This window comes from Pseudomonas sp. NKUCC02_KPG (assembly GCF_019345465.1).
Lineage (GTDB): Bacteria > Pseudomonadota > Gammaproteobacteria > Pseudomonadales > Pseudomonadaceae > Aquipseudomonas.
This window is the reverse complement of sequence record NZ_JAHKRC010000010.1, coordinates 1-57671: the sequence shown is the minus strand read 5'-3', so window position 1 is coordinate 57671 and position 57671 is coordinate 1. Positions and strand designations below refer to the sequence as shown.

Genomic DNA, 57671 nt, shown 5'->3' with positions numbered 1-57671 from the left:
GTACAGGATCATTGGGCGTAACCATGGTGCCGGGCATCAGCCATAGAACGCCGCCTGCATAGTTGGCAGGGTTCACCGCTTCCTTGTAATTGCCAAACAAGGACGTGCAGTAGATCTGGTTGTCCCACACCAGATTGACGGAGCGTACAAAAGGGCGGCGCGTCACCTGTTCGCGCAGGGCCAGTTCAACCTGAGGGCAATCCTGGCCCGCCAACGGCAATACGACATCGGCGGCAAGCATTGCATTTTCCAGCATCAAATCAAATTGACGTACTGCTTCCTGGGCGGTTTGAGTGGCCTCAAGTTTCAGTGAGCGGTTGGCCTGCCAAACTATAATCAAGACACCCAGCACAACAGGTAACAGTCCGCTGAGCACAGTCAACGCGTAACGGTCAGTCCATTTACGGCTCATTTTTGAGGTGAGTGGCATTCAAAATCCTGCTAACACAGAGGTGGGGCTTGGGTGCACGCGACAGAACAGTAAGAAAAGCGTAGCAGTGCATGCGGGCAATTTTACAATGGGTAGGACAAATAAGATTACGCCATGTAGAATCGGCTTACGCATACAAGAATAACGACTTCTGAAAGCAGAAGCCCTACCGCGTAAGAGATGGATCGAAATGAAGCGATTCGGGTTCCAGTTGATCTACGGTGATTTCCTTGCGCGCAGTGTGCGCGGGATCTCCTGCGCGCCGCCAGCCAGCCTCAGCATTCTTAGCATATAACCCCTGTTAATTCTAAAAATGACCATGATGAGGCGCCTAAAATGGCTGATCTATACGAAAACCCAATGGGCCTGATGGGCTTTGAGTTCATCGAATTCGCGTCCCCTGTACCCAATACCCTTGAACCTGTGTTTGAAATCATGGGTTTCACCAAGGTGGCGACCCACCGTTCCAAAGATGTGCACCTGTATCGCCAGGGCGATATCAACCTGATCCTCAACAACGAGCCCAATAGTGTCGCGTCCTACTTCGCGGCCGAGCACGGTCCGTCGGTATGCGGGATGGCGTTTCGGGTGCGCAATGCACAGCAAGCCTATACCCGTGCACTTGAATTGGGGGCTCAGCCGGTGCATATCCCTACCGGCCCGATGGAACTGAACCTGCCTGCAATCAAAGGCATTGGTGGCGCTCCGTTGTACCTGATCGACCGCTATGGCGAAGGCAACTCGATTTACGACATCGACTTTGTGTTCATCGAAGGCGTAGACCGTCATCCGGTCGGCGCGGGCCTGAAGATCATCGATCACCTGACCCATAACGTGTACCGCGGCCGCATGGCTTATTGGGCCAACTTCTACGAGAAGCTGTTCAACTTCCGCGAAATCCGTTATTTCGACATCAAGGGCGAATACACCGGACTGACCTCCAAGGCCATGACCGCGCCAGATGGCATGATTCGCATCCCGTTGAACGAAGAGTCGTCCAAAGGTGCGGGTCAGATCGAAGAGTTCCTGATGCAGTTCAACGGTGAGGGCATTCAGCACGTTGCCTTCCTCAGTGATGACCTGATCAAGACCTGGGACGCACTGAAGAAAATTGGCATGCGCTTCATGACCGCACCGCCAGAGACCTACTACGAAATGCTTGAAGGCCGCCTGCCGAACCACGGTGAACCGGTTGAAGAGCTTCAATCGCGGGGCATCTTGCTGGACGGTTCTTCGGATTCGGGTGACAAGCGCCTGCTGCTGCAGATCTTCTCTGAAACCCTGATGGGGCCGGTGTTCTTCGAGTTCATCCAGCGCAAGGGCGATGACGGCTTTGGCGAAGGCAACTTCAAGGCACTGTTTGAGTCCATCGAACGCGACCAGGTGCGTCGTGGTGTGCTGACTGCAGACTGATACGCCTCATGCCCGCTTCCACATGGCGCGTTCCTGTGGGAGCCGGGCTTGCCCGCGATAGCATCGCCTGCAAGCCTGCTGCCGCCATTCCCTCCCTAGAACAACCCCGCCGCAATATTGATCGTAAACCCAAGCACTGCCGTGTTGAACAAAAAGCCCAGTAATGAGTGAGCCAATACCGCTTTGCGCATTTCGCGGGTGGCGATGCTCACGTCGGCTGTCTGCACCGCAACGTTGAGGGTGAACGAGAAATACAGAAAATCCCAGTAGTCCGGGTCCAGCAATCCCTCCGGGAAGCGCAGCGCCGGCTCCGGCCCTTCGTTGTTATAGAACAGTCGCGCGTAATGCAGGCTGAAAATTACTCCGATCATCAGCCACGAACCCACCACCGTCAGCCCGGTAAAACCGTAATGAATCAGGCGATCGGTGTCGCTGGCAATGGTGCCCGACAACTCAAGGGTGACGGCCGCCAGGCTGGCGATTGCAGCAATGCACACGGTAAAGAGCACCATGCTGGCATTTTCATCTTCGACTTCAGCCGTGCTTTTGACGTCACAGGCCCTGGAGTGGATCACCAGCCATAACGTAAAGGCCAGATACAGCCACACAGCGCTGTTCCAGCCCAGCAGGAATTTGGTGGTCACGGTAGCGGCAGGAGCAAAAATGCCAACGGCCAGCCCGACCAGAGTGGCGGCGGTCAAGCGGGGGTGAGTGCGTGCAAGGTGCGACATAAACTATCCCTGTTATTGAGTTTACAAGCACCTTAGCACGCACTGCCGGGGGTTAACCCTGGCGAGGTTTGCTTCTTGCCAGCTTCATCACCACCACGAAGAACACCGGTACAAACACCACGGCCAGAGTTGCGACGATCATGCCGCCGATCACCCCTGTGCCGATGGCCTGCTGACTCGCGGAACTGGCGCCGGTGGCGAGTGCCAATGGCACCACCCCAAGGATGAACGCCAGTGACGTCATCACAATCGGGCGCAGCCGCAAGCGGGCTGCTTGCACGGTAGCGTCCACCAGGTCATGCCCCTCGTCGTACAGGGTCTTGGCAAACTCGATGATCAAAATGGCGTTCTTTGCCGACAGCCCGATAATGGTGATCAGGCCCACTTTGAAGAACACGTCGTTGGGCATTCCGCGCAACGTGACCGCCAGCACCGCACCCAGCACGCCCAATGGCACGACCAGCAGAACAGCGGTCGGGATCGACCAGCTTTCGTACAGTGCAGCCAGGCACAGGAAAACGATCAGCAGCGACAAGGCCAGCAGGATCGGTGCTTGAGCCCCGGACACCTGTTCTTGCAACGATAACCCTGTCCACTCCAGGCCCAGGCCTGCCGGGAGCTGGCTGACCAGGCGCTCTATTTCAGCCATCGCCTCGCCGGTGCTGTGCCCTGGGGCCGATTCGCCGGAAATGCTGATCGCCGGGTAACCGTTATAGCGCGTCAGCTGGGACGGGCCCTGTATCCAGCGGGCTTCGACAAAGGCCGAAAGCGGCACCATCTTGCCCTGGTCGTTACGCACATTCATTTTCAGCAAGTCTTCGATCTGGCTGCGCTGATCACCTTCAGCCTGAACCACTACCCGTTGCATGCGGCCCTGATTCGGGAAGTCGTTGACATAGGCCGAGCCCACCGCCGTTGACAACACGGCGCCGATGTCGGCAAAGGAAATGCCCAGCGCATTGGCGCGTTTACGATCGACCTCAAGCTGCACCTGCGGGCTTTCTGCCAGTGCTTCTTCACGCACATTGGCCAGCACAGGGCTTTTGGCTGCCAGTTCCAGCAACTCGCTGCGGGCTTGCATCAGTCTGTCATAGCCAACACCGCCACGGTCTTGCAAGCGGAACTCAAAACCGCTGGAGGTCCCCAGGCCACTGACCGGAGGTGGAAGGATGGCAAAGGCCACCGCGTCCTTGAGCTCGCTGAAAGCGCCGTTCGCCCGGTCAGCGATTGCGGATGCAGAGTCCTGGGCGCCACGTACCGACCAGTCCTTGAGGGTGGTAAAGGCCAGCGCTGCGTTCTGGCCGCTACCCGAGAAGCTGAAACCCAGGATCATCGTGGTGTTACCCACCCCGGGCTCGCTGGCGTTGTGTGCCTCAATCTGCTCGGCCACCTTGATCGTGCGGCTCTGGCTGGCGCCTGGCGGCAGTTGAATGTCAGTGATGGTGTAGCCCTGGTCCTCGACAGGCAAGAAGGAGGAGGGCAGGCGTGCAAAGCACACCACCAGAATCACCAGCAAGGCACCGTAGACCAGCAGGTAGCGTGTGCTGCGCTTGATCAGATGCACCACCCAGTGTTCGTAACCTTGTGACAGGCGCTCGAACTTCCGGTTGAACCAGCCAAAGAAACCGCCCTTGGCGTGATGCTCTCCCTTGGCGATCGGCTTGAGCAAAGTTGCACACAGGGCCGGGGTCAGGGACAGGGCCAAAAATGCCGAGAACAGAATCGAAGTCGCCATCGACAGCGAGAACTGCTGGTAAATCACCCCGACGGATCCAGGCATGAACGCCATTGGAATAAACACGGCCACCAGCACCAGGGTGATGCCCACAATCGCGCCGCTGATCTGGGTCATCGCCTTGCGGGTCGCTTCTCGCGGCGAAAGCCCTTCGCTGACCATGATCCGCTCGACGTTCTCGACCACCACAATGGCATCGTCCACCAGAATCCCGATGGCCAGCACCATGCCGAACATGGTCAGCACGTTGATTGAAAAGCCCAGCGCCAGCATCGTGGCGAACGTTCCCATCAGTGCCACCGGCACCACCAGGGTCGGGATCAGTGTGTAGCGAATGTTCTGCAGGAACAGGTACATCACGGCAAATACCAGCACCATAGCCTCGACCAGGGTGTAGATAACCTTGGTGATCGAGACTTTGACAAACGGCGTGGTGTCATACGGGATGGTGTATTCCACACCGGCCGGGAAGTAGCGGCTCAGATCATCCATCTTGGCGCGAATCAGGTTGCCCGTATTCAGGGCGTTGGCCTCCGGTGCCAGTTTCACGCTGAAAGCGCTGGCTGACTTGCCGTTCAGCCGGGTGCCGTACTGGTACTCCTGGCTGCCGATTTCGACCCGGGCCACATCGCTGATGCGTACCGTGGAGCCGTCCGGGTTGGCACGCAGCACAATATCGCCAAACTCTTGCGGGGTTGATAGCTGGCCCTTGACCAGTACTGTTGCGGTGATTTCCTGGGTGGAGCGCCCCGGCAGATCGCCGATGCTGCCCGCGGAAACCTGTGCATTTTGACTGGCAATCGCCTGGTTGACGTCGGCCGGGGTCAGGTTGAAGCCGATCAGTTTTTGCGGATCGATCCAGATGCGCATGGCACGTTCGGCACCATACAGCTGGGCCTTGCCGACGCCGTCGATGCGCTTGACTTCGTTCATCACGTTGCGCGCAAGGTAATCGCTGAGGGCGACCTCATCCAGCGCGCTGGTGCTGTCGGCGGTCAGTGTCACCAGCATCAGGAAACCCGAGGAGATTTTCTCGACCTGCAGGCCTTGCTGGATAACCGCCTGGGGCAGGCGCGACTCCACCGCTTTAAGACGGTTCTGTACATCGACCTGCGCCATCTCCGGATCGGTGCCGGGTTTGAATGTGGCGGTGATGCTGGCGCTGCCCAGGCTGCTCTGGGATTCGAAATACAGCAAGCCATCGGTGCCGTTGAGCTCCTGCTCAATCAGGCTGACGACGCTTTCGTCCAGGGTTTGGGCCGAGGCGCCGGGGTAAATGGCGTAAACCTCGACTTGGGGCGGCGCCACGTCGGGATATTTGGCTACTGGCAACTGCGGGATGGCCAAAGCCCCCGCCAGCAGAATGAACAACGCAACGACCCAGGCAAAGACCGGGCGGTCGATAAAAAACTGCGGCATGCTCACCGATCCGTGGAGTGTGCGAGAGGGAGTGTGGGGTCATCGATTTGTACCTGCTCACCCGGGCGGGCGTGCTGCAGGCCTTCAGTGACGATGCGGTCACCGGCCTTCAGGCCGGAGGTCACGGCCCAGCGATCATTTTGCGCACTGCCCAGTTGAACCGCCTGCAGGTGCACGCGGTTATCGGCATCGACCAGCAGCACCTGGGCGATCCCTGCGCTGTCACGCATGATTGCCCGCTGCGGCACGCTGATGCCTTCCTTTTTGAACGCCTGCTCCAGTCGAACCCGCACAAAACTGCCTGGCAAAAGATCGTAGTCAGGATTCGGGAACTCGCTGCGCAGAATGATTTGTCCGGTGCTCGGGTCAACCGTCACATCGGTGAACAGCAGTTTGCCCGGCAACGGATAAAGGCTGCCGTTGTCCCGAATCAATGTGGCCTTTGCCTGTTGCTTGCCGACTTGCTGCAGCTCCCCGGCGCGGAATGCTTCGCGCAGGTTGTCCAGATCGCGGGTGGACTGCGTCAGGTCGACATGAATCGGATTGAGTTGCTGGATACGGGCCAGCGGCGTGACTTCACCCTGGCCGACCAGAGCGCCTTCCGTGACCAGTGCACGGCCAATGCGCCCCGAGATGGGTGCTGTAACGGTGGCATAACCCAGGTTCAGCCTGGCGCGCTGAAGCGCAGCCTGATTGGCGGCCACATCGGCATTGGCCTGCTGTGCCGCAGCGCGCGCATTGTCATGGTCCTGACGGCTGATCGCGTTGATTGCTATCAGCTCGCCATAGCGCTGGTCCTGCAGTTTTGCCTGCAAGGCAACAGCCTGGGACTTGCTCAAGGCGGCCTGCGCGCTGTCCAGGTCAGCCTTGAAAGGCGCCGGATCAATCAGAAACAGGACATCACCCTGTTTCACCTCGGTGCCTTCGGTGAACACGCGCTTGAGCACGACACCGGCAACCCGGGCACTGACTTGCGCCACGCGGGGAGCAACCACCCGGCCGCTCAGCTCGTTGCTGACGGACAAGGGCGCGGTGGCGATGACTTCGGTGCGTACCTTGGTCATGGGAGGTTTGGTCTCAGCGACCGGGCTTTTATCGCAGGCGCTGAGGGTCAGGGCCAGCGCCGTAAGGAATAGCGGGGCGAAGAGCTTTTTCAACGATCGTGCCTTCTTAAATAAGCGGGATGTTTCTGTAGGCATGCTAAGCGCAGCACGCAAGAGGCGTTGTGAAGCAATGTAGGGGGTATGTGAAAAAGTGTGAAGGTTCTGCTCCTATCCTTGTAAGGTTGTATATCCTTCGGGTTTTCCCCGGTTGTAAGCATTGATTATGCCCACTATTTTGCTGGTCGAAGACGACGCCGCGCTGTCGGAGCTGATTGCCAGCTACCTGGAGCGCAATGGCTATCAGGTCAGCGTGATTGCCCGCGGCGATCAAGTGTGTGACAGAGCAAGAAGCAACCCTCCGGATCTGGTCATTCTTGACCTGATGTTACCTGGGCTCGATGGTCTGCAAGTCTGTCGCTTGCTGCGAACCGAGTCTGCCAGTCTGCCGATCCTGATGTTGACAGCCCGCGACGATAGTCATGATCAGGTGCTGGGGCTAGAGATGGGTGCAGATGATTATGTGACAAAACCTTGCGAGCCCCGTGTATTGCTGGCCCGTGTGCGCACGCTTTTGCGTCGCAGCAGCCTGACCGAGCCTCAAATGGCCATTGACCGCATCACCATTGGCAATCTGTGCATCGACTTGTCAGAGCGCACCGTCAATTGGCGCGGACAGATCATCGAGTTGTCCAGTGGTGAGTACAACCTGCTGGTGGTGCTGGCGCGGCATGCCGGCGAAGTGCTGAGCCGTGATCAGATCCTGCAGCGTCTGCGGGGCATCGAGTTCAACGGCACGGACCGTTCGGTGGATGTGGCGATCTCCAAGTTGCGGCGCAAGTTCGATGACTGCGCCGGTGAAGCGCGCAAGATCAAGACCGTGTGGGGCAAGGGCTACCTGTTCAGCCGCTCGGAATGGGAATGCTGAACCCATGTTGAAGATTCTGATACGCCTGTACCTCGTGACCATCGTGACGTTCGCCCTGGCCAGTTACCTGGTGCCCGGGGTGATCGTGTCGCTGTTTCATGATCGCTTCATGAACTACAACGTCGATATGTCGCGGGGCATGCAGACCCTGCTGGTCAAACAGTTCCATCATCTGCCCCCAGAGCAATGGCCAGCCCTTGCCCGCGAACTTGACGCGCAGTTTGAGCCGATGAAGGTCAATCTGCTGCCCATTACGGATGCCAAGTTCAGCGTCCAGGAGCAACGCCAATTGCAGCAAGGCAAGGGTGTGTTGCGCATCGGCGATTGGGGCTGGCGCACGCTGGTGGTTTCTCCGCTGGACGAACAACTGGCGATTGAATGGGTGATGCCTCCGGACCCCTTCGACATGAGTGTGTTGTATTGGAGTATCAACGTCCTGATTGGCGCGGCATTGCTGGGCGGCCTGCTGTTGTGGCTGCGCCCGCACTGGCGTGATCTGGAGCGCCTCAAACTCACGGCGGAGCGCATCGGTCAGGGGCAGCTGAGCGAGCGTACGCAGATATCCCAACGCTCGAACATTCATGGCCTGGCCACGGTATTCGATGCAATGGCCCAGGATGTCGAGCACCTGCTCAATCAGCAGCGCGACTTGTTGAACGCGGTGTCCCATGAATTGCGCACGCCCTTGACCCGCCTGGACTTTGGCCTGGCGCTGGTGCTGTGCGACGACTTGCCGGATGGCAGTCGCGAGCGCTTGCAAGTGTTGGTGGGGCATATCCGCGAACTGGATGAGCTGGTACTGGAACTGCTGTCTTTCAGCCGCCTGCAAAACCCTGCATTGGTTCCAGAGAGGGTGGAGGTGTCGCTCGATGAATTTATCGACAGCATCCTTGGCAGCTTCGATGAAGAGCTGGAGGCCCCCGATATTGTGCTGGACGTGCTGTTGCAAGGCGCCCAGGAACGCTTCGCCCTTGATCCGCGCCTGACTGCGCGGGCCCTGCAAAACCTGCTGCGCAATGCCATGCGTTACTGCGACAGGCGAATTCAGGTGGGCGTGAATGTCACCTCCCAGGGCTGTGAACTGTGGGTGGATGACGATGGCATCGGAATTCCCGAGCAAGAACGGGAAAGGATCTTTGAGCCGTTCTATCGCCTGGATCGCAGCCGGGACCGGGCTACCGGCGGCTTTGGCCTGGGACTGGCGATCAGTCGGCGTGCCCTGCAAGCCCAGGGCGGCACGCTGAGCGTGGAGCAATCGCCTATGGGCGGTGCTCGCTTCAAGCTCTGGTTACCGGCTTGAAGCGAGGTGTTGCGGCTTAGATGGAGCGGCGCTGGCGGCTCACGTGCTTCAATCCTTCAATAATCAAGACGACCACCGCGAGCCAGATCGGACCATAGGTCAGCCATTGACCGTCTTCCAGGCTGTCGCCCAGCAACAGGGCCACGGCGACCAGCAGCACAGGCTCGACGTAACTGAGCAGGCCAAACAGGCTGAACGGCAGCAAGCGACTGGCCAGGATGTACGAGAACCCTGCGGCCGCACTGATGATGCCCATGAGCGGTACCAGCAGATAAAGCGCCTGGCGCTGTTCGCCAAGGTCGACATGGGGGCCGGCCAGCACAAACCAGAGGGCTGCCGGGACCATCAACAGCATGTCCAGCCACAGGCCGCCCAGGTTGTCGATGCCGATCTTTTTGCGCAATACGAAGTACATCGGGTAACCGATGGCCACGACCAGTGTCGTCCAGGAAAACCCGCCCGTGCGATACAACTCATTGGCCACGCCGATCACGGCCAGGGCCGTGGCTATTTTCTGCAAGTGGGACAAGTGCTCGCCGTAGACGATGCGCCCGGTGAGGATCATCGTCAGTGGCAACAGGAAGTAGCCCAGCGACACATCCAGGCCATGCCCGTTGAGCGGCCCCCACATGAACATCCACAGCTGCAGGCCAACCAGGAAGCTGGTCAGCAGTACACAAGGAATCAGTAGAGGTTTGTCGCGTAAACGATTGAAAATTATAGGAACCCATTTCCAGTCGCCGGAGAGGCATATAAACAGGGTCATGAAGGGAAGCGAGATCAGTATTCGCCAGCCGAAGATTTCCTGGCCATCAAGGGGCCAAAGAACGGAAGTGAAGTAGTACAAGACGCCGAACAGGCAGGAAGCCAAAATCGATAGAACAATACCTTTAGACACAACAACCTCAATGGATCTACAACGTTACTCGTTTGAGTGGGCACGTAGCTTGAGGCTGTTGGTTGTCGGTGGCAAATGTCTTTTAAACCAATTACTTGGGAGTCATTCTTGTTGAGGCGGTTCAACTTGTAAAACACCAAGCAAATACTGGGCCAAAGTCGTTTTAAACGAGCGTTCGTGTTGTTGAAAAAACTGATTAACGGTAGCTTGCTATCAAGTGCTGTGGGGCCGGGCTTGCTCGCGAAAGCATCGCCCCGGTGGTTTTGGCAGGCCGAGTCGCCTGAGCAGAGAGCCAGCCCACCCCCTCGCATTCAACCCGTTTACATGGATCGGCGTTGACGCACCAGGTGCTTGAACCCTTCGAACATCAACACCCCCACGGCCAACCAGATCGGCAGATAGGTCATCCATTGGCCCGCAGTAATGCTTTCGCCCAGCAGCAATGCAACCAGCACCAGCAACACGGGTTCGACATAGCTGAGCAAACCGAAGAGGCTGAACGCCAGCATCCGGCTGGCCAGGATGTAACTGATCAGCGCCAGGGCACTGATGCCCCCCAGGATTGGAATGAGCGCGTACAGGGCAGGGCGATGGCTGGCCACCTCAAACCCTTGCTCACCACTTTGTACAAACCACCACGCCACAGGTATCAGCAGCAGCATGTCAGCCCACAGGCCGCCTAGGTTGTCGGTGCCTGCACGCTTGCGCAGCACGAAGTACAAGGGGTAACCAATGGCCACCACCAGAGTGGTCCAGGAGAACCCGCCCACGCGGTACACCTCGTTGGCGACCCCGAGGGTTGCCAGTGCCGCGGCGATTTTCTGCAGATGGGACAGTTGCTCGCCATACACCAGGCGACCGGTCAGAAGCATGGTCAGCGGCAGCAGGAAATAACCCAGCGATACGTCAAGGCTGTGGCCATTGAGCGGCGCCCACAGAAACAGCCAGAGCTGAACGCCCACCAGTGCACTGGACGCGACGAGCACGGCGAAGAACTTCGGTTGCTGACGCAGCCGCGAGAAAATCACCGGCACCAGCCGCCAGTCACCGGAAAAACACATGAACAGCGTCATGCAGGGCAGGGTCAGGAGCATCCGCCAGCCGAAGATTTCAGCTCCGCTCAAGGGCCAGAGCAGGGATGTGAAGTAATACATGACACCGAACAGGCTCGATGCCAGAACAGACAGAACAATACCTTTGGACACAACAGCCTCGTTGAAACACGCATTTTGATTATTAGAAGTGCGTAGCTTGAGGCTCTGTGAGCTGTAGGGCAAATCCTTGATTATGAATGTCTGTGGGAGCGGGCTTGCTCGCGAAGCAGGCAACCCGGTTTCAGAGTAAAACCGCAGCGCTACCATCGCGGGCAAGCCCGGCTCCCACAGGCTGTGCTTGATTATGGAGTTTTAATGCCCCGGGTCATGCGCAGTGCCAGCAGGCTGCCGCCCACAATCACCGCGGCCAGGAAGTACAGGGCCGCGTCCGTGGAACCGGTGGCGTCTTTTACGAAGCCCACCAGGTACGGGCTAAGGAAACCGGCCATTTGCCCCATCGAGTTGATCAGTGCCAGGCCACCAGCGGCTGCACCCGCGCTGAGCATCGCAGTAGGTACTGGCCAGAACATCGGCAAGCCGGTCAGTGCGCCCATGGTCGCAATGGTCAGGCCCAGAATCGCAATCGCCGGGTGCGCGGCAAAATTCACCGCGATCACCAGACCCACCGCGCCCATCAGCATCGGTACCACCAGATGCCAGCGGCGCTCCTTGTGCAAGTCCGCCGAGCGGCCCACCAGCAGCATGAACACTGCCGCCAGCAGATAAGGAATCGCGCTGATCCAGCCGATCACCAGGGTATCGCTGAAGCCCAGGTTCTTGATGATCGACGGCAACCAGAAGTTGATGGCGTACACGCCGCTCTGGATACAGAAGTAAATCAGGCCGAAAGCCCAGATGGCCGGGTTTTTGAACACTGCCGACAGCGAGTCGGTGGCCGATGAAGCGGGTTTGCTGTCGGCATCCAGGCGATGGTCGGCTTCCAGTACCGCTCGTTCATGGGCACCCAGCCATTTGGCGTTGGCAAAGCTGTCACTGAGCAAGAAAATTGCCAGGGCGCCCAGCACGACGGTGGGAATGCCTTGCAGCAGGAACATCCACTGCCATCCGGCAAGGCCGCCCTGGCCTGCAGCGAAGTGGCTGAGAATCCAGCCGGAGAATGGCCCGCCAATCAGGCCCGATACAGGGATGGCACACATGAACAGGGCCATGATCCGGCCCCGGCGAAAGCTGGGAAACCACTGCGAGAGGTACAGCACCACACCCGGAAAGAAGCCCGCTTCAGCGGCACCGGTCAGCAGGCGCAGGGTGTAGAACCCGGTAGGTGTGGTGACAAACATCAGGCAGGTCGACAGGGTCCCCCAACTGATCATCATCACGGCGATCCAGCGCCGGGGACCGAATCTGGTCAAGGCCAGGTTGCTGGGTACGCCGCACAGCACGTAGCCAATGAAGAAAATACCGGCACCCAGGCCATACACGGTTTCGCTGAACTTGAGTGCGTCGAGCATCTGCAGTTTGGCAAAGCCAACGTTTACCCGGTCCAGGTAATTGAACAGATAGCAGATAAAAATGAAGGGAATCAAACGCAGGGTGATGCGCTTGTAGATGGCGTTTTTATCGTCATCGCTGATCGGCGATGCGGAGGCGCTCTGTGACATCTTATGTCTCTCTTTATTATGTTTTTTCACGATCCAGGGGTAACGTTGACCGCAGCTTGAGTCTCGGTCACCACAACGCCGCTGTCTTTGTGCTGTCGCACAGCATTTTGCCGAGTCGCCTGTGCCCGTGAACAAATGTATCCAAGGATTGTCACCCTATGTTTGAACTGGACCATGATTTGGCGCAGGACATCGTGGATCGCGCGATGGCCATCTTGCCGTACAACGTAAACGTGATGGACAGCCAGGGCCTGATCCTGGGCAGTGGCGAGCCTGAGCGTATCAATACCCGGCACGAAGGGGCGCAATTGGTGCTGGCCAATGGACGGGTGGTGGAAATCGATGCCCAGGCCGCCAAATGCCTGAAAGGCGTGCAGCCGGGTATCAACTTGCCATTGTTGCTCGATCAACGACTGATCGGTGTGCTGGGCCTGACGGGCGAGCCCGAGTTGCTACGTACCTACGCCGAGCTGGTCCGCATGACAGCCGAGATGCTGGTGGGCCAGCGTTACCAGCAGGCGGAACAACAATGGCGGCGCCAACGCTGTGACGATCTGGTGGCTTTGCTGCTCAGTGAAGGGGGCGACTCGCCGCGACTGATCGACGAGGCCCAGCAATTGGGCCTCAAGCCCCAGCTGGCACGGATTCCGTATTTGTTTGAGCTGGGCAAGGGGCAGAGTGCAGAGGCCTTGAGTGTATGGCTGCAGTCACGCTACCCGGACAGCTGGTGCGTCAGCCCGGCCACGGGCTCGCTGCTGTGGTGCCGGCCGGCAACAACTGCGCTGGATGACATGCGGCTGCTGGAGAAGCTCGACGGCCAGGGCTGGAAGGTCTTGCGGATTGCCGCAGGCGGGCAGGCTGATGCACTCAAGGGGTTGCGCCGCTGTTATCGACGGGTGGGTGATCTGCTGGCATATGGTCGCGATGTACTGCCGCAGACCCGCCTGCTGACGCTCAATCGCTACCGGTTGCCGGTGATGCTGTGGCGTCATCGCAATGACGATGCGCTGGAAGAATTGCTCGGGCCATTGCACAAAGTGGTGGCCAAAGACGCCAATGGCCAACTGATTGCCACGTTGCGCAGCTGGTGTGATCACGATGGCCAGAGTCAGGCATGTGCCGACGCCCTGGGGATTCATCGCAACAGCCTGCGCTATCGCATGGAACGTATCGCCGAATTGAGCGGCGTGGACCCGCTGAGCCTCAATGGCATGCTGGCCCTGTACCTGGGAGTCCAGCTGCTGGCACAGACATGATTGTGGGAGCGGGCTTGCTCGCGATAGCGCCTGCAACACGGTTCCTTGTCCAAATGAACAACAAACCCCTTGAATGCTTGTGCGCCCGACTGGCGTGTTTTGGGCCGGTTGCTGGCAGCATGGAGGGTATAAGAACTGGAGATACGCCCCATGAAAATCGTGATTGCCCCCGACTCGTTCAAAGACAGCCTGAGCGCCGAAAAAGTCGCCGACGCGATTGCAGCCGGTCTGGCTGACGTATTGCCCCACGCGCATCTGGTCAAGTGCCCGATGGCCGATGGCGGCGAAGGCACAGTCGAAGCGATTGTCGCCGCAGGCAATGGCCAGTTGCGCCGCAATCATGTGCAAGGCCCGCTTGGCGCACCGGTCGAGGCCCATTGGGGCTGGCTGCCTGACAGCCACACGGCAATCATCGAGATGGCCGAAGCCAGCGGTTTGCAACTGCTCAAACCGGAACAGCGCAATGCCTGCATCACCAGCACCTTCGGCACCGGCGAACTGATCAAGGCCGCGCTGGATGCCGGCGCACGGCGGGTCATCCTGGCCATTGGGGGCAGTGCTACCAATGATGCCGGAGCCGGTGCATTGCAGGCGCTGGGCCTGGGCTTGTTCGACGCCCAGGGCAACAGTCTGCCGCGCGGCGGCCTGGCGCTGGCCCATGTGGCGCGTATCGAGCTGGCAGGCCTGGACCCGCGTCTGGCCGAGGTACGCTTTGAAATTGCCGCTGACGTCAACAACCCGCTGTGTGGCGAGCACGGTGCTTCGGCAATCTTTGGCCCGCAAAAGGGTGCATCTGCCGAACACGTGCAGTTGCTGGATCAGGCGCTGGGGCATTTTGCCGATCACTGTGCAAAGGTTTTGCCCAAGGATGTGCGTCAGGAACCAGGCTCGGGTGCAGCCGGTGGGCTGGGGTTTGCTGCCAAGGCGTTCCTCGGCGCGCAGTTTCGTGCAGGGGTTGAAGTGGTTGCCGAGCTGGTGGGGCTGGCCGAGGCTGTAAAGGGGGCAGACCTGGTGATTACCGGTGAAGGCCGTTTCGATGCCCAGACCCTGCGCGGCAAAACCCCCTTTGGCGTGGCGAACATCGCCCGCGCTGAAGGTGTTCCGGTGGTGGTATTGGCAGGTACGTTGGGCGAGGGGTATCAGGCGCTGTACGAGCACGGCATCAACGCGGCATTTGCAATTGTCAGCGGCCCGATGACCCTGCAGGACGCCTGCACCCGGGCGGCGCCATTGCTCACCGACCGGGCTCGGGATATTGCACGGTTGTTGAGTCTTGCCAAATTTTCATGACACATAAAGCGTGATGGAGCGACGGTGCGTCGATTCGGCTTGCCTGCGATTCGGATAACGCGCACTGCCTGTAAAACCAGGGCGATCTCATCGCGAGCAAGCCCGCTCCCACATTGAGGTTTCATTGCAAACTTTGGTGTAAGCTTTGCGGCTCTTCGCATTCGACCCTTAGCGAGCCCTATGCCGTCGCTCTTCAAACGCTCTTTGCTGCCTAAACTGCGCAGCTTTCCGTTATCTGCCGATGCTTTCAGTATCCTGCCAAGCGCAGCGGATTTTCGTCGCTGTCTGTTGGAGCAGATTGCAGGCGCACGCCACCGCATCACGCTGGTGGCCTTGTACCTGCAACAGGATGAGGCCGGGCAGGAAATCATGGACGCCTTGCATGCCGCCAAAGCGGCGCGTCCCGAACTCGAAATCGCGGTTGTCGTCGACTGGCTGCGTGCCCAGCGCGGGCTGATCGGTGCAGGCAAGCAGCCCGGCAATGCGGCCTGGTATCAGGCGCAAACCGCATCCCACGCCACCCATGTGCCGATTTATGGTGTGCCGGTCCAGACCCGCGAGCTGTTCGGCGTGCTGCACCTCAAGGGCTTCATCGTTGACGACTGTGTGATCTACAGCGGCGCCAGTCTGAATAACGTGTACCTGCACAAACTCGACAAGTACCGCTTTGACCGTTACCACGTGCTGCACAACAAGCCGTTGGCCGACACCATGCAGCGCTTTGTCCAGCAGGACCTGATCGAGACCAGGGCGGTCCATCGCCTGGACCTGCCAACACTGCCGACAACCCGCAGTTTGCGCAGCGCCATCGGTGATTTGCGCAGCCATCTGAAAAAAGCCAGCTACGACACCAGCGCCGGTACTGTCGGCCACTTTGGTCTCTCGGTCAGCCCGTTGCTGGGCGTGGGCAAGAACAACCCGCTGAGCCGGGTGATTTGTGAACTGATTGCCTGCAGTCAGCAGCAACTGACCATTTGTACGCCGTATTTCAACCTGCCGCTGCCTGTGACCCGTGAAATCAATCGGGCCCTGGAGCGTGGGGTGCGGATTGATATCGTGGTGGGAGACAAGACGGCCAACGACTTCTACATCCCGCCCAGCGAACCTTTCCGGGTTATCGCGGCGTTGCCGTATCTGTATGAGTTGAGCCTGCGCCGGTTTGCCAAGAGTCATCAGCGCATGATCGATAACGGTCTGTTGAATCTGCACTTGTGGCGCGAAGGTGACAACACCTACCACCTGAAGGGCATGTGGGTCGATGATCGCTATACCTTGTTGACCGGCAACAACCTCAATCCGCGTGCGTTTCGCCTGGACCTGGAAAACGGTTTGCTGATTGATGATCCGCGTCGCGAGTTGCTGGAGCCTCGCCGCAAGGAGCTGGACGCCATCTTTGCCCATACTCAGCGCATCGATAGCTTCAAGAGCCTGGAAACACTGGCGGATTACCCGCCAGCGGTGGCCAAGTTCTTGCGTCGCGTCAGTCGGGTACGGATCGAGCGCTTGCTTTACCGGATTCTCTAAATACTCGTGGGAGCGGGCTTGCTCCCACAAGATAGGGATCACGGGATATACACCACGCTGCCCCCCTCACGGCGATGCAACAGGCGATCACCGTTATCCGGCTGACTGGTAATGACCTGGTGGTCCACGCTCAGGTAGCCCAGGGGCAGGGGATCGCCACTGCGAAACTGGGCGAAGATCAGCGTGCGTTTCGGGTCGAAGTGCTGGCCGCTGGTTTTATCCAGCCAGGCCATCAGTGCGGCACTGTCGCCGTTGCGGGGGAAGTCCTGGCTCTGGTCGATGTAGAAGAACGGCTCGCCTTCATTCTGGACATACATCGGCAGTTTGTTGTCGACATCGATCATCACCATGCGCCATTGATCCCAGGGCGCCTGCTCGCTGGCCCGCGCCTTCACATCCTGGCCGAACTGGATAACCCCGCCACCGCCGTTGGACCAGGGGTATATCACCCCCAGTACCAACAGCACGGCCGCAGCGCTGACGCCGAAGCCGATCTTCCAGCCACGCCCGCTGCTTTTGCGTTGCGCCATGCGCCGTGTCACCCACCAGGCGGCCAATAGCTGCGCAAAGGGCACCAGCGGCAGCACGTAATAACTGCGCCGACTGCCACTGGCGGTGAAGAATACAAACAGCAAACCCAGCCCCCACACCAGCCAGCGTGTATTGGGCTCGATGTGACGCCACTGACGCACGGCCACCCACAACCCGATCATCCAGAACGGCGCCCAGGGCAGGGTGTAAGCCGGCAGGTAAATCAGGTAGGTATAAATAGGCCCCATGTGGTCGAAGGGGTTGAAGAAGCGCACCACGTTTTCACGCAGTACCAGCCCCAGTCCGCTTTCACCATAAGTTGGCGCGCCATACAGATGGGACAGGACAAAAGGCAGCATGTACACCGCCCCTGCAACGATCAGGGCCAGTAACAGGCGCAGGTTCAGATGACGCTTCCAGCGTTGCTCCCCCAGTAGATGAGGCAGCAGAACCAGCCCCGGCAGGATAAAGCCGATCAGTCCCTTGAGCAGGGAGGTCAGGGACAGCAGCAGAAAGAACACGCAATAGCGGCTGAAGCGGGTGTCCTGCGGGTCGCGCCAGTACCACCACACCGCGGCCAGAAGGCCGAATACGGTGAGAATGTCCGCTGTCGCCACTCGCGCCCAAAACACAAAGTAGAAGGTGGTGGCCAGCATCCATCCAGCAATCAATCCGGTGCCTTTGCGAAACAGTTGCTCGCCGATCAGGTACACCAGCCATACGCTGAACCAGGCTGCGACAACCGAAGACAGGCGTAGCGACCAATGCCCCAGGCCGCCCGTCAGCCCGGCGGTTGCCGTGATCAGCCAGTACGAGGGCAAGGGCTTGTCGTAGTAGGGCGATCCCTTGAGGTACGGGTCCAGATAATCACCGCTTTGCAGCATCTGCAGTGCAATGTTGGCCCAGCGGGTTTCCGGCCCCCACAGTTCCCTCGAGCCCAGGCCGAGCAACAGCAGCAGGGCAGATACGGTCAGTAGCACCAGCAACGCTTTCTGGTTGCTGTCCAGGCGCTTGAATACCGTCATTTAAGGCTGAACCCCGGGGAAGATAAATATCGACAGATCGCCGCGCTCGTAGCGTTTGCCGCCCACCGGCAGCAGCTCGACTTCGTGGGTTTCCAGTGCCGAATGAACTCGCATGACGACTCCGACAGAACCGCGCTGCTGGGCGTCCTTCATCCAGTGAGCGATGTTATCCATGTCAACCTGACGCGCAGCTGAATCGGCATACCCCAGGCCGTACTTGAGTTCGCCCACGGTGTTGTAAAGACTCACGTCAGGTCGCCCAAGGCGCCATGAAAGCGCCGACGCCGCGCCCAGGTCGTTGCTTAACAACGTGCTGGTCTGACTCAGTTCCTGCACATGTTCGGCGATAAACTGGTCGGGCATTTTACTGTTGACGATTTGTCCCGGCATGGCTGCGGGCAACAAGGCCACCAGCAAGCCCATGCCCAGCGCGGGTGCGGCCCACAGCTGCAAGGGGCGCAGGGCTTGCAAGGCATTGCTCAGCAGCCAGCCGAGCAACACGATGTAGCCCAGGGACAGGCTGAATATCTCGGTGTTGTCATAGACCGGGTGGCTGATTTGCAGATAAATCAGCCCCGCCAACCCGGCTACGGCCAGCAGCGTATTCAACACACCATTGATGCGTAGAGTCCGGCTACGCGCCTGGGCCAGCCAGGTCACCAGTGCATGGCCCATCAACAGTGCCAATGGCAAAAGGCACGGCATGATGTAAGTCGGCAATTTGCCCTTGCTCAAGCTGAAGATGGCCAGTGGCAGCAGCATCCACAGCAACAGAAAACCAATCGCTGGCTGGCGCTTTTGCTTCCATGCATCGAGCAGGGCTGCGGGCACCAGAGCGGCCCACGGCAGACTGGCGGCCAGCAGGATGGGCAGATAGAACCACCAGGGTTGAGTGTGTTGCGCATCGGCTGCGCTAAAGCGACGGATGTGTTCGTTCCAGAAAAAGAATTGCCAGAAGTCCGGCTCCTGATGATGTATCGCCAGCGCCCACGGAACACAGATAGCCACTGCGACCAGGATCGCCAGCGGACCGTAAATCAGCACTTCCTTTATGCGCCTCTGCCACAGGGCATACGGCACCGCGATCAGTACGGGTAATAACCAGGCCAGAAAGCCTTTGGTCATGAAGCCCATGCCACAGGCAACGCCAAGCACTGCCCATGAGCAAAGGCGCCCGCGGCGAGTCTTGCTGTCAAAGGCAAACCACACAGCGACCAGGCTCAGATTGACCCAGAAGGTGAACTGCGGGTCCAGGTTGGCATATCCGGCTTGCCCTGCGACCAGCCCAAAGCTCATGTAAAGCAGGGCACTGGCGAAACGCTTGCGAGGGTCATCCCAAAGGCGGCCAGCGATTAGCCACGCCAGCCAGACACTCAGCCCGGTGCTGAGCGCAGAGGCGATGCGCACACCAAACAGGTTGTCACCAAACACGGCCTGGCCGATGGCAATCATCCAGTAACCGGCAATGGGCTTCTCGAAATAGCGCAAACCCATGAAGTGCGGCGCGATCCAGTTGCCACTGTGGAGCATTTCCTGACTGATCTGGGCATAGCGGGTTTCGTCGGGTATCCACAGCCCGTGGCTCATCAGTGGCAACAGATAAAACACCACAAAAGCCAGAATCAGACTGGGCAAGGCCAAGCGTTCCAGACCCTGGATCCGGAAGGTGTGAGGGACAACGGCAACCATGCTTTCCACCTGTAAGCCCGTTATAGACGTAAGTTATGGCCGGCACGTTAAACAGGAGCAGGTGGGCGAGAGGTGAAGTGGATGTGAAAAAAACGCATGTCGCCACTTGGCATGCAGGCCCCAGTTGCCGGACAGACGTGACGACGACTGCCCGTAATTGACCTAAAGCTGTCCTGAGTCGATTTGTCGCAGGTCTTGCTGTATCGCCCGGTTTTACTGGCTGCGGGAGGCAGAGCGCACCATAGAGGGGCGTCTGTACCGTGCGACAGGTCAGTGAGAGTGTTAAATTCTGCGCCCATGCAACACGTCTATCCCACAGCAATCGTACGCACTGAGCCTGGTCAGACCTGGCATCGGGCAGCGTACACACCTGCCTCGTCGCACGCAGGGTTGAGGCCTTTATCGTTTAAAGGGCCGCTTAAAGGAACCTTACATGAATGAATTACTGACTCGCCGCCGCGTAGTCACCGGTCTTGGCTTGCTCAGCCTGGGCTTGATCGCAGGTTGCGACAGTGGCAGCGGTTTGTCATACAAGTACGGAAAAGACCTGAGCAATGAAATCCTGGGGCGCAAGTTCAAGCTCAGGGATGCAGAGGGTACCGAGATGATGCTCGGCAGTTTTCGCGGGATGATGCCGATGATTTTCTTCGGCTTTACCCAGTGCCCGGCGGTATGCCCGACTGCGTTGGCCCGTGCGGCCCAGGCAAAGAAGATGATGGGGCCTGACGGTGACCGGCTGCAGGTGGTCTTTATTACCCTAGATCCTGAACGGGACAAACCGGCCATGCTGGATGCCTACGTGAAAGCCTTCGATCCGAGCTTTATTGCATTGTCAGGCACCCTGGAAGAAACGGCGGCCACGGCTAAAGAATTCAAGGTGTTCTACGAAAAAATCCCTACGGGTGATTCGTACACCATGTCCCATACGGCTACCAGTTTCGTCTTCGATTCCCGTGGGGTCTTGCGCCTTGGCTTGTCGCCTTCACTCTCGGCCAAGCAATGCACTGAAGACTTGCTGACCGTGATGTCCGTCTGTTAATCAACGCCTCCTTTGAAAGAGTCAACCCTATGAAGCCTGTGAACTACCTGTTGCTGTCGCTGCTGGGCCTGAGCCTGCAGGTTAACGCGCAAACTGTTGTTGATGATGCCTGGGTCCGGGCCACCGTTGCGGGGCAACCTTCGACCGGCGCTTTTATGCACATCACGGCCAGTAGCGACAGCAAGCTGGTTGAAGTCCAGTCACCCGTTGCCAAGACCGTGCAAATTCACGAGTCGAAGATGGAAAACGACGTGATGAGCATGCAGCCTGTTGCATCGGTGGCATTGCCAGCGGGCAAGAGCGTTGCCATCGTGCCTGAGGGTTATCACGTGATGCTGATCGACCTGGTCGGTCAGATTAAAGTCGGTGACCAGGTACCGTTGACCCTGATTGTCGAAGACAGCAAAGGGGTAAAAGAGTCGATTGAGGTCAAGGCCCAGGCTCGGGCATTGAACAGCATGCCGATGCATCACGATCATGGTTCGATGCACTAAACCTGGCGTTGCAAAATCCTTGTAGTCGCTGCCGAAGGAACGAGGCAGCGGCTACAGGGGGGGACGGGTTTAAATGTGCGTCAAACCGATCAGAAACGCCCCGTCAGCGGGTACTCAACCGCAAGACGTATCTGATCGGTGTCCAGTTCAGCCTGTGCCTTGTTGCCGCGATGAACGTTGTGTCGCAATGACATGATGGTGCCCTTGGCCGTTCCGCTCTGAATCACGTAACGCGCTTCCAGATCCCGCTCCCAGTGTTTCCCGCCTTTGCCATAGCCCAGATACGCATATCCGCCCCGAGGATCGACATGGCTGCCGTCGATCTGGCTGCCACGCACGTAAGCGGCGCTGAATACCAGTCCGGGCATGCCCCAAGGGGTCATCGCCAGGTCGTAACGTGCTTGCCACGACTGTTCATTGGGCGCGTTGAAGTCAGACAATTGCACCGCGTTGGTAAGGAAAATGGCGCCCCGCGTCACGTAATCGAACGGCGTATCGCCATGAACTTTCTGATATCCCAGGCTGAAACTGTGGGGGCCTTGGGCATAGGTGCTGAGCAAACTCCAGGTGGTGTTGTCGATGTTGCCTGATAGCGCCTTACCTTCATCGGTGGTGCGGTACAGGTTCAGGTTCAGCGACAGGGAACGGTTTTCATCAATGGCGTGGCTGAAGACGGCCCCCAGGTAATGCTGGTTCCAGGTGTCCTCATAGCGGGAGCTGTAGAGACTGGCGCTGAGGTTTTTGCTTGGGGTGTAGACAACTCCTGCGAGGTCGAAGGCATTGCCTTTGGGCCCGTTCGAATAGTTCACCACAAAGCCCTGATCGTGGCTGCTGGCGTTGCGGTCAGTGCTTTCGGTGAAATGCCCGCCGACCATTTTCAGGTCATTGATCTCGTTGCTGGTGAGGAACACCCCCGTGGCGGTTTCCGGTAGCAGGCGACTGTCGGATGAGCTGAAAACCGGCGTCTTGACCCGCTGTTCACCATAGGAGAGCACGGTATTGGACATGCGCAGTTTTATCGCTGCGCCGCCTCGGCCGTAGTTGTCCTTGGGGTAGCCGTCGTTATCCAGCCCGAGCAGGCGGGCCTTGCCTGCGCGTCCTCCGCCGCTGTCCAGCTTGAGCCCCATGTAGGCGTGGGCATCCACTCCAACACCGATCAGGCCTTGGGTGAAGCCTGACTGCAGGGTGCCCATCAAGCCGTATGCCCACTCTTCGGCATAGCCATTGCGCTCCGAGCGCGGTTTATAGGCATTGCGTGCGCCGCTGTTGCTGGCGCCATGACGATATTCGCGGCTGTCGTAGACCGTACGGTTGAGCACGCTCCAGGTGCTGTCTTCGATAAAACCGTTGGCCTGTTCCTGTGCCGACTCGGCAAACGCCAACGGGCTGGCGAGAGCGATCAAGATCGCGGAGCGCGATCGCACGGCACTCATTTTGCCACCTGCTGTTTTTGCAGGGAGGCGTTCAGGCGGTCGAGTGCACGTTTGGGTAGCGTAGCGGGCAGTTGCGGGGGCTGAGCTGACGGTTCGCCTACCTGGATCAGCATTACCATGCCCATGGCCAGGTGCGGGATGCACTGAATGCCATAGAGCCCCGGCACGGTGAAGGTCTGCTCGATTTCCTGATTGAGCTTGCCTTTGAACGGTTGTGCCCCTTCAGGCAGCAGACCGGGCAGGGTGGCGGCATTGTGGCTGCTTTGTGTGGGGATGAACTTGACCGTGTCACCGGGGGCGATCTGCAAGTAATCCGGTTCATAGACCATGCCGGCCGTGGCGCTGCGGGTAAGCATTTTCACTTCGTGGGTCTGGGCCAGTACCGATGTGCAGAGCAGGGCAGTGGTCAACAGCAGGGTAATGGAAGAAATACGCATGAGTTGCTCTCCATATAAAGGTTTAAAAGGGGCGCATTCGTAAAATCTGCGCACCGTCAAAAGGGTCAGTCAAATAGTGCGCCTGGACCCCGAAGGTGGCCTCAAGGCGTTGTGGGGTCAGGACTTCAAGGGGGCTGCCCAGCGCCATCAAACGACCTCGTTCAAGAATCGCCAGGCGATCACAGGTCAGCGCCTGGTTGAGATCGTGCAATGCGATCAGGGTCGTCACGGGCAAGGCCTTGACCATTTTCAAAATGGCCAGCTGGTGCTGGATATCAAGGTGATTGGTGGGCTCGTCCAGCAACAGGATCTGCGGGCGCTGGGCCAGAGCCCTGGCGATGTGTACACGCTGGCGCTCACCCCCTGAGAGGCTGCGCCAGGTTCGGCTGCGCAGGTGTGTTGCATCCACATCGATCAAGGCCTGCTCGACGATGGCCGTGTCGTTGCCAGACCACGGGCACAATGCTGACAGCCAGGGGGTGCGGCCAAGGGCGACAGCATCGAACACACCAATCCCATCATGGGTATCGGCATGCTGTTCAACCACCGCCAGTTGTTGCGCAATGGTGCGTTGGCTCATTTTTCTGAGCGGCTGCCCGTGGATAAAGGCTTCGCCACGGCTGGGCACACGCAGATTGGCCAGCAGCTTGAGCAGCGTGGATTTGCCCGAGCCATTAGGCCCGATAATACCCAGGGTCTCGCCAGGGAGCGCACTCAGGTTGATGCCTTGCAGCAGTTGAGCAGCACCGACGCAGTAACTCAGGTCGCTGCAACTCAATACTGGAATTGCCTCATTCATCGGGCATTTCTCCTGCTGATCAAAATCAGCGCAAAAACCGGCGCACCGATCAGCGCGGTAACGACGCCTACAGGGATCACCTGGCCCTTGATCAGGGTGCGGGAAAGAATGTCGGCGGCGATCAGAAACAATGCCCCGCCCATTGCGCTCAAGGGGACCAGGCGCCCATGGCCGGTGCCTGACAGCAAGCGCACGGCATGGGGGATGACCAGCCCGACAAAACCGATGGAGCCAACAATGGACACCATCACCGCAGTCACCAGGGCTGCACAGCTGATCAGCAACAGTTGCACCCGGCGCACAGGAATTCCCAGTGACGCCGCAGAGTCCGTACCAAACGTGAACGCATCCAGTGCCCGTCTGTGCCACATGCACACCGCCAGCCCGAGCACTGCCACTGGCACTGCCAGCCATACCGAGGACCAGCGCACGCCACTGAGGTTGCCCAACAGCCAGAACATGATCCCGCGGGCCTGTTCAGAGCTGGCCGATTTGGTGATCAAGAACGCGGTGATCGCGTTGAACAACTGCGAGCCGGCTATCCCCGCCAGAATGATCTGGGCACTGGTACTGGCTGGTCCGCTGACGCGAGCCAGCAGAATGACCAGAGCAAAAGCGGTGATGGCTCCGGCAAAGGCTCCTGCAGACAGGGAGATGGCGCCCGCACCCAGGCCCAATACCGCCACCAGCACGGCACCGGTTGAAGCACCGGCAGAAATGCCAAGCAAGTAGGGGTCGGCCAAGGGATTGCGCAGCAAAGACTGCAACACCACCCCGCACGTCGCCAGCCCGGCACCACAGGCTGCAGCCACCAAGGCACGGGTCAGGCGATAGTTCCAGACAATGCCTTCGTCGATCGGATCAAGCACATACCCGGCGCCCCACAGCTTGTTGGCCAGCACCTGGAGCACCACGCCCGGGGCGATCGGCGTTTCGCCGATGGCAACCCCGCCAAGCACTGCCAACAGCAAGGCCACGAAGGCCAGCAGTGTGAGCATCAGCCTTGCACTCATTTGGGCAGGTCGTAGGCATTGATGGCTGTCGCGAGTGTTTCGAGCCCGTCGAACATGCGCAGGCTGGCCTGCATGGCATGGGCATCAAGGATGATGATGCGGTTGTTTTTGACGGCATCCATGTTGCGGGTCACAGGGTCGGTGCGCAGGAATTCGAGTTTTTTCTCAACGTCATCGGCCGGGAAACGACGTCGATCCATGCGTGCGATGATCAGGAACGTCGGGTTGGCCTTGGCCAGGGTTTCCCAGCCGACGGTTGGCCATTCTTCATCGGATTCCACAACATTACGTATGCCCAGGGTATTGAGCATAAAGTCGGGGATGCCCTTGCGACCTGCAACGTAGGGGTCGATATCCAGGTCGGCACTGGAGAACCAGAACAGCGCGCTGGTGTGGCTCAGGTCCTTGCCCTTGAGCGAGTCGGTGGATTTTTCAAGGTCGGCCTTGAGCTCGGCATTGAGCTGTTCGCCGCGCTTCTGCACGTCGAAGACTTTAGCCAGCTGGGTGATGCTCCTGTAGACGCTGTCAATGCTGAATGCCTGCAGGCGCGTGCCGTCGGCACCGAGCAGATTGTCCTTGCCCTCACAGTCCGAAGGCATCAGGTAAGTGGGGATTTTCAGCTCATGAAACTGTTCGCGAGTCCCCACCACGCCCTGCGGGCCCACCATCCATTCCAGTTGCACCGCCACCAGTTCCGGGCGTTTTCCAATCACCGACTCAAAGCTTGGGTCGTTGTCGGCAAGCCGCTCGACCTTGTCGTTCTGCGCCTTGTACCGGGCGGGTACATCGTTGAACCACAGCGAGGTGCCCGCCAGTTTGTCGCCCAGGCCCAATGCATAGAACATCTCGGTACCGGCCTGGCCGATGGTCACGGCACGCAGGGGTGCGTGCTGAAAGGTCAGCGAGCTGCCGCAGTTTTCGATTGTCAGGGGGTATTGGGTAGGGGCCGCATGGGCCAGTGCTGGCAAGGCAAGGGTGGCAAGAAGGGTAACAGCGCGGTGCAACAGCATGATGCAATCTCCATTTGATCGTACACAAAACGCAGGTGTACAGCCGGGAACACATCACCGAGCACTGTTGGCGCAACAGCACGAGAGCAAGGATGCCTTCCCCGGACACCCCGCCGGTTGGTTTTTTGACTTTGCCGGCAGGTCTCCTGACTGATGGGTCATCGCCTGGCTCCAGCCTTCCCGGGAGGTATCCCAGTGGCAAACACGGAGCAGGCTCGTCATCTACAGTTGCGGGGGCAGTTCCGTTTGGTGCGACAGAGGCACTTCGGATTCCCTTTTAACCCCCCCGTGGGGGGGACCGGCGGCGGGATGATAGTCGATCTTGTTTGCAAGAGGGAGTGGGTGTCAGATTCAGAAATACTTGAGCCAGGCAATATCTCTGCGGCGGGCTTTCAAGGCAGCAAACCAGCGCACAGGCCAATACAGCGATGTGGCCAGCAGTACTGCCGTCAGCCATACCGCAGCGATACTGTCAAAACCGAAGTAGTTGCCCTGGTTCTGGCCAAACAGGGCGACACTCGCCACATACAGCACTTTGAGCACGTACAGGTGCAACAGGTAGAAGAACATCGGTGCAGCGCCGAAAACCGCCAGGGTGGCGATCCACTTGCGTTGCCCGGCCCGCTCAAACCCCAGTAGCAGCAACAGGCCAGCCCCCAGGGTCAAGGCGAGAAACAGCAGCGAAGGCGGGTATTTGGTGATGTTGAAAAAGCTCATCAGGCCCTGCGTGAACCCGTCATGACTCACCCACGGCACTTCTCCATAGCCATTCAGTAAACGCAGTACGACAAAACCCAGCAGCGCCACCGTACCTGCAAGCAACAGATAGCGCTGACGTACGTCAGCCGGGGCAGAGCGGGCAAACCAGGGACCCATGCAGTAACCCAGCGCGATCACACCGATCCAGGGCAGCACAGGGTAAGACGTGCGCAGGCGCAAGTTGTCCGAGAACTCGATCCAGCCACGATCATGCAAAATCGCCCAAGGGATATGCATCATCGAATCCACGGGGAAATGCAGGGTATCGAGCAGGTTATGCCCGGCGACAATGACCAGACCCAGTACCAGCAACAGTGGACGGGGCAGCCAGACCAGCGCTGCAAGGGCAATCATGCTCACGCCAATGGCCCAGATCACCTGCATATAGATGACCGAGGGCGGGAACTGGAAGGTCCAGGCGAAATTGACCAGAGTGAACTCCAGCACCACCAGAAACAGCCCGCGCTTGAACAGAAACGCCGAGACATCGCGCTTGCCCTGATACTTTTCGCCGTACAAAAACGCCGACAGACCCGTCAGCAAGACAAATACCGGGGCACACAGGTGGGCTAGGGTCCGGCTAAAAAACAGGGCAGGGTCGGTGATGTCGACGTTCATGGGATCGGACACCTGGCGGTGCAGAAAGAACGTCTCGCGCACATGGTCCAGCAGCATCAGGAGAATAACCAGGCCACGCAGGGCGTCGATGGACAGCAGGCGCTTGTTGGGAGGTGGAGCGAGGGTTGCGGTAGTCATTGAGGGATCACAGGCAAGGAGTGCATACAAGGTATTGATACTTTATAACATTTCCGTTTGCGCTGTCATCCCCATGAGAAAGATTCGCAAGAATTGGGTGTTTGTTAACGCCGAATTTTTACCCAGGCCATCAACAGCGCCGAGGACAAAACGCCTGCGGTCATAAAGATATAAGCCGCTCCGGGATTTCCAGTGAGGCCGATCAGGTAGCCAACGATCCACGAGCCGACAAAGGCACCCAATGCTCCACACGCATTGATCAAGCCGATGGCGCCGCCGAACACGTTTGCCGGAATGACCTCCGGAATCAGCGCGAAAAAGGGCCCGTAGGGTGCGTACAGCGCGGCACCGGCAATTGTCAGCAGTGCAAACGACACCCAAAAGTGCGAAGAACCGATCAGGTACGAACAGAAGAAGGCCAGTGCACCCAGTGCCAGCAGTGGCCAGACGAAACGTTTTCGTTGCTGGGTTTTGTCTGAGGCCCAGGACACCGCCAGCATCGCGGCAACGGCAGCGACATAGGGCACTGCACTCAGCCAGCCGACGGTGACGATATCCGCAGCAGCGGCCTGTTTGATGATGCTTGGCAGCCACATGATGAAACCGTATACGCCAATGCTCCACAGCGCGTGAACACAGCACAGCTGGATCACCACAGGGCTGGTGAACGCCTGCCGGTAATTACGGACTTGCTTCATGCCTCTCTGTTCGTCCGCGAGGGTCGCGGCCAGTTGGGTTTTTTCCTGGGCAGTGAGCCAGTCGACCTGCTCGGGCTTGTCCCGCGCCATGCGCCACCAGACAAATGCCCACAGCACTGCAGGCGCGCCTTCAATCACAAACATTTCGCGCCAGCCCCAGGCCTGAATCAAATACCCGGATACCACCGACATCCACAACACCGTGACCGGATTGCCCAGTACCAGAAAAGTATTGGCCCGCGAACGCTCCTTGCGGGTAAACCAGTTGCTGATGAAAATCAGCATCGCCGGCATGACTGCCGCCTCAACAATCCCCAGGGAAACGCGAATAAACATCAGCATGGGGATATTGGTCACCAGGCCCGTGGCCATGGCGCAAAAGCCCCACAAAATCAGGCTCCAGAACACCAGTTTGCGCACACTGTATTTCTGCGCGTAGATGGCGCCAGGCACCTGGAAAAAAAAGTACCCCAGGAAAAACAGGGCACCTATCAGCGAGGACATGCCCTTGGTGATACCCAGGTCCTGCTCGATCCCCGCCGCACTGGCAAAGCCATAGTTGGCCCGGTCCAGATACGCGAGGCTGTAGGTAATGAAAATCAGCGGGATCAGATACAGCCAGCGTTTGGACGCAAAGCCTTTGGTCGTTACCTGGGTACTGGCTCTATTGGTCAAGGGCAGTGCAGGTTCTTTAAGAATGCTCATGGGTGTTCCTTGTTATTGTTTTTTGCGGGTGCGGGTCAAACAACGCTGGTCAAGCCTCCATCCACAAACAGCGTCTGACCGTTGATGAAATCCGAAGCCGGGGAGGCGAGAAACACGGCCGCTCCGCACAGCTCTTCAACACGCCCCCAGCGGCCCGCCGGGGTGCGTTTGCACAGCCACTCGGAAAACTCCTGGTTGTCGACCAGGGCGCGATTCATCTCGGTGGCGAAGTAGCCCGGTGCCAGGCCATTGGCCTGAATACCATGACGTGCCCATTCTGCGCACATGCCTTTGGTGAGCATCTTTACTGCGCCTTTTGAGGCTGCGTACGGCGCGATGGTCGGACGCGCGAGTTCGCTTTGCACCGAGCAGATATTGATGATCTTGCCGCGCCCGCGAGCAATCATGTGCCGGGCAACCGCCTGGGACACATGGAACACACCGTCCAGATTGACCCGCATCAGGTCGTTCCAGTCGCTTTCGGCAAAGTCCTCCAGCGGCGCACGGCGCTGAATGCCGGCGTTGTTGACGAGAATGTCGATGGCGCCGGTGTCGGTCTCGAAAGCATTGATCGCGGCAAACAGTTGCTCACGGTTGGTGACGTCAAACGCTGCGAATTCTGCCTTCAGGCCCTCCTCGCGCAGTTGGCTGGAAATTGCGCGGGCTTTTTCGATATTACGATCGTTGATCACCACAATTGCCCCGGCAGCGCCAAGGCCACGTGCCAGCTCCAGGCCGATTCCTTTGCCTGATCCTGTGATCAGGGCACGACGACCCTCAAGCTGGAAGCTGCTGATATTGAATGACATGCTGTTCTCCACAAACGGCCGCTTATTGTTGTTACCGGTCCTGTGGTTACTTCACCTCACGCCAGTGGAGGAGTCCAATCGTCATTGATGATCTCGTAATCAATTATTTTGATCAGCGCTGAGGCTGCTCAATCCACCTGCGGGCATCCACCGACTGGCATCCATCAACGTTGCCGTCGATCAGTGAGCCGGAACGTAATCACTGCGCGGCGTGTCCATGAAGTCTGTATTGCCATACCGGCGATGGCTGGTAACAACGATGAGGTGAATATGCGCAGCTTGATTTCTGCATCACTATTGGCTGGTTTTTTGAGTGCACTGCCTTACGCAGCCCAGGCTGGCGATGACAAACCTGCGGACTGCAAGCCCGGACAGATACTCGCCGAGTCCATGGATCTGAGCAGTTGCTATGGCAACGGCGACAAGGCTCCGGACCAATACACACGGGAAGAAGTCGCGATCAAGGACTGGAAAGCCAAAGGGCTTCCACAGCCTGGTGAGCATGAGCAGTGGGTACAGATAAGCGGGCACTATGTGTTGGTCAACCGCGTGAATGCGGTCATCAAGGAGATCCGCACCAAGAACGCCAAGGTGCTCGGCAAGTAACGCCCACAGCGTGCAACCGGGTTCAAAGCCGCCTCAGGCAGAGGCGGCATCACGTGTCATCCTTCACCCGCTTCGCGTCCGTGGGCGGCAGTAGCCAGTAGCCCGGTATCGACGCGCACAAAAATGGAATCGCCGACCGCCGTCAGCACATCGCCTGCATAGACTTCACACAGAATCCGCGTCTTGCGCCCCACATCACCTTCAACCCTGGCCCGCAGGGTCAGTGGCACGCCCATGGGGGTGGGTTTGATGAACTTGATTCCCAGGTTGCCCGTAACGCAGTTGATGCGCGGCTTGCTGGCCACATCGCGGTTCTCCTGGAGGTAGTGATAAGCCATTGCCGTCCAGTTGGAGTGACAATCAACCAGCATTGCGATCATGCCGCCGTACACCAGCTCGGGCCAGCCGCAGTACTTGGGGTCAGGCAAGTGTTCGGCGATGACATGCACGCCGTCCTCATGCCAGTAGCTCTTGATATGCAAACCCTGGGAATTACTGCTGCCGCAGCCGTAGCACACGCCATCTGGCGCGGCGGTATCCTGCAAGGAGGGAGTTAGCTGACTCATGCCGTGATCATCCTGAATGGTTTGCCCTTTACGTTAACGTAAAGATAGCCATTTTTCCTCGCGTTTCATGCAAGCGATGTTCGTTTTGATGAAATGTAGATCGCCAACCGTTGAATGGGTGAACTCTACTACTTGGCCACAACACGGCTTGCATCAGGGCGCTTTCGGGACGGCTGGACAGAGGCCTGTTGACACCGGGAGCGGCAGGACTGCGCCAGCACTCAGAGGGTCTAGGCCTTGGTTGCGGCCCTGGGTTAGGATCATCGAAAGCAACAATGGACTCCCTCGATGACAGGATGCGATCTGGATGCAAACCCCCTTTTCTCAAATCAGCGAGCGCTTGCACAATCGACGGTTTTGCGTAGCCGGCAATACCCACGGGCTTTCGGGTGCAGGTACGGTATTTCATTACCTGGTCGATAAGCATGGCATTTCAGGCACTTATCAGGGCGGTCGGATCCGTACCGGCAATCAAGTCGGGCGCGTGACAGGTCCCGACAGCATTGAGCTGCTTTTCCAGTGCCTGACCACCGAAGGTGAGCTTCTTTCTGGCTGGTCCCGCGGCACGGTAGGTGTTGATTCGTCAGGGCGTACGACTCTGGATTTTGTATGGGGCTGGCTGTCGGGCGCCACCGGCGGTGGCGAGTCAAGTTACGTAGAGCTTGGCGGGCACCGTGGGCTGCTGCCTGTATAAGTTGCCTACCCCCCCCAAAAAAACGAGCTCATGCACACCGCCGCAATGGCAGGTCACTGTGTCGGGTGGCCTTTGCGCGCGCGTAGCAGAGGCCTGGATGAACGAAAGACATTGATCATTAAGGGTTCCTGAAGCATCAAAATTATTTGTGTTTATGAAAAATTTATATTGATTTTTTTAAGAGTGATACGGCTTTAGCATAAATCCACCTTGAAAAAGCCGTTGAGCAGCTCGCGTGCTGTTCGACTTCATAAGCCAATAAAAACTGCAGCCGGAGTCTTGATGAGCCTTTCTCCTTTCCACCTCGCAATCCCAGTTTATGACTTGGTCGCTACACGCACCTTTTACGGTGAAGTGTTCGGGCTCTCCGAGGGGCGATCCAGCACCCAATGGGTTGACTTTGACTTCTACGGTCACCAGTTGGTGATCCATGAACACCCCAAGACCGCCTCTCAGGAAAGCGTGCACAGCAACCCGGTAGACGGCCACAACGTACCGGTGCCGCACTTCGGCATCATTCTTGAGTGGGCACAGTGGGAAGCCCTGGCCGAGCGACTGAAATCCTTCGGTACCGAATTTGTGATTGAACCCTACATCCGATTCAAGGGGCAGGTCGGTGAGCAAGCCACCATGTTCCTGTTTGATCCGTGTGGTAATGCCCTCGAGTTCAAAGCGTTCAAGGACATGAGTCAGCTCTTCGCAAAATAATAAAAAACCTGGCGCAATACCGTTGCGCCAGGAAATCTCAAGTGAGCATGAAGCTCATGAATCTAGCTACTGCCTGATGCAGTCCTTTCATACAAATAAAAGGCTAGACATGAAACGTATCCCATTAGTTTGGCAAATTATTGCTGGGCTGTTGCTCGGCGTGCTCGTGGGTTGGTACTTCAATACCCACCCACAGAATCAAGTATGGGTAAGTACCGAGATCCTCAAACCCCTTGGAGACATCTTCATCAAGATGATGAAGATGGTGGTTGTTCCCATTGTCTTTTGTTGCATGATCCTCGGCATCGCAGGGGGAGGCGATAACAAATCCTTTGGCCGTATGGGCGCAAAGTCCCTGATTTACTTCTTTGCGATCACCAGCCTGGCCATTGTCATGGGGCTGATCTTTGCCAATGTGTTCGAGCCCGGTAAAGGCACCGAGATAGCAGGCATTGCGCACAGCGGCACTTCTACGGTCACCATGGAGCCTTCAAAAGGCGCGCTGATCATTCTGCAAAATATCGTGCCCGATAACGTCATCGTTGCAATGTCGGAAGCGAAGTTGCTGTCAGTGCTGTTTTTTGCCGTGCTGCTCGGGATGGCGTTGAACGCATTACCCAAAACCAGGAGTGCGCCGGTCATTGCGGTTATTCAGGGTTTGTCTGATGCAATGTTCAAGGTCGTCTCGTTTGTCATGGCGTATGCGCCGATTGGCGTGTTCGGGATGATCGGGGCGACAGTCGCGACCTTTGGCTTTGCTTCACTGTTGCCATTGCTCAAGTTGATTGGTGTCGTGTACCTCGCACTGATTACCTTTGCCCTGGTGTTCCTGGGAGGTATTTGTTATCTGATCGGCGAAAACGTGTTCAAGCTGATCAAGTACTTCAGGGATGAGCTGATCCTGGCTTTTTCCAGTGCTGCCTCGGCAGCCGTGATGCCACAGTTGATCAGCAAGCTCGAAGCCTATGGCGTTCCACGGCGAATTGTCAGCTTCGTGGTACCGGTCGGTTACGCCTTCAATTTGGATGGCGCGTCCATTTTCCTGGGAGTGGCGACGATCTTTATCGCTCAGCTTTATGGCATTGAACTGTCGCTGACCCAGCAAATTCTGTTGGTGGTGACGATGGTCTTGACGTCAAAGGGCGCAGCAGGAGTGCCTGGGTTCGCGATCATTATTCTCTCGGCCACCCTGGCATCGGCCGGACTGCCGCTGGAAGGGGTCGCATTGATCGCCGGTATTTTCAGGATTATCGACAGCGGAACAACGACCTTGAATGTTCTCGGGAATGCCATTGCTCCCCTGGTGATCGCCAAGTGGGAGAGGGCTCCACTCGTACGTCAGGCTAGCGCGAGCGTTGGGCAAAGCACCTGATCTGAGATGTATAAGAGCCTTCCACGTTGAGAGCGTCGAAGGCTCTTTTTATGTCGATTGAGCACAGGGCTGGGAGCTGAGCTGTATGCGCGCAGATGCGAACGTATAAAGTTGACGGACAAGGGTTGTGAGCCGACGAAAAATAATCAGCTTTAAATAATGGATCGACCGCGTAAAATCAGTCCCCTGTACGAGGGCAGGAGCCCGCCTGCCAGGAAAACGCAAACGACGCCCAGCGCGTCATTTGATTCCTGCAGGTCACTCAGGAGGACAGGCCGTACGGGTGGGCCAAACTGCTCAATTCGCAATCGATTGCGTGTATTACTTCCATCCAGTCTTACCCGTGTAGATAACATTCGTCCGAGGTGCCAACGTGTCCAGACTTTCCCATCAGCAACTGCGGGTCGAATTTCGCAAGTTACTCGCTTCTACATCCTGCTTTCACACCGCCTCCGTGTTCGATCCCATGTCTGCCAGAATTGCCGCCGACCTGGGTTTTGAAGCCGGTATCCTGGGCGGTTCGGTTGCTTCGCTGCAAGTATTGGCAGCCCCAGATTTTGCCCTGATCACATTGAGTGAATTTACCGAGCAGGCGACCCGGATCGGGCGTGTGGCACAGTTGCCGATCATTGCCGATGCCGATCATGGTTACGGCAACGCACTCAACGTGATGCGTACCGTGGCGGAGCTGGAGCGTTCCGGTGTGGCTGCATTGACCATCGAAGATACCCTCCTGCCTGCGCAGTTCGGCCGCAAATCGACCGATCTGATCTCGATTGAAGAGGGCAGTGGCAAGATCAAGGCTGCCATTGAGTCTCGCGTAGACCCTGAGCTGGTGATCATTGCCCGAACCAACGCCGGGACGTTATCCGTCGAGCATGTGAAATCCCGTATCAAGGCTTACACCGAGGCTGGTGCAGATGGTATTTGCCTGGTTGGCGTGAAGGATTTTGCTCACCTTGAGCAGATTGCCGAAGGCGTCGAGCTTCCGCTGATGCTGGTGACTTACGGAAACCCCGAACTGTCCGACAGCCAGCGTTTGGCTGCGCTGGGCGTGCGGATCGTTGTAGCCGGGCATGCGGCTTATTTTGCTTCGATCAAAGCCACTTACGACTGTTTGCGCGAACAGCGCAATGTCACCTGCAGCACCTCTGATCTGAGTGCTACAGAGTTGACCCACACTTACACGCGACCAGAGCGTTATCAGGTGTGGGCCAAAGAGTTCATGAACGTAGACGAGTAGTTAAATAAAGTGATCATGTTCAGCGACTGATTACCGTGACAGGCATCAGGTTTTTTTCAGAACCTGCTCGGTAATCAGCTGGACAAGTGACTTCACAGGCTCGGTGAGGCTGCGGCGCGCGCGATGCACGAGCCCGATATCACGATGAAATGTCCGTTGCTTCAGGTCTATGGCCCGAACCTCTGCCGGCCATCCTTGATGGGTTGCCGTTTCTGGAACCAGCGCAACGCCCACCCCATTGGCAACCAGCTTGATGATCGCATCCAGCTCATCGAGTTCGCATACTTCTCGCAAAACCACATGGGTTTGGCGCAAGAATCGGTCAACCTGCCGACCGCCGAAAGACGATCGGTCGTAACGTATGAATGGCTGGGTCGAGACCAGTTCAGACCAGTCATCCCCGGGCATGTCGGCCGGCACGATGAGCCGATAGGGTTCGCGCGCCAGCGTTGTCCATCGCAAGTCACTTTGAAGTGAGAAAGGCGGGCGGATGATCACGGCCATGTCGATCTCGCCAGCATCCACCTGATTGACCAGCTCCATTGAAAGGCCCGGAATCACTCGAGTCCTGCACTCCAGGAATTGTTGGTGAAACTGCGCCAGCGCTTCCGGTAAAAACGAGCGTTGCACAGAGGCAATGGCTCCAATCGTCACCAGAATGCTTGCAGGCAGCCCCACGGTTGTTGTGCCCAGATTCTTGAACTGGCGCACCAACTCCTGTCCCTGCAACAGCACTTGATGCCCCATCTGGTTGAGTTGGGCCGAGCGGCCTTGTCGGTCAAACAGCTCGACGCCGAGTTCAGCCTCAAGACGTTGCATTTGCGCACTGACAGCTGCCTGGGTCAGCCCTATCTTGCTGCCCGCAGCCGCAAAGGTGCCTTCTCTCGCCACGGCGATGAGGGTTTTCAATTCTTTAATCATGGTCAAATAATAGTTATGTTTACGCGGTAAATATATTCATTTCTGTTGTCGGTTGTCGGTTGTCGTCGGTGACGGTGAAGCCAACTCACCGGTTTCAGGGCGGATACGTCGTCTATGAGCACGTTGCCCATCGCTGGCTGGAGGGGCGTGTGCGCACCGTTTAAAAGCATGCGACCCGCGATGCTTTTTTGATAGCATGCGCCGCACTATGAAGAAACCAGTCCAAGACATGCGCCAGCACATCATTGATGTCGCCCGATCGCTTATGACCCACAAGGGTTACACGGCGGTTGGCCTGACCGAGTTGCTTGGCGCCGCCGGCGTGCCTAAAGGCTCGTTTTATCACTACTTCCGTTCCAAGGATGAATTTGGCCAGGCACTGCTCGAAGAGTACTTTGAAGAGTACCTCTCGCGGGTTGATGTGCAGATGGCCAAAGAGGGCAGCGGGGCAGAGCGACTGCTGAATTACCTGCGGTATTGGGCCAAGACACAGGCTTTTGATCACGCCGACCAAAAATGCCTGGTGGTCAAGCTGGGGGCAGAAGTGTGTGATCTCTCCGAAAACATGCGTGCCGTCCTTGAAAAAGGCACTGCGCTGATCATCGAGCGGATGACTCGCTGCGTTGAGCAAGGCAAATCCGATGGTTCCATCACCGCGCCCACTGAAGCCTCTGTACTGGCAGAAGCGCTTTATCAGATGTGGCTGGGTGCCTCTTTGCTGGTCAAGGTCAACAGAACCCACGCACCGTTTGATGTGGCGTTTGAAATGAGCCGTCGGCTGTTGGCCTGAAAAGCAGTCAGCGCAAAGCCAGCCTCATCATTGGGCAAGGGAAGGGGTGAGCATCGCCACGGCGGTGGCGCCGATGCCCTCAAGGTCTTCACGACTGGCTCCATCATGGGCCTGCAACGACATGCCTTCGAGCAATGTATTCAACGCACTGGCGAGAATGCTGGTATTGGTCTGCGGCTTGAGCTGACCGTCCTCAACCCCGCGATCCAGTCGTTGCTGCAGGTAGTCCCGACCTTCCTGGCGCAGGGCTTTGAGTGCCGCCGAAACCTCTGCGGCATCCTCTGAAACGTTGACCGCCGCGAGAACCACCATGCAGCCACACGGAGCCATGGGTTCTGTCAGGATGGCGGCTGATGCCTGGAAAAAGTCGCTGATGCCGCGCACCAGGTCCGGCTCACTGCCCATTTTCTCCCAGGTGGCATCCCAGAAGGTCGTTTCGTAGTAGTCGACGGCTTCCAGAAACAACTTGGCCTTATTCCCAAACGCCGCGTACAGGCTGGGTGGGTTGATACCCATCGCGGTACACAGCTCTGCCACCGATGCAGGTTCATACCCGCGCCTCCAGAACACCGTCAGGGCCCGAAGCAGCGCCTGGTCGCGGTCGAACGTGCGAGGGCGCCCCTTGGTGCGCGGAGCGGAAGATGAGATGGCGTTGGTCATGGGGCGGACTACCTTAATGCCTGTCGCCAGAAAATCGCGTCTGGAGACGATGTTTAGGGGCCGATGATACACAAAATGACCCGAGCCCGTTGTGCGGTGCCAGCTGGCGGCAGTTTGAGGCAGGCCAGATACGACAGACCGTTGATCGTGAGTCATCCTGATCTTGGATCATTTGTAGACGACCGGTCTATTTATATCTTAGGATACCTGCACCATTCACCCGGCTCGAACGCTGTATCGAGCTGGGACGCGCTGATGGATCTATTCCAGGCAGCGCTTAAAGATCCCTGACCAGGGCAAAGCGACTTTTTATTATCTAAATAGACAACTGGTCTATTAATTCAGGTTGACCATGACAGACAACAGTAACCGTACCGACTTGTTCACCCCCGTCACCATGGGTGACATTGAACTGGCTAATCGCATCGTAATGGCCCCTGTCACCCGCAGTCGCTATGGCGAAGACGGTATCCCCAACGAGATGCACGCGGAGTACTACGCGCAGCGTGCCACTGCCGGTTTGATCGTTGCCGAAGCCACCAATATCTCTCCTCAAGGCCGTGGTTATGCCGCTACGCCCGGCATCTGGAGCGATGAACAGGTTACAGGCTGGAAGAAAGTTACCGATGCCGTGCACGCTGCGGGCGGCAAGATCGTCAGCCAGCTCTGGCATGTGGGTCGTTTCTCCAGCGTAGAGTTGCAGCCAGACGGCGTTGCGCCGGTTGCACCTTCTGCGATCCAGGCTGAAGGTCAAACCTATACCGCGAATGGTTTTGTTCCGGTGTCGATGCCTCGAGCACTCGAAACCGATGAAATTCCGGGGATCATCGAACAGTACAAACGCGCTGCCGAAAATGCCAAGCGCGCCGGTTTTGATGGGGTGGAAGTTCACTCTGCCAATAGCTATCTTCTGGATCAATTTCTGCGCGACTCGACCAACCACCGAACCGACCACTACGGCGGCTCGATCGAAAACCGTGCACGCCTGACCCTGGAAGTGACAGACGCGATCGTCAAGATCTGGGGCAATGACCGCGTCGGTATCCGCTTGTCTCCGGTTACACCCGACGCCGGTAACACCCCCCCGGACAGCAACGTGATGGCACTGCACGGCTACCTGATCCAGCAGTTGAATGCCTTCAATCTCGCCTACCTGCATTTTGTTGAAGGGGCGACTGCAACTTCCCGTGAAGTGCCGGAAGGTGTGGACATGGACGCCCTGAGCGCACAGTTCAATGGCTTCTTTATCGGTAACAACAACTACGACCTGGAGATGGCAATCGAGCGTCGCGCCCAAGGCAAGATCGATGCAGTTGCATTTGGTCGGCTGTTCATTTCCAACCCTGATCTGGTTGAGCGCTTGCGTCGTGACAGCGAACTGACCATTGCACCACGGGAGTCCTATTACGGTGGTGGCGCCAAGGGCTACACCGACTGGCCTGTCGGCAGCTACTGATCACGGCTGTATCAACGCGATATCCAAATCGATCGACACCGTGATCAACAATGCTGGCGACGTCACGTGACGTCCTTGGCCTCCACACTCAATGCTTCGCCGATGGCATAGAAATGGCCTCCCGCGATGTAGTGCAGGCTGCGAAGGTCCGAATGGGCGGTTTCAAAGTGCCAGTGCCCATCGCTGAAGACTCGGGTGTCTGCCCAGGCACCCACCACCTCGCCGATAAACAAGTCATAACTCGCCTGGTTGTGAGGCTCGTGTATCAACTTGCACGCAAGCCACGCCGAACAGCCCGCAACGAAGGGCAGGTCATGGCCGGGCATGCTGAATAACTGGACATCGCTCCTCGCCAGTTTGTCCGGCGTATCGGACAGACTCATGCTGCCAACATCACTGGTCAGTTTGAGCTGGGCCACGGTTGGAACCTGGATCACGAAAACGCCACTGCCCTCTACCAACTCACGAGTCCGGGTCATCTTGTCCAGCACTACAGTCACTTTTGGCGGTGAAAAATCCAGCGCGCAGGCCCACGCGGCGGCCATGACATCCTTTACCCCGTCGTGCTGAGCAGATACCAGTACGGTAGGGCCGTGATTGATCAGCCTGTAGGCCTTTTCAAGGGGTACAGCGGCAATGTGGTCGTCCATCGTTACTCCAGAAAAAAAGGCCTCGAATCCATGAATGGACCGGGGCCGTTCAGGTTTAAACCGAAGCCGTTCTGCTCAGGTGAAGCTGAAGGCTTTCATGGCCGCCTACGATGAGCGACCCGATGGCAGGGGTCAATTCGGTCTTCGAACCGGGCGCTATATTTAACCTTTGCCACTTATTACGCCCGCTGGTTTTTACCCGCGTCTACGCGCCTCGGGAATGCGTCTGCACGGATCAGGGGGCCACGTGGGTGTGGTAAATCTTGCTGACTACGGTCCACTTGCCTTCAACTTTCAGCAGGTTGAAAAAGTCGGTGAAACAGAAGCCGGAGATGTCATTGGTATCGATGCGTGCACTGGCAGCCGTACCGACGATATCGATGTTGACGATTGCGCTCTGGGCTTCTGGGGAAGGGCGGAATGCGTTGTCGATGATGTCGAACAACCCTTGAATCGGGCCGCCGGTGAGTTTGCTCTCGGCGTCTACGCCAAAGATCGTGGCCTGCTCGCTGAAGGCAGGTTTCATGATGCTGCTGTTGGCGTGTTTGCCACCTTCGTTGTACTGGCTCAGTACGGCGACGATTGCGTTGTATTCCTGCACGTAAGTCGGATTGCTCATGATGGGGTCCTGTTTGTGGGTTCGCTCAACCATTAATGTAGTGCTCACTACTTAAGTGTGTTTATTCTATAGCGAGCACTACAGTTTGTGCCAATGATTTCGTGGGCGGTCGTCGGGTGTGATGTAAATGGCAAGGCTTCGCCTCAAACGGGTTACCGTTCAGGCAATACATCAGCGAGCAGGCGAAGCGCCGCTGAGCACGGGAAGGCTCCAAGGGCGGGCATACAGGGGGCACGAGCAGCTTCGTGCCAAGGGCAATGCACGTGTGGTTGCAGTGGTCGTGTTTTAACGCGGCACGCAGCGTTACAAGGACATGCGCTCGACAAGGGGGCAGGGAACCTTGTGAGTGTAGGGCTCATCCTTGTTTTCGATCAGGTGCAAGGCGGCACGACGGCCCATTTCGTAATAGGGCAGTTGAACGGTGCTCAGGGGCGGGTAAAACAACTCCGCGACTCCGATCATGTTGTCGAAGCCAAGCACTGCAACGTCCGCCGGAATTCTCAAACCCTGGCCAAGCAGGAACTGATAGGCAATCAGGGCGATCCGGTCGTTACCACACACCAGCAGGTCGAAGGTCGGCTTTGCCGGTGACTCGCCCAATTGTCCCTTGAGCGCTTCAATGGTTTCGAGGTACTCGTCATCCGCAGACAAATCATATTGCAGCACACTGTCCATCGGGATACCTGCCTCTGTGAATGCACGTGACAAGCCCTGCTGGCGCAACTTCCAGGCAATGCTGTGGCGGGGCAGATTAATGCACAGCGGGCGCCGATAACCCCGTTGAAGTGCCTGACTCACCGCCTTGTACTGACCCTCTTCGTCATCAGAGACATAACACGCCACACCCGGGCTGGAGCTAATGCAGTTGCTCAGCACCAGCGGGTAGCTGCGCAGCGCCTCAGGTATCTCCAGCTCGCGCAGTTCCATGGAACTGAACACGATTCCGTCTGGACGATGTGACAGCATCAGATCGATGGATCGCGAATCCGGTGGGCTTTCGAACACGTTGATGATCAGGACGTTCCAGCCGTTTTCCCGTGCAGTGTGCTCAAGCGACAGCAGCATGTTCACGGCGAAAGGGGTCGTCGCGGTGTCCAGGGCGAAAACCCCGATCAGTTTGCTGCTGAAATGCCCGCCGCGAATATTGCGTGCGGAGAGATTGGGCACATAGCCCAGAGTCTCGATGGCTTGGCGGACAGTCGCCAGGGTTTCGGCATTGAGTTTTTCGGGAGTGTTGATCGCTCGAGACACGGTCATCAGGGAAACCCCCGCCAACCGTGCAACATCTTTAACCGAGGCCATTTACGAATGCCATTGAGTTTTCTCCATGCATGAAAGTCATGTCCGGCAAGAGCATGACATCATGGCAATGGTGACGTAAATGACCGAGTCTTTCTCCCGCGTCGGCTCGACCGTTTCAGGTCAGAAAAAATAATACTTGAAGCGCACCCGGGCACCATAACGATCGCTGTCGTCATTTGCCCGACTCCCATCGTTATCGGGAAGGTTGAGCATTGACCAATAGGCACCTAGATCAATATTGAAGTTGTCCATGTCCATGACATGGGTGATGCGATAGGACGTGTGGATCGTGTGAATGTCATACCGGCCAGGAACAGTTGCCACACCGTCTTTGGCAACCAGATCATTCATGTTGAACGCTTGAATATCATTTTTGGCAAAAATGTAGCCGAGTTCAAAGTTGCGCCACAATATATTGCTCCCGGCACTGAAGTCTTTTTCATCCTTGGCGTTCATGTAGGCCGTGCTGATATTAAAGACAATGCCGTTGGAGGGATCCTCCTTTAATGAGTTCCAGGTAAAGGTCGCACCATATCCGGTGCGTTGTGACTGGTCTTGAATATCTCCCGAGGCATCGCGAAAGCCATACGCATTGCTGACGATGTTGGTTTCCATCGCCAGCGCGATGGAGGCTTTGTCGAAACGTAACGCGGCGACGGGCCGGACGTAGGCTGCATTTTTTTCATTTTCCAGCACATTGCCGTGATAGCCATTGTCGGCAAACAGGGTGGTGCCATCCTTTACCAGGGTATTGAGTTCGAGGTACAGCGGTCCTGCCTCCTTGCTCAGCAGTACCGCGCCGCCACCGCTGCTGCGCCCACGTCCTTCTTTCATCATATAGATGTAGCCGAAGCCATCGCTGTACAGGTCGTTGGAGGTATTGCCCGAATACTGGATGAACGTGTCCTGGTTAAGCGGGAACATGTCGTAGGCTTCAAAACGGCCAACTTTGATTTTCCAGTTTTTCTCCTGACCAAAAAAGAACGCCGCATCATCAGCACTCAAGTTCCCGGACACATTAACCAGTGGCTGAACGCTAAAGCCGGCGAACTGATCATTTTTGCCTTTGCGGTAGCCATCGAGTCCTAAAAGAATTCGCCCGTTGATATCCCATTTTTCCGAGTCACCGACACGCCAGTCTTTATTGTCATCGGTTTTGAACGACGTCAACTGACCCGCACTACTGGCGGCATCAAGGTTGAACTCTACATCGCCGTAAACTTTCAAATCGCCGTGTTCCGTAGTCCAGGTCATATCCGCCATGCCCGACGAAGAAAACATGCCCAGTAAACAAACAACTAAACTCTTTTTCATGGCCGTGCCCAATCAAGTTATGGACGCACTTTCCCTTGCCCAAGGAATGGGTGGGCGTGCGATTTTTTGTTTTTGTGTGCTGCGCGAGCAAGCCCAGCGACGTTCAATGCTCAACGTTCTGCTTTTTAGTGCGCAAAGGCACCGCCGCTACACGACTGCTGTCGTGGCCGGTGGTGAAGGCGCGTGATCCGGGACGGTGGAGCAGGGGGTTCGAGAAGACTCCGAGCGCAAGGTCAAGCACGAGATCAGGAGGCAAACGCCCACGACTCCCGCCATCAGGACATACACGCTGGAAAATCCAATATGGTCATAGCCATACCCGGCGACGGGGGCCAGGAACATGGCGGTCAACGACTGGGCAGCCTGGAAGCCCACGAGATAGATGGTCGAAGACAAGCGCGAATCGAAATTACCGGCAATGTACTTGAATGCGGAGACGAGCAAGATCGGCACTTCGAGGGCATGCAACATTTTGCAACTGGCTATCACCCACACATCCACGGCCACTCCGGACCCCAAAATGCGCACGAACATGATGGTGCCTGTGAGGATCAAGCCATTCTTGGCTCCGATCCGCGATACCAGCCAGGGCGCGAACAGCATGCACAGCGCTTCAACGAAGACCTGTGAGGAATTCAGATAGCCGTAGGCGCGTATCCCGTCTTCCGGGTTCGGATAAAAGGAGGAAAAGTACACGGGGAACTGTTGGTCATAGACCGCGTAAATCCCGCAAACCCCGGTCATGAACAGGCCGAATGCCCAGAAGCGGGGCAGGGTCATGAGCACCCAGAAATCCTTCACCCGCAACGGGTTGGCAAACGCCTTGGCAGTCCGGGATGTTGAGTCGCAATACTTGCCCAGGTCCATGCGAAACAGAATCAGCAGAAAGATGATGCCGGAAGCCGTGCTCATGTAGAACATGATGTTGGGGTTGATACTGAACATGACCCCTACCACACCGGTGGCAGAAGCCCAGCCCAGCGATCCCCACAGCCTGGCCTTGCCGAACTCGAAGCCCATGTGGCGCGATAACCGCTCCGTGTAGGACTCCATCAGTCCAGCCCCTGCGAGCATGGCAAAGCCCAGAAATGCGGCACCCACCACGACGCCCAGTACCAGGTTCGTGGCCAACAGCCAGGAGTAGACATAGATACAAAAAGGCGCAGTGCAGCAGAGCAGGACACCAATCCAGACCAGCAGTTTTTTCGACATGCCCAGTCGATCCTGGAGCACGCCATAGAAAGGCAGGATAAGCATGGCCGCAATGGTGTTGGCCGCAAAGACCATGCCCGTTTCGGCGCCATTCAGACCTATCGCTTTGTGAATCCAGATAGAGAACAGCGAGAAGCTGGATGAGAATGCGAAGAAGAAAAAATAAAGCAAACCACTGACTTGCATGTACTCGATTTTTCTAGAAGCGCGCATTGAGGCACCCTCTTGTTTTTATTTTTGATAACGTTAACATCGAAGATATTACGCGCTTGGCGGTTGCTCGCTGTCAAGCGTAATTCCAGGGGAGGGCCTCAGGGATTGATTCTGATGGCGCGAGGTTTACCCCAACCCGGATGCGCCAGCGACAGGGACGGACCAGAGAGCTGGCCACTCAATACCCATTCAAACAAGGATAATCATGCACGCTGTCTTGCTGGATAAAGCGCATCACGCCATCAAAGAAAAACTGCCCGAACGCGGCAACGATCATCGCCTCGGTTTTCATCTGTCGCCCCCTGTGGGGTGGATGAATGACCCGAACGGGCTGGTGTATTTTCGGGGTGAATACCATGTGTTCTACCAGCATCACCCGTACTCACCACAGTGGGGGCCCATGCACTGGGGACACGCCAAAAGCCGTGACCTGGTGCATTGGGAACACTTGCCCATTGCACTGGCGCCCAGTGAGTCCTATGACCGGGACGGGTGTTTTTCAGGCTCGGCAGCGGTGGTCGACGATACGCTTTACCTGATCTACACCGGGCATGTCTGGCTGGGTGAGCCACGGGATGACAATCAGATCGAGCAGGTGCAATGCCTTGCCAGCAGCACCGATGGCATCACCTTCATCAAGCACGGGGTGATCATCGACACACCACCGGCTCCTGAGATCAAGCATTTTCGCGACCCCAAGGTCTGGAAGCGCGGGGAAGAATGGTGGATGGCCCTGGGAGCCCGCAAAGGGGATGACCCGCAGCTGTTAATCTATCGCTCTGCGGACCTGTACCACTGGGAATACCTGAGCTGTGCCCTGCAAGGCGTGCGCGAGTCAGACGGCTACATGTGGGAATGCCCGGACCTGTTCGAACTCGATGGCAGCGACGTTTTCCTCTATTCGCCCCAAGGCCTCAAGCCCAGTGGCTACGACAACTGGAATACATTCCAGAACAGCTACCGAGTGGGCCAACTGGACGACAGCGGCCACTTCAACACGAGCGCAGCCCTGCACGAGCTCGATCACGGCCATGACTTTTATGCTGCCCAAACCCTGCTGGCACCGGACGGGCGACGCCTGCTTTGGGCGTGGATGGACATGTGGGACTGCCCGATGCCAAGTCAGGCGCAACACTGGTGCGGCGCGCTGTCCTTGCCCCGTGAGCTGAGTCGTGAAGGCGATCGCCTGCGCATGCGTCCCGCCCGTGAGCTGACTGCGTTACGCAAGTCCCGACACGGGCTGCAGATTCCGGTGGTGGAGTCTGCCAGTCGCCCCCTCGATGTGCGTGGTGCACTGCTTGAAATTGAACTCGAACTGGATCTGGCTGGCAGCACCGCCGAACACTTTGGTCTCGCGCTTCGCTGCAGCGAAGATCAACACGAGCGGACGTTGTTGTACTTTGATGCCATGGCCCGTCGCCTGGTTCTCGACCGGCAACATTCGGGTGCGGGCGTGAGCGGTGTTCGCAGTGTTCCGATAAGCCCGGAACAGACCCGCATAGCACTGCGGATTTTTCTCGATCGCTCATCGATCGAGGTGTTCGTCGACGACGGTGCCTACACCATGACCAGCCGGATTTATCCACGGCCCGACAGCCTCGGGATAAGCGCTTTTGCCGTCAACGGAACAGGGGTGTTTGGCGATCTCGAGGCCTGGGAGCTGACCGACCTTAAAATCTGACCTCATCCGGGATGAGCCCATTGGCACTGCCCGCCAATGGGCTCACAGGTGCTTGCTACGTCGGCAACGCTCTGAGCAGTAACGCACCTCATCCCAACAGCGAGCCCACTTCTTTCGCCATGTGAAGGGCAGGCCACAGGTCACGCAAGTTTTGACGGGCAACTCGCTCTTTTTCAAAGTGACTCGCCTTTATCCAGTGTGGCGAGCAACAACTGGCCTCGCTGCCACAGCGCCTGCTGTTTGGATTCAGGCATCCGGTCAAGGTTTTTATAAATCATGCCCATGCGCTGATTGCCCCGCAAAAGCTCACCGTGACGCATCAGGAAGTGCCAATAGAGCGCGTTGAAAGGGCAGGCGTCATCGGTGGTGCTTTCGCTCACTTTGTAAGCGCAGCCTCGGCAATAGTCGGACATGCGCTTGATGTACTGGCCGCTGGCACAGTAAGGCTTGGACCCCAGATAGCCGCCATCGGCGTGCATGACCATGCCCAGCGTGTTGGGCAACTCCACCCAGTCGAAGGCATCCATGTAGATGGCCAGGTACCACTCGCATATTTGACTTGGCAGGATGCCGGCGAGGAGGGCGAAATTGCCGGTCACCATTAGCCGCTGAATATGGTGGGCGTAGGCATGTTCGAGGCTTTGGCCGATGGCTTGGCTCATGCAGTTCATTTTCGTGTCGCCTGTCCAGTAGAACTCTGGAAGCGACCGGGTGTTGCCGAATACATTGCCATCGGCATAGTCGGGCATCTTCAGCCAGTAAACCCCACGCACGTATTCCCGCCAGCCGATGAGTTGGCGAATAAAGCCTTCGGCGGCATTGAGTGCAATGCTGCCCGACCAGTACGCGGACTCCACATCGCTGCACAGCTGGCGAACATCCAGCAAGCCAATATTGAGCGCAGCACTGATGCGGGCATGAAACAGAAATGGCTCGTCGCTGGCCATGGCGTCCTGATAATCGCCGAAGGCTGCCAGGCCCCAGTCCAGGAAGTAGCTCCACAAGGCCTGAGCCTGGGCGTGAGTGACCGGGTAGTCGAATGTATCGAGGGTGCCATAGTGGGTGGTGAAGTTTTTTGCCACCAGCTCCAGTACATCCCGGGTAATGGCATCGGGTGAGAAGCGGGCGGGCGAGGGCGGCTTGATGCCTTTGGGCAGCGCCTTGCGGTTTTCTGCATCAAAGTTCCAGGCGCCCCCGACCGGGCTGCCATCGCCGTTGAGTAACAACCCGCTCTTGCGCCGCATCTCTCGATAGAAATACTCCATGCGCAGCTGCTTTTTGGCATTCGCCCAGGCGGAAAACTCAGGGCGCGAGCAGAGAAAGCGAGCATCGCCATGCCACTGGATCCCCGCGCCACACGCCTTGAGTGAATGCTCCAGACGCCAGTCACCGCACTCCGTCATATGGATTTCATCAGGCTGCAGGAGTGCTTCCCAGCGCCGTAATTCACCTGGCACAGATCCGCTGTTGTCCGGGTCATCGAGCTTGACGTACTGCACCCGGATTCCACGCTGTTGCAGCGCCTCGGCGAAATGGCGCATGGCACTGAACACCAGAACGATTTTTTGCGGATGATGGGGGACATGGCTGGCTTCCTCCATCACCTCGACCAGCAGCACGGTGTCGTTTTCGGTATCCAGACCCTGCAATGAACGAAGGTCAAAAGACAATTGGTCGCCCAAGACGAGGCACAGTCGGCGGGTAGCATTCATCGAGCAGATTTCCGTTGAGTAGACACGTGTGAAGGCCTGGGGACTTCAAGGCGAAAGGAAGTCAGGATGACTTGTACAGTATAAAATTATTGTACAAGTATTTCGTGTCTGGCAGGCAGGAAAACGCCTGCGATCTTTTCCGATAAGCGCCCATTCCCGGGGCTTGCGTGCTGGGTATCGAATACGGTTTTTTTCAAATGTATGTGTGTTGCGGCCGTGTTATAACGCGTGCATCCGTATAAAAACCCTAAGAAAAAACTATGCCCTCGATCTTGTATTCCGTTGATGTCAATTCTTGGTACCTGTTGGTCTCCATGCTGCTGGGTTTATGCGTGGCGGCTTTCGCGGGGAAGATGACCTGGGGTCAAAAAGTCAGGCGTGACGCTGCGTTTGATGATGAATTGAAAGTCGTACTGGGTGGGACGCTGTCCATGTTTGGTTTGCTCATGGGCTTCATTCTTTCGTTTGCAATCAGTGGTCTGAACACCCGGATGACGGCTGAAGAAAATGAAGCCATTGCCATTGGCAATGCCTTCCAGCGTACAACGTTGCTGAGCGAGTCCCAGCAAGAGCAAGCCGAAAAAATGCTGATGGACTACCTGGCTATCCGCATTTCATTCTTTGCCACGGAGGATGACGACCAGCGCGCAGCCATCCGGTTGGACTCCATTAAAATGCAATCGCACATGTGGGCTTTGATCAGCAAGATTGCCAAGGAAAAACCCAGTTCGGTGATTGTCACGGCCCTTAACGCCACGAATGAGTTGTATGTGTCGCAACAAAAGACGATGGCCAGCTGGCGGCCTCAAATACCCGGTGTGGCGTGGGCACTATTGATCCTGTTTGCCGTCTGTTCCAACTTTTTGATTGGCTACAACGTCAAGGGCAGCCGGGGTGGAAACACCCTGGTCTGTGTGATGCCGATATTTACAGCTTTGGCGTTATTCATGATTGCGGAAATTGACGTTCCCGGCAAAGGCATCATTCAGGTGGTTCCAGATAACTTGAGGGCTCTTATAGTGACTCTGGAACACGGTGGACTGACTTTATAACCAGCTAAAGCTGCTTGCTTTAGAGGCACTTGATAATAAGTGCTCAAGCGTGGCGCCCCCTTGCCTGTCTTGTGTTCTGGCATGGAGGTGCCTACGGAATCCGGGGTAATGCACCATGAATAACGATCATAAACCCGCCAGGCCGATCTTTGACCTGGACATGCTCAGAACGATGGTGATGGTCGCCGATTGCGGCAGTTTCACCACCGCTGCGACCAGACTGCACTCCACTCAATCCACCGTCAGCCAGAAGGTGCGCCGACTGGAAGAACTTGTGGGGCACCAGTTGCTTGATCGAAGCAGCCGGGAAATACGTCCCACTGATGCCGGCATCATCCTGTTGGGGTATGCGCGCCATCTTCTGGCCGTGAGCAATCAGCTGGGCGAGGCGCTTTCGAGCGGAATGAGCGTCACCATACGGCTCGGTGTTCCTGATGATTTCGCCGCAAGCAAAACCATGCCCGTGCTGGCCGCCTTCAATCGCAAGCACCCGAAGGTGAAGCTGGAAATCATCAGTGGATTGAGTTCAGACCTGCTTCGCAGCTATGACCGCGGCGAGCTGGACCTGATCCTGATAAAACAGCGACGCCACAGCCGTGAGGCCAACGCTTGCCGATCAGAAACCATGGAGTGGATTGATAGCGCGACACGTCCGTGTTTCGACCAGGACCCTATACCCCTGGTGACATTTCCGTCACGGGGACTCTATCGGGATGACATGATCAGCGCGCTCGAAGCCCTTGGCCGTACGTGGCGTATCTGCTTCACGGGCACCAGCCTTGCCAGTATTCAGGAGGCAGTGGCCAATGGGTTTGGTGTCAGCCTGCTTCCAACCCGGGCAGTCACTCCTGATCACAAGGTGCTGGGTGTCGAGGACGGGTTGAGCCCGATTACCGCATTCGAGATAGCCGTATTCCATCGCCCGAGCATCGACCCGGTGATCAAAGAACTGGCTGATGTGCTCATCCAGATAGTGGATGAAGAGGTGCATTGATCAAGCGTGCCGGGTGAGCGAGGCATCTGGCGCCAGGGCGATGTCTCTCAGTACGCCTATGCCACTCTTTAATGTACGCAGATGACCTGCTGTTGGCAGTAGCGGTCGAAGCCACTTTATTAAAAATCCAAATACTTGGGATTCCTTTTATTAACTTTCAATAGGACGTAGTGCCGGTCTAGGATCCGTTGCAAGGACGTGGATGAATCAAGGCCCGCCGGGCCATCCCGTTCTACCTGGGTTATCCAAAACTACAACAACGAGTGCTGCGTATAGACGGGTGGCAGCTACAGGCTGCGGGCGCTCTCGATGCCTGTTCTGGACAGAACGCCAAGGCACTGTCGAGGCACACCCCCCCTAGTTCGCTCAGCGCATCAGGGTCCCATATGAATAGCAATCCCAAGATACTGCGTGCCTCCCTCATCTTCATTGCGTGTACGGCGTTTATCGTGTGTGGTGTTCAACCCATTTTCATGGGGTTGCTGACAGATCAGTTGAATCTGTCGCTGGATCAACAGGGCTGGGTGGTTTCAATAGAAATGGTCGGGATGACATTGGGCACCATTATTTGTCCACCGCTGATGAAGCGCTTCAGTGCAAGAAACCTGTGCCTCTACACAGGCATGCTTTGCGTGGCGCTCAGTGTCGCCACGGCATGGGCATCAACGAATAATCTGTTGCTGGTGGTGCGACTGCTTGCCGGGACCTGCGCGGGATTGATCTACGCGTATGCCGTATCAACCCTGGGTCGCCTTCCCAATCAGGACCGCTCATTCGGGTTGATGCTGCTTTTGCAAACGCCTGAATATTCGTTTTTCTCCGCAGCATTGCCCATTCTCGCGGTACAAAGCGGAATCGTGACCGCGCTGTGCTCTTTCGGCCTGTGGTACGTCCTGATCTGTGTTGCCAGCCTTGCGCTGCCGCGCAAGGTGGCTGACACCAACGGGACGCTACAAAGAGTCGCTGCCCAGGATGGTTCGTCACGGGAAGGGCGCAGTGCGCTGGTCGGAATGCTGTTCATGCAAATCGCCATTTACTGCGTGTGGGGCTTCATCGATCAGCTGGCACGAGATCAGGGTATTTCCAGTGTCGATATTGGCTGGGCATTTGGTCTTTCGGCTATCGCCGGTTTGCCGGGCGCAGCGCTTCCAAGCCTGCTGGGTGGCCGTGTCAATCGCCGCTTCATGATTGGCCTGGGCTTGCTGTCCGTGTTTGTGTCGATTGCCATGCTCACCTCGTACACGCGCACACCCACTCAACTGTTCGCCGCTCTTTTCTTGCTGCAATTCGGCTGGGTACTCGCGCTGTGTTACTACATGGCATTGATTACCACCAACGATCCCACCGGCAAGCTGACGCCTCTGGTCAGTATTACGCTGATGGGGGCTGCAGCCGTGACGCCTGCGGCCATTGCGCTGCTGGTGCAGGGCTCCAACCACCAACTGATCTTTGTGCTCGGCACAGGTGCACTGCTGGTGGCCTTCGCGGTGACTTGCCTGGGCGGGCATGCTAAGGGCATCTGGCGCGAAAGAAGTGCGTGCCATGACTGATCGCGCTTCGGCTTTCATCGCAGCCTGCGCGCCGCGTGCAGGCAAGGTGTCACTGACCGCACTGGTGCTGCTGGTGCTGCTTGGCTTGAATTTGCGGCCCTTCTTGACTTCGGTTGGGCCCGTGCTCGATTTGGTGCGTGGTGACATTGGCCTGGATTTTCGCGCCGCCGCAATGCTGACCACCTTGCCCTTCGTGTTGATGGGGCTGATGGCCTTTATTGGTATAGGTCTGGCCCGGCGCTTTGGGGAAAGGCAGGCGCTGACCGGCGCATTATTGCTGCTGATGCTCGGGTGTGCGTCACGGGCGGTGGTCAAGGACGGCGCGCAGTTGATCGCCTGCGCGGGTATCGCCGGCACCGGCGTGGCGGTGATCCAGGCTTTGGTGCCGGGGATCGCCAAGCGCTGGTTTCCTCAACAGATAGCGATGGCGATGGGGCTTTACTCGGCGGCACTGGTCGGCGGCGGGGCGCTGGGCTCGCTGGCAAGCACGTGGCTCACTGCCTATGGCGGCTGGAGGTTGGGGCTTTCCGTGTGGGCGTTGCCGGCACTTGTCGTGCTCCTGCTCTGGCTGCTTTGCGCGCCGCGCACACCACCGCTGGTTGCGAGCGGACCTGCTCCGGTTTTGAGCAGCTTCTTCAGGAACCGGCGAGCGTGGCAGCTGGCTGCCTACTTTGGACTCACCAACAGCGGCTATTCGAGTCTGGTTGCATGGTTGCCGTCCTTCTACCAGCAGCAGAACATGGGCCTGCAGGCTTCGGGCAACCTGCTCGCCTGGTTGGCGATATTCCAGGCGACGGCGGCATTCGCCATGCCGATGCTGGCACGGCGCAGTGCTGACCGACGCGGGCCCTTATTGCTTACGATAGCGCTGCAGACCGTGGGTTTCGCCGGTTTCGCCCTGGCTCCCAACGCCGCGCCGTGGGTGTGGGTTGCACTGGCCGGGTTTGGCCTCGGCGGTTTTTTCTCGCTCAGCCTGATTGTCGCGCTCGACCATTTGCCCGGCGCCCAAGCGGCTGGCACCTTGGCAGCCTTTGTCCAGGGAGTTGGTTTCTTGCTCGCATCAACCGCTCCCTGGTTGATCGGCTGGCTGCTTGACTGCGGTGGCAGCTTCATTACGGGGTGGTGGTTACACATTGGGGTTCTCGCCGTGATGGCGATGCTGACGCTCAACTTCTCTCCAGCGAGCTACCGCCCCAGCATGGGAGAGAGGTGAGCCAGGCTCAGCCAGGCATGCCGCGCGTCCGGGTTTTGCGGGCGCTACGTGATCGAACGCCGCCTCGTTCCAGTCGTCATTGCTCCCACTGCTCCAGCAATATGGCGACGAATTTTTCCGCTGCCGGCGACAGTGACGCGCCTCGCCGGTAAACCAGCCCCAACGATCGGTTCACAACCGGATCTACCAGCGGGACGCTCACCAGCGTTGGGTGATCCACTGCCGGCATTGCCAGGCTGGGCATGGCCGACACTCCCAGACCCGCTTCCACCAGGCCAAGCGACGTTGACAGGTGCTGCACCTCATAGAACCACTGCGGACGCCAGCTCAAGCCCGACAGGGCGTGGTCAAGCAGCATCCGGTTGCCGCTCAGGCGGCCGACTCCGATAAGACGGTAATTGCTGAGTTCTGCCCAGGATACCGAGCTGCGCTCTGCCAGCTCATGATCGCGTCGGCAAGCCAGAACAAAAGGCTCGTTCACCAACGGCACGAACTCAATGTCCGGGTGCTGGCCGCTCATCATATTGATGCCAAAGTCGGCTTCACCGCGCAGAACAGCCTCCAGTCCTTCGTTCGCACTCTGATCCAGAAGCCGGATTCGGATTTGTGGATAGCGCTCGTTATAAAGACGTATTACCGACGGGAGAAAGTAAAAGGCCGCTGTCGGGATGCAGGCCAGCGTGACACGGCCGCTCTGGCGCTCTGCCAGCTCCCGGATGTTGAGAATCGAATCGTCGAAGTCATCCAGCAGGCGTCGAGCCTTGGGCAGAAAGTCCCGCCCAACGCTTGTGAGACTGACTCGTCGAGTCGTACGGTCAAGAAGCGCTGTCCCTAATCCGTCTTCGAGCTTTTTCATCCTGCGGCTTAACGCCGGCTGAGAAAGATGCAACGCATCCGCAGCCTCGTGAAAGCTGCCAAGTTCTGCGATTTTCACGAAAGATCGTATGTCATTCAGCTCATAATTCATCATTTTGATCCAGACCGAAGAGAAAGGTGCGTTCAAATCATCCTAAATTTATCATTCGTCAAACGCAATAATCCGGCTGATATTTGCATTGGAAACAATTTTCGAAGCCTGCGACTCTTGCATCCAAGACATCAATCACCCGGATTGATCAACAAGAGTCCGTCCCATGCAAAGAATTCCCTGTGTGCTGATGCGCGGTGGTACCTCCAAGGGCCCGGTATTTCTCGCCTGGGATCTACCGGCTGCAATCGAAGAACGTGACGAGTTGCTGCTCAACCTGATGGGCTCTGGCCACGAACTTGAGATTGACGGTATCGGTGGCGGCAGCCCGCAAACCAGCAAAGTGGCGATCGTAAGCCCGTCGCTTCACGCTGACGCTGACGTCGATTATCTGTTCGTTCAGGTCATGGTCTCCCAGCGTCGGGTCGATACCGCGCCCAATTGCGGCAATATGCTGTGCGCCGTCGGCCCGTTTGCCATCGAGCAGGGGCTGGTGAAAGCGTCCGCCGATGTGACGCGGGTGCGTATTCGCAACCTGAACACCGGGACATTTGTAAACGCCGAGGTACAGACCCCCGGCGGCAAGGTCAGCTATGAAGGCGACACTGCCATCGACGGCGTACCGGGCACCGCCGCGCCTGTGCAACTGACGTTCCTGGACGCTGCTGGCAGCAAGACCGGCAAACTGTTCCCCACCGGGCACACACAGGATGTGATCGACGGTTTTGCGGTGACCTGCATCGACATGGCGATGCCGATGATGATCGTCGAGGCCAGCCAGTTGGGTAAACAGGGCGATGAAAGTCCCGCTGAACTGGATGCCGACGTTGAGTTTCTGCGCCGACTGGAATCCCTGCGCCTGAAAGCCGGTTTTGCAATGGGCCTGGGCGATGTCAGTGACAAAGTGATTCCCAAGCCGGTGCTCGTGTCACCGGCCAGGTCTGGCGGTACGATTCAGGTGCGCTACTTCATGCCTCACACCTGTCATCGTGCACTGGCAATCACCGGAGCCATTGGCCTGGCGACCGCCTGTGTCACGGAGGGCAGCGTGGTCTCGCAACTGCTGGGCAACGTTGATGAGCCCCGTTTGAAACATGTGCGGATTGAACATCCAAGCGGCGGGATAGACGTTGTATTGTCTTACACCGGCGCTCGGGAAGAGACCATTCGCGCCTCGGTCGTGCGCACATCGCGCAGGCTGTTCTCCGGTTTTGTTTACGCTACAGCTTCCCAACGACTCGCCGGATAATTTCCCCCAGGTCATTGCCGCTTTTGCATCAGCACACCGCCAGACATCGTTGGTTCATGTCGTCCGGCGGGAATGGGGTCGTGCGCCTTTGCGCCGGCCGCACTCATTATAAAAACAAGAGAATTGACCTATGCTCGCATTTCTTGGTTTGGCCATGGTGGTCGTTTTCACCTTCCTGATAATGACCAAACGGCTGTCACCCATAGTGGCGCTTGTTGTCGTGCCGATCGTATTTGCCGTCATTGGCGGTTTTGGCGGCACCACCGGCAAAATGATGCTCGATGGCCTGAAAATGGTGGCGCCTTCAGCTGCGCTCCTGTTGTTTGCCATCCTGTTCTTCGGCTTGATGATTGATGCAGGCTTGTTCGACCCGCTGATCCGCAAAATCCTCAAGCGCGTCAATGGCGACCCGATGAAAATCGCGGTCGGCACTGCACTGCTGTCATTGCTGGTCGCACTCGACGGCGACGGTACAACCACCTACATGATCACCTGCGCTGCGATGTTGCCGTTGTACAAGCGCATTGGCATGAACCCGATGGTTCTGGCAACCATCGCCATGTTGTCCTTGAGCATCATGAGCGGCATGTCTCCTTGGGGCGGACCTGCTACCAGGGCCATCGCGGCCCTGGGCCTGGACGCCGGCGAATACTTCGTGCCGATGCTGCCGACGATGATCGGAGGCGCCATGTGGGTAGTCTTCACGGCCTTCTTGCTGGGTCGTGGCGAGCGCAAGCGCATTGGCAATATCCAATTGCAAAGCGGCGGGGGTAATTGCTACATCAAGGCCATCCTTGAAGACACACCCTACAAGCGCCCCAGGCTGGCCTACATCAACCTGCTGCTGGTGATCGCGGTGATGGTTGCGCTGGTGATGGGGATCATGCACTCGGCGATCCTGTTTCTGATCGGTTTTGTCCTGGCATTGATGATCAACTACCCGCAACTGGATATTCAGAAAGAACGCATCCTGGCCCACTCCGGTAATGCGATGACCGTGGTGTTGCTGGTGTTTGCCGCTGGCATCTTTGCCGGGATCTTCTCGGGCACCAAGATGGTCGATGCTCTGGCTCAAACGCTGGTGGACTGGATTCCGCCGTCCTGGGGGCATCTGTTCCCGCTGGTGGTGGCGATCACCAGCATGCCGCTGACGTTCGTCCTTTCCAACGATGCTTACTACTTCGGGGTGGTGCCGATCCTGGCCAATGCGGCGGCGGCCTATGGCATAGACCCCCTTGAAATCGCACGGGCATCGGTCCTCGGCCAGCCCGTGCACCTCATGAGCCCGCTCGTGGCTTCGACGTTGCTGCTGGTGGGCATGGTTGACCGTGATATCGGCGACTTCCAGAAAGCCACCGTCAAATGGGCGGTGTTCACCTCCCTTGTGATTACGACACTGGCCTTGCTGACCGGGGCGATAAGCCTCTTCTCCTGATCCACCCAGGCCTCCTGCTTTTTATCGACGCGCCTCGACGGTGAGGCGTGCGCAGTCCTGCACCCCAAATAACAACAATGAGAAGTTTGCCATGACCTGTTTACATACCCGGTGGACGTTGCTTTCTGTTCTGGGACTGCTACCCCTGGCGAGCGCCAGCGCAGACGGATTTGTCGATGACAGCAAGCTCAAGCTGCAATTGCGCAACGTGTACTTCAACGAAAACTTTCGCGACGAGCATGGCTTGAGTGCGAAATCAGCAAGAACGGCGAAGAGCGAACGAACCGAGTGGGCCCAGGGATTGCTGCTCGATTACCAATCGGGATTTACCTCCGGAACCCTAGGCTTGGGTATTGATGCGCTGGGCCTGCTGGGGGTCAAGCTCGACTCGGGTCGCGGTCGCAGCGGCACAGGACTGCTGCCTGTGCATGACGATGGTCGGGCGGCCGACGAGTTTTCAAGCGCCGGGATAACGGCCAAAGCCAGGCTCGCCAGAACCACCCTGAAGTACGGAACCCTGCTCCCCAAAACACCGGTGCTGATCTACAACGATGCGCGTCTTTTGCCCCAGACCTACGAGGGCGGCCAGATCATCAGCAGTGATATCGAGAACCTGACCCTGACAGGGGGGTATCTGGAACGTTTCAAGTTGCGGGACTCCACTGACAGCATTGCACTGGTGCCCGACGGTTACGGTGGCGATAAATCGGGGGATTTCAGCTACGCCGGTGCTGAATACAAAGCAGGCAAAACCATCCGCCTCAGCTATTTCTACGGGGAGCTTGAGAACTTCTACAGGCAAAATTTTGCCGGAATCCAGCACGATCTGCCCATCGGCGCAGGGGTACTCACCAGTGACCTGCGCTACTTCAACAGTGTCGATACGGGGTCGGCCCATGGGGGCAGGATCGATAACGATATGCTCAGCGGCCAACTGAGCTACGCAATCGCGGGCCATTCCTTTGGCGGCGGCTACCAGACACTCAGTGGCGATGCCGGGCTGCCCTATATCAGCGGCGCAACCGTGTACTCCTTCAGTAACGCGGGTATCGGCAAATTTATTGAGGAAGACGAGAAGACCTGGATGCTGAACTATGGCTACAACTTCGCCGCCGTGGGTGTACCAGGGCTGACATTCGCCACCCGCTACCTGAGCGGTAACGACGGCAAGTCCAGCAGTACAGTCAAGGAATGGGAGCGCGATGCCGAACTGGCCTATGTGGTGCAGCAAGGTTCACTCAAGGGGTTGGGGGTCAAGCTGCGCAACTACGTCTATCGTTCGGACTTCTCGCGAGGACGTGACAGTAACCGGGTCTACCTGACTTACGATATCGCGCTCTGGTAGTGCCTGTTATATGTCAGTTATGTCGCTATCAATGGTGGGATATAACCCAAAGTGAGGTTGTTATTCCATCAAACCAGTTCAAATGAGATTTATAGTACGTTCTAATCTATTCAAATGACTTTGAAATGATTGGAGTATTGGTCTTTGAAAACATCGGCGCTCTTACCTTTCGGCCTCGCTCTGCTCGCGACCTGTGCAACGGCTTTTGCGGGC

The 57671-nt window shown here is 57.5% G+C and carries 52 protein-coding genes and 1 riboswitch (1 of these 53 running past the window's edge); of the genes, 24 read left to right on the top strand and 28 right to left on the bottom strand.

Features of this window, described 5'->3' with window-relative positions; all coding sequences use genetic code 11:
* Window positions 1–430 carry the start of an EAL domain-containing protein gene (locus KO536_RS14840; protein WP_219262222.1) on the bottom strand. The gene continues 1118 nt to the left of window position 1, outside the view, so only the first 430 of its 1548 coding nucleotides appear in the window; the start codon lies at window positions 428–430; its stop codon lies beyond the left edge, outside the window.
* A 336-nt stretch (window positions 431–766) separates the two neighbouring features.
* On the opposite strand from KO536_RS14840, the gene hppD reads away from it, so the two are divergent.
* Window positions 767–1843 carry a 4-hydroxyphenylpyruvate dioxygenase gene (gene hppD, locus KO536_RS14835; protein ID WP_219262221.1) on the top strand — a complete coding sequence of 359 codons (1077 nt, stop codon included), beginning with the start codon at window positions 767–769 and terminating at the stop codon, window positions 1841–1843.
* 95 nt (window positions 1844–1938) lie between these two features.
* Here the strand turns inward: hppD and KO536_RS14830 are convergent, their stop codons facing one another.
* From KO536_RS14830 to KO536_RS14820, 3 genes are read right to left on the bottom strand one after another with little or no spacing between them, the layout of a single operon-like run.
* Complete coding sequence (locus KO536_RS14830) at window positions 1939–2574, bottom strand: DUF1345 domain-containing protein (protein ID WP_133079206.1); 636 nt, start codon at window positions 2572–2574, stop codon at window positions 1939–1941.
* A gap of 52 nt (window positions 2575–2626) precedes the next feature.
* Window positions 2627–5728 carry an efflux RND transporter permease subunit gene (locus tag KO536_RS14825; protein WP_219262220.1) on the bottom strand — a complete coding sequence of 1034 codons (3102 nt, stop codon included), beginning with the start codon at window positions 5726–5728 and terminating at the stop codon, window positions 2627–2629.
* 2 nt (window positions 5729–5730) lie between these two features.
* Entirely contained in the window at window positions 5731–6927 is a 1197-nt protein-coding gene (locus tag KO536_RS14820; RefSeq protein ID WP_219262219.1) for an efflux RND transporter periplasmic adaptor subunit, read from the bottom strand.
* Window positions 6928–7054: 127 nt separating this feature from the next.
* Between KO536_RS14820 and KO536_RS14815 the strand changes: the two genes are divergently transcribed.
* Together KO536_RS14815 and KO536_RS14810 are read left to right on the top strand one after the other, a co-directional pair.
* Window positions 7055–7756 (top strand): response regulator transcription factor, encoded by a 702-nt coding sequence (locus tag KO536_RS14815; protein ID WP_219262218.1) that lies wholly within the window; start codon window positions 7055–7057, stop codon window positions 7754–7756.
* A 4-nt stretch (window positions 7757–7760) separates the two neighbouring features.
* Window positions 7761–9056, top strand: a complete 1296-nt coding sequence (locus KO536_RS14810) for an ATP-binding protein (RefSeq protein WP_219262217.1) — start codon at window positions 7761–7763, stop codon at window positions 9054–9056.
* Window positions 9057–9072: 16 nt separating this feature from the next.
* Here the strand turns inward: KO536_RS14810 and rarD (KO536_RS14805) are convergent, their stop codons facing one another.
* From rarD (KO536_RS14805) to KO536_RS14795, 3 genes are all read right to left on the bottom strand, one after another.
* A complete protein-coding gene (gene rarD, locus KO536_RS14805) occupies window positions 9073–9954 on the bottom strand; it encodes an EamA family transporter RarD (RefSeq protein ID WP_133079201.1) in 882 nt (293 codons plus the stop codon).
* Between the two features lie 320 nt (window positions 9955–10274).
* Window positions 10275–11159 carry an EamA family transporter RarD gene (gene rarD, locus KO536_RS14800; RefSeq protein ID WP_133079200.1) on the bottom strand — a complete coding sequence of 295 codons (885 nt, stop codon included), beginning with the start codon at window positions 11157–11159 and terminating at the stop codon, window positions 10275–10277.
* Window positions 11160–11350: 191 nt separating this feature from the next.
* The gene (locus KO536_RS14795; protein ID WP_219262216.1) at window positions 11351–12667 is read right to left on the bottom strand and encodes an MFS transporter; all 1317 of its coding nucleotides are present in this window, start codon (window positions 12665–12667) and stop codon (window positions 11351–11353) included.
* A gap of 158 nt (window positions 12668–12825) precedes the next feature.
* Here KO536_RS14795 and KO536_RS14790 point away from each other — a divergent pair, with 158 nt between their 5' ends.
* From KO536_RS14790 to pssA, 3 genes are all read left to right on the top strand, one after another.
* Window positions 12826–13923, top strand: coding sequence for a sugar diacid recognition domain-containing protein (locus KO536_RS14790; RefSeq protein ID WP_133079198.1), 1098 nt, complete (start codon window positions 12826–12828; stop codon window positions 13921–13923).
* A gap of 150 nt (window positions 13924–14073) precedes the next feature.
* On the top strand, window positions 14074–15213 hold the full coding sequence (locus KO536_RS14785; RefSeq protein ID WP_133079197.1) for a glycerate kinase: 1140 nt from the start codon (window positions 14074–14076) through the stop codon (window positions 15211–15213).
* A gap of 180 nt (window positions 15214–15393) precedes the next feature.
* Window positions 15394–16737 carry a CDP-diacylglycerol--serine O-phosphatidyltransferase gene (gene pssA, locus KO536_RS14780; RefSeq protein WP_133079196.1) on the top strand — a complete coding sequence of 448 codons (1344 nt, stop codon included), beginning with the start codon at window positions 15394–15396 and terminating at the stop codon, window positions 16735–16737.
* A 38-nt stretch (window positions 16738–16775) separates the two neighbouring features.
* Here pssA and KO536_RS14775 read toward each other — a convergent pair whose 3' ends face one another.
* Both KO536_RS14775 and arnT read right to left on the bottom strand, forming a co-directional pair.
* Window positions 16776–18293 (bottom strand): glycosyltransferase family 39 protein, encoded by a 1518-nt coding sequence (locus tag KO536_RS14775; protein ID WP_219262215.1) that lies wholly within the window; start codon window positions 18291–18293, stop codon window positions 16776–16778.
* On the bottom strand, window positions 18294–19982 hold the full coding sequence (arnT, locus tag KO536_RS14770; protein ID WP_219262214.1) for a lipid IV(A) 4-amino-4-deoxy-L-arabinosyltransferase: 1689 nt from the start codon (window positions 19980–19982) through the stop codon (window positions 18294–18296).
* A gap of 433 nt (window positions 19983–20415) precedes the next feature.
* Here arnT and KO536_RS14765 point away from each other — a divergent pair, with 433 nt between their 5' ends.
* Together KO536_RS14765 and KO536_RS14760 are read left to right on the top strand one after the other, a co-directional pair.
* Window positions 20416–21021, top strand: coding sequence for an SCO family protein (locus KO536_RS14765; RefSeq protein WP_019827121.1), 606 nt, complete (start codon window positions 20416–20418; stop codon window positions 21019–21021).
* 29 nt (window positions 21022–21050) lie between these two features.
* Window positions 21051–21515: a copper chaperone PCu(A)C gene (locus KO536_RS14760; RefSeq protein WP_219262213.1), complete on the top strand. Its 465-nt coding sequence runs from the start codon at window positions 21051–21053 to the stop codon at window positions 21513–21515.
* 89 nt (window positions 21516–21604) lie between these two features.
* On the opposite strand, the gene KO536_RS14755 is transcribed toward KO536_RS14760, so the two are convergent.
* From KO536_RS14755 to KO536_RS14720, 8 genes are all read right to left on the bottom strand, one after another.
* On the bottom strand, window positions 21605–22948 hold the full coding sequence (locus tag KO536_RS14755; RefSeq protein WP_133079192.1) for an OprD family porin: 1344 nt from the start codon (window positions 22946–22948) through the stop codon (window positions 21605–21607).
* Complete coding sequence (locus KO536_RS14750; protein ID WP_133079191.1) at window positions 22945–23385, bottom strand: pseudoazurin; 441 nt, start codon at window positions 23383–23385, stop codon at window positions 22945–22947. The genes KO536_RS14755 and KO536_RS14750 overlap by 4 nt, the downstream gene beginning before the upstream one ends.
* Before the next feature lie 22 nt (window positions 23386–23407).
* Window positions 23408–24184 carry an ABC transporter ATP-binding protein gene (locus KO536_RS14745; protein WP_257622945.1) on the bottom strand — a complete coding sequence of 259 codons (777 nt, stop codon included), beginning with the start codon at window positions 24182–24184 and terminating at the stop codon, window positions 23408–23410.
* A complete protein-coding gene (locus tag KO536_RS14740; protein ID WP_219262351.1) occupies window positions 24181–25185 on the bottom strand; it encodes an iron ABC transporter permease in 1005 nt (334 codons plus the stop codon). Before KO536_RS14740 ends, KO536_RS14745 begins: the two co-directional genes overlap by 4 nt.
* Window positions 25186–25193: 8 nt before the next feature.
* Window positions 25194–26207 (bottom strand): ABC transporter substrate-binding protein, encoded by a 1014-nt coding sequence (locus tag KO536_RS14735; RefSeq protein WP_133079188.1) that lies wholly within the window; start codon window positions 26205–26207, stop codon window positions 25194–25196.
* A gap of 118 nt (window positions 26208–26325) precedes the next feature.
* Window positions 26326–26525, bottom strand: a riboswitch (cobalamin riboswitch).
* Window positions 26526–26558: 33 nt separating this feature from the next.
* Complete coding sequence (locus KO536_RS14730) at window positions 26559–27722, bottom strand: DUF1624 domain-containing protein (RefSeq protein WP_133079187.1); 1164 nt, start codon at window positions 27720–27722, stop codon at window positions 26559–26561.
* Window positions 27723–27826: 104 nt separating this feature from the next.
* Window positions 27827–29125, bottom strand: a complete 1299-nt coding sequence (locus KO536_RS14725; RefSeq protein WP_133079186.1) for an MFS transporter — start codon at window positions 29123–29125, stop codon at window positions 27827–27829.
* Window positions 29126–29160: 35 nt separating this feature from the next.
* A complete protein-coding gene (locus KO536_RS14720) occupies window positions 29161–29934 on the bottom strand; it encodes an SDR family NAD(P)-dependent oxidoreductase (protein ID WP_133079185.1) in 774 nt (257 codons plus the stop codon).
* Window positions 29935–30204: 270 nt separating this feature from the next.
* On the opposite strand from KO536_RS14720, the gene KO536_RS24330 reads away from it, so the two are divergent.
* Window positions 30205–30540, top strand: coding sequence for an RcnB family protein (locus KO536_RS24330; RefSeq protein ID WP_133079184.1), 336 nt, complete (start codon window positions 30205–30207; stop codon window positions 30538–30540).
* Between the two features lie 56 nt (window positions 30541–30596).
* Here KO536_RS24330 and KO536_RS14710 read toward each other — a convergent pair whose 3' ends face one another.
* Window positions 30597–31106, bottom strand: a complete 510-nt coding sequence (locus KO536_RS14710) for a PaaI family thioesterase (RefSeq protein WP_133079183.1) — start codon at window positions 31104–31106, stop codon at window positions 30597–30599.
* Between the two features lie 307 nt (window positions 31107–31413).
* Between KO536_RS14710 and KO536_RS14705 the strand changes: the two genes are divergently transcribed.
* From KO536_RS14705 to KO536_RS14690, 4 genes are all read left to right on the top strand, one after another.
* The gene (locus KO536_RS14705; RefSeq protein ID WP_133079182.1) at window positions 31414–31800 is read left to right on the top strand and encodes a hypothetical protein; all 387 of its coding nucleotides are present in this window, start codon (window positions 31414–31416) and stop codon (window positions 31798–31800) included.
* Between the two features lie 282 nt (window positions 31801–32082).
* Entirely contained in the window at window positions 32083–32508 is a 426-nt protein-coding gene (locus KO536_RS14700) for a VOC family protein (protein ID WP_133079181.1), read from the top strand.
* 109 nt (window positions 32509–32617) lie between these two features.
* The gene (locus KO536_RS14695; protein ID WP_219262349.1) at window positions 32618–33880 is read left to right on the top strand and encodes a cation:dicarboxylate symporter family transporter; all 1263 of its coding nucleotides are present in this window, start codon (window positions 32618–32620) and stop codon (window positions 33878–33880) included.
* 373 nt (window positions 33881–34253) lie between these two features.
* On the top strand, window positions 34254–35123 hold the full coding sequence (locus KO536_RS14690; RefSeq protein WP_133079179.1) for an oxaloacetate decarboxylase: 870 nt from the start codon (window positions 34254–34256) through the stop codon (window positions 35121–35123).
* Between the two features lie 45 nt (window positions 35124–35168).
* Here KO536_RS14690 and KO536_RS14685 read toward each other — a convergent pair whose 3' ends face one another.
* On the bottom strand, window positions 35169–36044 hold the full coding sequence (locus KO536_RS14685) for a LysR family transcriptional regulator (RefSeq protein ID WP_219262212.1): 876 nt from the start codon (window positions 36042–36044) through the stop codon (window positions 35169–35171).
* A 208-nt stretch (window positions 36045–36252) separates the two neighbouring features.
* Here KO536_RS14685 and KO536_RS14680 point away from each other — a divergent pair, with 208 nt between their 5' ends.
* Window positions 36253–36834 carry a TetR/AcrR family transcriptional regulator gene (locus KO536_RS14680; RefSeq protein ID WP_219262211.1) on the top strand — a complete coding sequence of 194 codons (582 nt, stop codon included), beginning with the start codon at window positions 36253–36255 and terminating at the stop codon, window positions 36832–36834.
* Between the two features lie 27 nt (window positions 36835–36861).
* Here KO536_RS14680 and KO536_RS14675 read toward each other — a convergent pair whose 3' ends face one another.
* Entirely contained in the window at window positions 36862–37494 is a 633-nt protein-coding gene (locus tag KO536_RS14675) for a TetR/AcrR family transcriptional regulator (RefSeq protein ID WP_219262210.1), read from the bottom strand.
* A gap of 352 nt (window positions 37495–37846) precedes the next feature.
* Here KO536_RS14675 and KO536_RS14670 point away from each other — a divergent pair, with 352 nt between their 5' ends.
* Window positions 37847–38950: an alkene reductase gene (locus KO536_RS14670; protein WP_219262209.1), complete on the top strand. Its 1104-nt coding sequence runs from the start codon at window positions 37847–37849 to the stop codon at window positions 38948–38950.
* 62 nt (window positions 38951–39012) lie between these two features.
* Here the strand turns inward: KO536_RS14670 and KO536_RS14665 are convergent, their stop codons facing one another.
* The 4 genes from KO536_RS14665 to KO536_RS14650 form a co-directional block, all read right to left on the bottom strand.
* Window positions 39013–39600, bottom strand: a complete 588-nt coding sequence (locus KO536_RS14665) for a flavin reductase family protein (RefSeq protein WP_219262208.1) — start codon at window positions 39598–39600, stop codon at window positions 39013–39015.
* A gap of 235 nt (window positions 39601–39835) precedes the next feature.
* Window positions 39836–40219: a nuclear transport factor 2 family protein gene (locus KO536_RS14660; protein ID WP_219262207.1), complete on the bottom strand. Its 384-nt coding sequence runs from the start codon at window positions 40217–40219 to the stop codon at window positions 39836–39838.
* 303 nt (window positions 40220–40522) lie between these two features.
* Window positions 40523–41521, bottom strand: a complete 999-nt coding sequence (locus KO536_RS14655) for a LacI family DNA-binding transcriptional regulator (RefSeq protein WP_219262206.1) — start codon at window positions 41519–41521, stop codon at window positions 40523–40525.
* A 120-nt stretch (window positions 41522–41641) separates the two neighbouring features.
* Window positions 41642–42775 carry a carbohydrate porin gene (locus KO536_RS14650; RefSeq protein WP_219262205.1) on the bottom strand — a complete coding sequence of 378 codons (1134 nt, stop codon included), beginning with the start codon at window positions 42773–42775 and terminating at the stop codon, window positions 41642–41644.
* A 7-nt stretch (window positions 42776–42782) separates the two neighbouring features.
* On the opposite strand from KO536_RS14650, the gene KO536_RS14645 reads away from it, so the two are divergent.
* Entirely contained in the window at window positions 42783–43022 is a 240-nt protein-coding gene (locus tag KO536_RS14645; RefSeq protein WP_219262204.1) for a hypothetical protein, read from the top strand.
* Here KO536_RS14645 and KO536_RS14640 read toward each other — a convergent pair.
* Entirely contained in the window at window positions 42983–44260 is a 1278-nt protein-coding gene (locus tag KO536_RS14640; RefSeq protein ID WP_133079171.1) for an MFS transporter, read from the bottom strand. The genes KO536_RS14645 and KO536_RS14640 overlap by 40 nt on opposite strands.
* Before the next feature lie 205 nt (window positions 44261–44465).
* On the opposite strand from KO536_RS14640, the gene KO536_RS14635 reads away from it, so the two are divergent.
* The gene (locus tag KO536_RS14635; RefSeq protein ID WP_219262203.1) at window positions 44466–45941 is read left to right on the top strand and encodes a sucrose-6-phosphate hydrolase; all 1476 of its coding nucleotides are present in this window, start codon (window positions 44466–44468) and stop codon (window positions 45939–45941) included.
* Window positions 45942–45983: 42 nt separating this feature from the next.
* On the opposite strand, the gene KO536_RS14630 is transcribed toward KO536_RS14635, so the two are convergent.
* Window positions 45984–46118 (bottom strand): DUF2256 domain-containing protein, encoded by a 135-nt coding sequence (locus tag KO536_RS14630; RefSeq protein WP_019827081.1) that lies wholly within the window; start codon window positions 46116–46118, stop codon window positions 45984–45986.
* Window positions 46115–47653, bottom strand: a complete 1539-nt coding sequence (locus KO536_RS14625; protein WP_133079169.1) for a cryptochrome/photolyase family protein — start codon at window positions 47651–47653, stop codon at window positions 46115–46117. Before KO536_RS14625 ends, KO536_RS14630 begins: the two co-directional genes overlap by 4 nt.
* Window positions 47654–47913: 260 nt before the next feature.
* On the opposite strand from KO536_RS14625, the gene KO536_RS14620 reads away from it, so the two are divergent.
* From KO536_RS14620 to KO536_RS14605, 4 genes are all read left to right on the top strand, one after another.
* Entirely contained in the window at window positions 47914–48705 is a 792-nt protein-coding gene (locus KO536_RS14620; protein WP_133079168.1) for a hypothetical protein, read from the top strand.
* A 115-nt stretch (window positions 48706–48820) separates the two neighbouring features.
* Window positions 48821–49699, top strand: a complete 879-nt coding sequence (locus KO536_RS14615) for a LysR substrate-binding domain-containing protein (RefSeq protein WP_133079167.1) — start codon at window positions 48821–48823, stop codon at window positions 49697–49699.
* A 386-nt stretch (window positions 49700–50085) separates the two neighbouring features.
* On the top strand, window positions 50086–51249 hold the full coding sequence (locus KO536_RS14610; RefSeq protein ID WP_374105709.1) for an MFS transporter: 1164 nt from the start codon (window positions 50086–50088) through the stop codon (window positions 51247–51249).
* Window positions 51242–52462, top strand: coding sequence for a cyanate transporter (locus tag KO536_RS14605; protein WP_133079165.1), 1221 nt, complete (start codon window positions 51242–51244; stop codon window positions 52460–52462). Before KO536_RS14610 ends, KO536_RS14605 begins: the two co-directional genes overlap by 8 nt.
* A gap of 76 nt (window positions 52463–52538) precedes the next feature.
* Here KO536_RS14605 and KO536_RS14600 read toward each other — a convergent pair whose 3' ends face one another.
* Complete coding sequence (locus KO536_RS14600; protein ID WP_219262347.1) at window positions 52539–53429, bottom strand: LysR family transcriptional regulator; 891 nt, start codon at window positions 53427–53429, stop codon at window positions 52539–52541.
* A gap of 166 nt (window positions 53430–53595) precedes the next feature.
* Between KO536_RS14600 and KO536_RS14595 the strand changes: the two genes are divergently transcribed.
* From KO536_RS14595 to KO536_RS14585, 3 genes are all read left to right on the top strand, one after another.
* Window positions 53596–54678, top strand: coding sequence for a 4-oxalomesaconate tautomerase (locus KO536_RS14595; protein WP_133079163.1), 1083 nt, complete (start codon window positions 53596–53598; stop codon window positions 54676–54678).
* Window positions 54679–54808: 130 nt separating this feature from the next.
* Window positions 54809–56113 (top strand): CitMHS family transporter, encoded by a 1305-nt coding sequence (locus tag KO536_RS14590; RefSeq protein WP_133079162.1) that lies wholly within the window; start codon window positions 54809–54811, stop codon window positions 56111–56113.
* A 91-nt stretch (window positions 56114–56204) separates the two neighbouring features.
* The gene (locus KO536_RS14585) at window positions 56205–57458 is read left to right on the top strand and encodes an OprD family porin (protein WP_133079161.1); all 1254 of its coding nucleotides are present in this window, start codon (window positions 56205–56207) and stop codon (window positions 57456–57458) included.
* The last annotated feature ends 213 nt before the right edge of the window (window positions 57459–57671 follow it).

Excerpts from the sequence above, each read along its gene's own strand:
- KO536_RS14645 (WP_219262204.1), top strand. The coding sequence starts at position 42,783 with ATGCCCGACGAAGAAAACATGCCCAGTAAACAAACAACTAAACTCTTT.
- KO536_RS14725 (WP_133079186.1), bottom strand. The coding sequence starts at position 29,125 with ATGAGCATTCTTAAAGAACCTGCACTGCCCTTGACCAATAGAGCCAGT.
- KO536_RS14595 (WP_133079163.1), top strand. The coding sequence starts at position 53,596 with ATGCAAAGAATTCCCTGTGTGCTGATGCGCGGTGGTACCTCCAAGGGC.
- hppD (WP_219262221.1), top strand. The coding sequence starts at position 767 with ATGGCTGATCTATACGAAAACCCAATGGGCCTGATGGGCTTTGAGTTC.
- KO536_RS14605 (WP_133079165.1), top strand. The coding sequence starts at position 51,242 with ATGACTGATCGCGCTTCGGCTTTCATCGCAGCCTGCGCGCCGCGTGCA.
- KO536_RS14830 (WP_133079206.1), bottom strand. The coding sequence starts at position 2,574 with ATGTCGCACCTTGCACGCACTCACCCCCGCTTGACCGCCGCCACTCTG.
- KO536_RS14815 (WP_219262218.1), top strand. The coding sequence starts at position 7,055 with ATGCCCACTATTTTGCTGGTCGAAGACGACGCCGCGCTGTCGGAGCTG.
- KO536_RS14685 (WP_219262212.1), bottom strand. The coding sequence starts at position 36,044 with ATGATTAAAGAATTGAAAACCCTCATCGCCGTGGCGAGAGAAGGCACC.
- KO536_RS14615 (WP_133079167.1), top strand. The coding sequence starts at position 48,821 with ATGAATAACGATCATAAACCCGCCAGGCCGATCTTTGACCTGGACATG.
- KO536_RS14620 (WP_133079168.1), top strand. The coding sequence starts at position 47,914 with ATGCCCTCGATCTTGTATTCCGTTGATGTCAATTCTTGGTACCTGTTG.
- KO536_RS14750 (WP_133079191.1), bottom strand. The coding sequence starts at position 23,385 with ATGCGTATTTCTTCCATTACCCTGCTGTTGACCACTGCCCTGCTCTGC.
- KO536_RS14635 (WP_219262203.1), top strand. The coding sequence starts at position 44,466 with ATGCACGCTGTCTTGCTGGATAAAGCGCATCACGCCATCAAAGAAAAA.
- KO536_RS14705 (WP_133079182.1), top strand. The coding sequence starts at position 31,414 with ATGCAAACCCCCTTTTCTCAAATCAGCGAGCGCTTGCACAATCGACGG.
- KO536_RS14680 (WP_219262211.1), top strand. The coding sequence starts at position 36,253 with ATGAAGAAACCAGTCCAAGACATGCGCCAGCACATCATTGATGTCGCC.
- KO536_RS14760 (WP_219262213.1), top strand. The coding sequence starts at position 21,051 with ATGAAGCCTGTGAACTACCTGTTGCTGTCGCTGCTGGGCCTGAGCCTG.
- KO536_RS14640 (WP_133079171.1), bottom strand. The coding sequence starts at position 44,260 with ATGCGCGCTTCTAGAAAAATCGAGTACATGCAAGTCAGTGGTTTGCTT.
- KO536_RS14610 (WP_374105709.1), top strand. The coding sequence starts at position 50,086 with ATGAATAGCAATCCCAAGATACTGCGTGCCTCCCTCATCTTCATTGCG.
- KO536_RS14775 (WP_219262215.1), bottom strand. The coding sequence starts at position 18,293 with ATGACGGTATTCAAGCGCCTGGACAGCAACCAGAAAGCGTTGCTGGTG.
- KO536_RS14625 (WP_133079169.1), bottom strand. The coding sequence starts at position 47,653 with ATGAATGCTACCCGCCGACTGTGCCTCGTCTTGGGCGACCAATTGTCT.
- KO536_RS14795 (WP_219262216.1), bottom strand. The coding sequence starts at position 12,667 with ATGTCACAGAGCGCCTCCGCATCGCCGATCAGCGATGACGATAAAAAC.
- KO536_RS14755 (WP_133079192.1), bottom strand. The coding sequence starts at position 22,948 with ATGAGTGCCGTGCGATCGCGCTCCGCGATCTTGATCGCTCTCGCCAGC.
- KO536_RS14720 (WP_133079185.1), bottom strand. The coding sequence starts at position 29,934 with ATGTCATTCAATATCAGCAGCTTCCAGCTTGAGGGTCGTCGTGCCCTG.
- KO536_RS14745 (WP_257622945.1), bottom strand. The coding sequence starts at position 24,184 with ATGAATGAGGCAATTCCAGTATTGAGTTGCAGCGACCTGAGTTACTGC.
- KO536_RS14675 (WP_219262210.1), bottom strand. The coding sequence starts at position 37,494 with ATGACCAACGCCATCTCATCTTCCGCTCCGCGCACCAAGGGGCGCCCT.
- pssA (WP_133079196.1), top strand. The coding sequence starts at position 15,394 with ATGCCGTCGCTCTTCAAACGCTCTTTGCTGCCTAAACTGCGCAGCTTT.
- KO536_RS14660 (WP_219262207.1), bottom strand. The coding sequence starts at position 40,219 with ATGAGCAATCCGACTTACGTGCAGGAATACAACGCAATCGTCGCCGTA.
- KO536_RS14730 (WP_133079187.1), bottom strand. The coding sequence starts at position 27,722 with ATGACTACCGCAACCCTCGCTCCACCTCCCAACAAGCGCCTGCTGTCC.
- KO536_RS14590 (WP_133079162.1), top strand. The coding sequence starts at position 54,809 with ATGCTCGCATTTCTTGGTTTGGCCATGGTGGTCGTTTTCACCTTCCTG.
- KO536_RS14585 (WP_133079161.1), top strand. The coding sequence starts at position 56,205 with ATGACCTGTTTACATACCCGGTGGACGTTGCTTTCTGTTCTGGGACTG.
- KO536_RS14670 (WP_219262209.1), top strand. The coding sequence starts at position 37,847 with ATGACAGACAACAGTAACCGTACCGACTTGTTCACCCCCGTCACCATG.
- KO536_RS14665 (WP_219262208.1), bottom strand. The coding sequence starts at position 39,600 with ATGGACGACCACATTGCCGCTGTACCCCTTGAAAAGGCCTACAGGCTG.
- KO536_RS14655 (WP_219262206.1), bottom strand. The coding sequence starts at position 41,521 with ATGGCCTCGGTTAAAGATGTTGCACGGTTGGCGGGGGTTTCCCTGATG.
- KO536_RS14650 (WP_219262205.1), bottom strand. The coding sequence starts at position 42,775 with ATGACCTGGACTACGGAACACGGCGATTTGAAAGTTTACGGCGATGTA.
- KO536_RS14810 (WP_219262217.1), top strand. The coding sequence starts at position 7,761 with ATGTTGAAGATTCTGATACGCCTGTACCTCGTGACCATCGTGACGTTC.
- KO536_RS14600 (WP_219262347.1), bottom strand. The coding sequence starts at position 53,429 with ATGAATTATGAGCTGAATGACATACGATCTTTCGTGAAAATCGCAGAA.
- KO536_RS14710 (WP_133079183.1), bottom strand. The coding sequence starts at position 31,106 with ATGAGTCAGCTAACTCCCTCCTTGCAGGATACCGCCGCGCCAGATGGC.
- KO536_RS24330 (WP_133079184.1), top strand. The coding sequence starts at position 30,205 with ATGCGCAGCTTGATTTCTGCATCACTATTGGCTGGTTTTTTGAGTGCA.
- KO536_RS14790 (WP_133079198.1), top strand. The coding sequence starts at position 12,826 with ATGTTTGAACTGGACCATGATTTGGCGCAGGACATCGTGGATCGCGCG.
- KO536_RS14825 (WP_219262220.1), bottom strand. The coding sequence starts at position 5,728 with ATGCCGCAGTTTTTTATCGACCGCCCGGTCTTTGCCTGGGTCGTTGCG.
- KO536_RS14765 (WP_019827121.1), top strand. The coding sequence starts at position 20,416 with ATGAATGAATTACTGACTCGCCGCCGCGTAGTCACCGGTCTTGGCTTG.
- KO536_RS14735 (WP_133079188.1), bottom strand. The coding sequence starts at position 26,207 with ATGCTGTTGCACCGCGCTGTTACCCTTCTTGCCACCCTTGCCTTGCCA.
- arnT (WP_219262214.1), bottom strand. The coding sequence starts at position 19,982 with ATGGTTGCCGTTGTCCCTCACACCTTCCGGATCCAGGGTCTGGAACGC.
- KO536_RS14700 (WP_133079181.1), top strand. The coding sequence starts at position 32,083 with ATGAGCCTTTCTCCTTTCCACCTCGCAATCCCAGTTTATGACTTGGTC.
- KO536_RS14820 (WP_219262219.1), bottom strand. The coding sequence starts at position 6,927 with ATGCCTACAGAAACATCCCGCTTATTTAAGAAGGCACGATCGTTGAAA.
- KO536_RS14785 (WP_133079197.1), top strand. The coding sequence starts at position 14,074 with ATGAAAATCGTGATTGCCCCCGACTCGTTCAAAGACAGCCTGAGCGCC.
- KO536_RS14695 (WP_219262349.1), top strand. The coding sequence starts at position 32,618 with ATGAAACGTATCCCATTAGTTTGGCAAATTATTGCTGGGCTGTTGCTC.